Origin of the sequence: Haemophilus haemolyticus, assembly GCF_003493685.1 — a bacterium.
Classification (GTDB): Bacteria; Pseudomonadota; Gammaproteobacteria; order Enterobacterales; family Pasteurellaceae; genus Haemophilus; species Haemophilus haemolyticus_O.
The window spans coordinates 1-46,116 of record NZ_QQJW01000014.1 but is presented as its reverse complement, the minus strand read 5'-3'; the positions used below and the strand labels follow the sequence as shown (position 1 = coordinate 46,116).

Annotated in this window: 38 protein-coding genes, 1 rRNA gene and 2 pseudogenes; 24 read left to right on the top strand and 17 right to left on the bottom strand. The window is 37.6% G+C overall.

Features of this window, described 5'->3' with window-relative positions:
• Positions 1 to 20 precede the first annotated feature (20 nt).
• The 3 genes from rrf to DV434_RS09475 all read left to right on the top strand — a co-directional run bounded on the left by rrf (position 21) and on the right by DV434_RS09475 (position 2,843).
• A 5S ribosomal RNA gene (gene rrf / locus DV434_RS09485) occupies positions 21 to 135 on the top strand.
• A gap of 211 nt (positions 136 to 346) precedes the next feature.
• Entirely contained in the window at positions 347 to 934 is a 588-nt protein-coding gene (locus DV434_RS09480; RefSeq protein ID WP_118785854.1) for a uracil-DNA glycosylase family protein, read from the top strand.
• A gap of 112 nt (positions 935 to 1,046) precedes the next feature.
• Complete coding sequence (locus DV434_RS09475; protein ID WP_118785853.1) at positions 1,047 to 2,843, top strand: ATP-binding protein; 1,797 nt, start codon at positions 1,047 to 1,049, stop codon at positions 2,841 to 2,843.
• Positions 2,844 to 2,923: 80 nt separating this feature from the next.
• On the opposite strand, the gene DV434_RS09470 is transcribed toward DV434_RS09475, so the two are convergent.
• The 5 genes and pseudogenes from DV434_RS09470 to prlC all read right to left on the bottom strand — a co-directional run bounded on the left by DV434_RS09470 (position 2,924) and on the right by prlC (position 12,179).
• The gene (locus tag DV434_RS09470) at positions 2,924 to 6,007 is read right to left on the bottom strand and encodes a type I restriction endonuclease subunit R (RefSeq protein ID WP_118811593.1); all 3,084 of its coding nucleotides are present in this window, start codon (positions 6,005 to 6,007) and stop codon (positions 2,924 to 2,926) included.
• Positions 6,008 to 6,017: 10 nt separating this feature from the next.
• Positions 6,018 to 7,016, bottom strand: a complete 999-nt coding sequence (locus DV434_RS09465) for a virulence RhuM family protein (protein ID WP_118785851.1) — start codon at positions 7,014 to 7,016, stop codon at positions 6,018 to 6,020.
• Between the two features lie 84 nt (positions 7,017 to 7,100).
• Positions 7,101 to 8,304: pseudogene (locus DV434_RS11025) on the bottom strand (restriction endonuclease subunit S); the annotation flags it as partial.
• A 48-nt stretch (positions 8,305 to 8,352) separates the two neighbouring features.
• Positions 8,353 to 9,897 carry a type I restriction-modification system subunit M gene (locus DV434_RS09450; protein WP_118785849.1) on the bottom strand — a complete coding sequence of 515 codons (1,545 nt, stop codon included), beginning with the start codon at positions 9,895 to 9,897 and terminating at the stop codon, positions 8,353 to 8,355.
• Positions 9,898 to 10,139: 242 nt separating this feature from the next.
• Positions 10,140 to 12,179: an oligopeptidase A gene (gene prlC / locus DV434_RS09445; RefSeq protein WP_118785856.1), complete on the bottom strand. Its 2,040-nt coding sequence runs from the start codon at positions 12,177 to 12,179 to the stop codon at positions 10,140 to 10,142.
• A gap of 122 nt (positions 12,180 to 12,301) precedes the next feature.
• On the opposite strand from prlC, the gene DV434_RS09440 reads away from it, so the two are divergent.
• Together DV434_RS09440 and DV434_RS09435 are read left to right on the top strand one after the other, a co-directional pair.
• Positions 12,302 to 12,664 (top strand): YbaN family protein, encoded by a 363-nt coding sequence (locus DV434_RS09440; protein WP_118785848.1) that lies wholly within the window; start codon positions 12,302 to 12,304, stop codon positions 12,662 to 12,664.
• Positions 12,657 to 14,198: a peptide ABC transporter substrate-binding protein gene (locus tag DV434_RS09435; RefSeq protein WP_118785847.1), complete on the top strand. Its 1,542-nt coding sequence runs from the start codon at positions 12,657 to 12,659 to the stop codon at positions 14,196 to 14,198. Before DV434_RS09440 ends, DV434_RS09435 begins: the two co-directional genes overlap by 8 nt.
• Before the next feature lie 320 nt (positions 14,199 to 14,518).
• Here the strand turns inward: DV434_RS09435 and ribA are convergent, their stop codons facing one another.
• The gene (ribA, locus tag DV434_RS09430) at positions 14,519 to 15,169 is read right to left on the bottom strand and encodes a GTP cyclohydrolase II (RefSeq protein WP_118785846.1); all 651 of its coding nucleotides are present in this window, start codon (positions 15,167 to 15,169) and stop codon (positions 14,519 to 14,521) included.
• Positions 15,170 to 15,238: 69 nt separating this feature from the next.
• On the opposite strand from ribA, the gene DV434_RS09425 reads away from it, so the two are divergent.
• The 7 genes from DV434_RS09425 to gdhA all read left to right on the top strand — a co-directional run bounded on the left by DV434_RS09425 (position 15,239) and on the right by gdhA (position 22,034).
• Entirely contained in the window at positions 15,239 to 15,964 is a 726-nt protein-coding gene (locus DV434_RS09425) for a phosphatase PAP2 family protein (RefSeq protein ID WP_118785845.1), read from the top strand.
• A gap of 63 nt (positions 15,965 to 16,027) precedes the next feature.
• Complete coding sequence (gene nagK, locus DV434_RS09420) at positions 16,028 to 16,942, top strand: N-acetylglucosamine kinase (RefSeq protein ID WP_118785844.1); 915 nt, start codon at positions 16,028 to 16,030, stop codon at positions 16,940 to 16,942.
• A gap of 183 nt (positions 16,943 to 17,125) precedes the next feature.
• Positions 17,126 to 18,565 carry an alanine/glycine:cation symporter family protein gene (locus DV434_RS09415; protein ID WP_192881508.1) on the top strand — a complete coding sequence of 480 codons (1,440 nt, stop codon included), beginning with the start codon at positions 17,126 to 17,128 and terminating at the stop codon, positions 18,563 to 18,565.
• Between the two features lie 172 nt (positions 18,566 to 18,737).
• Positions 18,738 to 18,965: a twin-arginine translocase TatA/TatE family subunit gene (tatA, locus tag DV434_RS09410; protein WP_005629124.1), complete on the top strand. Its 228-nt coding sequence runs from the start codon at positions 18,738 to 18,740 to the stop codon at positions 18,963 to 18,965.
• A gap of 3 nt (positions 18,966 to 18,968) precedes the next feature.
• Complete coding sequence (gene tatB / locus DV434_RS09405; protein WP_118785842.1) at positions 18,969 to 19,529, top strand: Sec-independent protein translocase protein TatB; 561 nt, start codon at positions 18,969 to 18,971, stop codon at positions 19,527 to 19,529.
• Positions 19,530 to 19,538: 9 nt separating this feature from the next.
• A complete protein-coding gene (gene tatC / locus DV434_RS09400) occupies positions 19,539 to 20,309 on the top strand; it encodes a twin-arginine translocase subunit TatC (protein WP_053466165.1) in 771 nt (256 codons plus the stop codon).
• Between the two features lie 375 nt (positions 20,310 to 20,684).
• A complete protein-coding gene (gene gdhA, locus DV434_RS09395) occupies positions 20,685 to 22,034 on the top strand; it encodes an NADP-specific glutamate dehydrogenase (RefSeq protein ID WP_118785841.1) in 1,350 nt (449 codons plus the stop codon).
• Positions 22,035 to 22,140: 106 nt separating this feature from the next.
• On the opposite strand, the gene fur is transcribed toward gdhA, so the two are convergent.
• The 3 genes from fur to DV434_RS09380 all read right to left on the bottom strand — a co-directional run bounded on the left by fur (position 22,141) and on the right by DV434_RS09380 (position 24,019).
• The gene (gene fur, locus DV434_RS09390) at positions 22,141 to 22,584 is read right to left on the bottom strand and encodes a ferric iron uptake transcriptional regulator (RefSeq protein WP_046938890.1); all 444 of its coding nucleotides are present in this window, start codon (positions 22,582 to 22,584) and stop codon (positions 22,141 to 22,143) included.
• A 29-nt stretch (positions 22,585 to 22,613) separates the two neighbouring features.
• A complete protein-coding gene (fldA, locus tag DV434_RS09385) occupies positions 22,614 to 23,138 on the bottom strand; it encodes a flavodoxin FldA (RefSeq protein ID WP_118785840.1) in 525 nt (174 codons plus the stop codon).
• Between the two features lie 98 nt (positions 23,139 to 23,236).
• Complete coding sequence (locus DV434_RS09380) at positions 23,237 to 24,019, bottom strand: alpha/beta fold hydrolase (RefSeq protein ID WP_118785839.1); 783 nt, start codon at positions 24,017 to 24,019, stop codon at positions 23,237 to 23,239.
• A gap of 69 nt (positions 24,020 to 24,088) precedes the next feature.
• Between DV434_RS09380 and seqA the strand changes: the two genes are divergently transcribed.
• From seqA to selD, 8 genes are all read left to right on the top strand, one after another.
• Positions 24,089 to 24,700 (top strand): replication initiation negative regulator SeqA, encoded by a 612-nt coding sequence (gene seqA / locus DV434_RS09375; RefSeq protein WP_005635399.1) that lies wholly within the window; start codon positions 24,089 to 24,091, stop codon positions 24,698 to 24,700.
• 2 nt (positions 24,701 to 24,702) lie between these two features.
• Positions 24,703 to 26,064, top strand: coding sequence for an o-succinylbenzoate--CoA ligase (menE, locus tag DV434_RS09370; RefSeq protein WP_118785855.1), 1,362 nt, complete (start codon positions 24,703 to 24,705; stop codon positions 26,062 to 26,064).
• Positions 26,065 to 26,080: 16 nt separating this feature from the next.
• On the top strand, positions 26,081 to 29,407 hold the full coding sequence (gene mscK, locus DV434_RS09365; protein WP_118785838.1) for a mechanosensitive channel MscK: 3,327 nt from the start codon (positions 26,081 to 26,083) through the stop codon (positions 29,405 to 29,407).
• Positions 29,408 to 29,417: 10 nt separating this feature from the next.
• Entirely contained in the window at positions 29,418 to 30,491 is a 1,074-nt protein-coding gene (aroC, locus tag DV434_RS09360) for a chorismate synthase (protein ID WP_118785837.1), read from the top strand.
• 152 nt (positions 30,492 to 30,643) lie between these two features.
• Entirely contained in the window at positions 30,644 to 31,504 is an 861-nt protein-coding gene (gene mepA / locus DV434_RS09355) for a penicillin-insensitive murein endopeptidase (protein WP_118785836.1), read from the top strand.
• 17 nt (positions 31,505 to 31,521) lie between these two features.
• Positions 31,522 to 32,289: a TSUP family transporter gene (locus tag DV434_RS09350; protein WP_118785835.1), complete on the top strand. Its 768-nt coding sequence runs from the start codon at positions 31,522 to 31,524 to the stop codon at positions 32,287 to 32,289.
• A 46-nt stretch (positions 32,290 to 32,335) separates the two neighbouring features.
• Positions 32,336 to 33,292, top strand: a complete 957-nt coding sequence (gene lpxM, locus DV434_RS09345; protein WP_118785834.1) for a lauroyl-Kdo(2)-lipid IV(A) myristoyltransferase — start codon at positions 32,336 to 32,338, stop codon at positions 33,290 to 33,292.
• A 57-nt stretch (positions 33,293 to 33,349) separates the two neighbouring features.
• A complete protein-coding gene (gene selD / locus DV434_RS09340) occupies positions 33,350 to 34,393 on the top strand; it encodes a selenide, water dikinase SelD (protein ID WP_118785833.1) in 1,044 nt (347 codons plus the stop codon).
• Between the two features lie 105 nt (positions 34,394 to 34,498).
• On the opposite strand, the gene DV434_RS09335 is transcribed toward selD, so the two are convergent.
• The 6 genes from DV434_RS09335 to serS form a co-directional block, all read right to left on the bottom strand.
• Positions 34,499 to 35,686, bottom strand: a complete 1,188-nt coding sequence (locus DV434_RS09335) for a fimbrial protein (RefSeq protein ID WP_118785832.1) — start codon at positions 35,684 to 35,686, stop codon at positions 34,499 to 34,501.
• A gap of 24 nt (positions 35,687 to 35,710) precedes the next feature.
• Positions 35,711 to 36,265: a fimbrial protein gene (locus DV434_RS09330; protein WP_118785831.1), complete on the bottom strand. Its 555-nt coding sequence runs from the start codon at positions 36,263 to 36,265 to the stop codon at positions 35,711 to 35,713.
• An 11-nt stretch (positions 36,266 to 36,276) separates the two neighbouring features.
• Positions 36,277 to 38,805, bottom strand: a complete 2,529-nt coding sequence (locus tag DV434_RS09325) for a fimbria/pilus outer membrane usher protein (protein ID WP_118785830.1) — start codon at positions 38,803 to 38,805, stop codon at positions 36,277 to 36,279.
• Between the two features lie 13 nt (positions 38,806 to 38,818).
• Positions 38,819 to 39,517, bottom strand: a complete 699-nt coding sequence (locus DV434_RS09320; protein WP_114908835.1) for a fimbria/pilus periplasmic chaperone — start codon at positions 39,515 to 39,517, stop codon at positions 38,819 to 38,821.
• Between the two features lie 117 nt (positions 39,518 to 39,634).
• Positions 39,635 to 40,279, bottom strand: a complete 645-nt coding sequence (locus tag DV434_RS09315) for a fimbrial protein (protein ID WP_192881507.1) — start codon at positions 40,277 to 40,279, stop codon at positions 39,635 to 39,637.
• Between the two features lie 274 nt (positions 40,280 to 40,553).
• Positions 40,554 to 41,843 (bottom strand): serine--tRNA ligase, encoded by a 1,290-nt coding sequence (gene serS / locus DV434_RS09310; RefSeq protein WP_118785828.1) that lies wholly within the window; start codon positions 41,841 to 41,843, stop codon positions 40,554 to 40,556.
• 171 nt (positions 41,844 to 42,014) lie between these two features.
• On the opposite strand from serS, the gene DV434_RS09305 reads away from it, so the two are divergent.
• Positions 42,015 to 42,779 (top strand): hypothetical protein, encoded by a 765-nt coding sequence (locus tag DV434_RS09305; RefSeq protein WP_118785827.1) that lies wholly within the window; start codon positions 42,015 to 42,017, stop codon positions 42,777 to 42,779.
• 114 nt (positions 42,780 to 42,893) lie between these two features.
• The gene (locus DV434_RS09300; protein WP_005628252.1) at positions 42,894 to 43,112 is read left to right on the top strand and encodes an HP1242/YdcH family protein; all 219 of its coding nucleotides are present in this window, start codon (positions 42,894 to 42,896) and stop codon (positions 43,110 to 43,112) included.
• Between the two features lie 46 nt (positions 43,113 to 43,158).
• On the opposite strand, the gene DV434_RS09295 is transcribed toward DV434_RS09300, so the two are convergent.
• Complete coding sequence (locus tag DV434_RS09295; protein ID WP_005628250.1) at positions 43,159 to 43,638, bottom strand: threonine/serine exporter family protein; 480 nt, start codon at positions 43,636 to 43,638, stop codon at positions 43,159 to 43,161.
• A 1-nt stretch (position 43,639) separates the two neighbouring features.
• The gene (locus tag DV434_RS09290) at positions 43,640 to 44,410 is read right to left on the bottom strand and encodes a threonine/serine exporter family protein (RefSeq protein WP_118785826.1); all 771 of its coding nucleotides are present in this window, start codon (positions 44,408 to 44,410) and stop codon (positions 43,640 to 43,642) included.
• Positions 44,411 to 44,628: 218 nt separating this feature from the next.
• Here DV434_RS09290 and DV434_RS09285 point away from each other — a divergent pair, with 218 nt between their 5' ends.
• Together DV434_RS09285 and DV434_RS09280 are read left to right on the top strand one after the other, a co-directional pair.
• Entirely contained in the window at positions 44,629 to 46,002 is a 1,374-nt protein-coding gene (locus DV434_RS09285) for a TonB-dependent receptor plug domain-containing protein (protein ID WP_338142011.1), read from the top strand.
• Between the two features lie 38 nt (positions 46,003 to 46,040).
• Positions 46,041 to 46,116, top strand: a pseudogene (locus tag DV434_RS09280) (IS1595 family transposase); the annotation flags it as partial.

Here is a 46,116-nt window from a genome sequence, read left to right as displayed (position 1 = left end):
ACAAGTTATCAAAGAATTATCCTGGCGGCGATAGTGCGGTGGAACCACCTGAACCATACCGAACTCAGAAGTGAAACGCTGTAATGCCGATGGTAGTGTGGGGCATCCCCATGTGAGAGTAGGGCACTGCCAGGTTACCAAATACTTATCTAAGTTAAATTAAATAAAAACAGAAGAACCCCAGTTGAACAAGTGGGGTTTTTGTTTTTTATAATCTATTCATGATTTAATCAAATAAGAATTTGATTTTAATTTTCAATAAATATGTCTGTTTATATCATTTACCGTTTTGATTTTTCATATTTTTCAAATAGACTTTATACATTCATTTCTAATGACCTCCATTATGCTTAAAACTTTAGACGAAATAACTTCAAGTATTATCGCCGATCCTCAAAATAAAGATTTTACATGTCGTGGAATTTTCCCTTTATTTTCGGTGCCTAAAACAGCTCGAATTAATATTGTAGGTCAAGCTCCAGGGTTAAAAGCTGAGCAAACTCGTTTATATTGGAATGATAAAAGCGGTGATCGTCTGCGAGAATGGTTGGGAGTAGATTACGATTATTTTTATAATTCTGGGATATTTGCAGTTCTTCCTATGGATTTCTATTATCCTGGAAAAGGTAAATCTGGTGACTTACCGCCTCGTCAAGGTTTCGCCGAAAAATGGCATCCAATGATTTTAGAGCATTTACCTAATATTCAGCTCACTATTCTTATTGGGCAATATGCACAGAAATATTATTTATCTGAAAATAAAGATAATGTAACTAACACTGTTAAAAATTATCGTCAATTCTTACCGCACTTTATGCCTCTCGTGCATCCTTCCCCACGTAATCAGCTTTGGATAACAAAGAATCCTTGGTTTGAAGAACAAGTTATTCCTGAATTACAAATTTTAGTCAAACAGATAATTAATAAAGACTAAGTTTTTCATTTCTTACGCACACATAGTAATAACAATCTCTTTTACTTTATGGATATAATAAAGCCTGTATGCACAGTTTTTTTATAACGATAATAATGTTTTAGGAGATTTGATGAAAAATTTCAAATATTTTGCTCAGAGTTATGTGGATTGGGTTATTCGTCTTGGGCGACTTCGTTTTTCTCTTTTAGGCGTGATGATTCTCGCGGTTTTAGCACTTTGTACTCAGATTTTATTTAGTCTATTTATTGTTCATCAGATTGCTTGGGTAGATATTTTTCGTTCGGTAACTTTTGGCTTACTCACTGCGCCTTTTGTTATTTATTTTTTCACTTTATTGGTCGAAAAACTTGAACATTCTCGCCTTGATCTTTCTAGTTCGGTTAATCGGTTGGAAAATGAGGTTGCCGAGCGAATTGCCGCTCAGAAAAAATTATCCCAAGCATTGGAAAAGTTAGAAAAAAATAGCCGTGATAAAAGTACCTTACTTGCTACAATAAGCCATGAATTGCGCACGCCATTGAATGGAATTGTCGGGCTTAGCCAGATTTTACTTGATGATGAATTAGATGATCGTCAGCGTAATTATTTGAAAACTATCAACATAAGTGCGGTCAGTTTAGGCTATATTTTTAGCGATATTATTGATTTGGAAAAAATTGATGCCAGCCGAATTGAATTAAATCGTCAGCCAACAGATTTCCCCGCCTTATTAAACGACATTTATAATTTTTCTAGTTTCCTCGCCAAACAAAAAAATCTTATTTTTTCTTTAGAGCTTGAACAAAATCTACCTAATTGGCTGAATCTTGATCGTGTTCGCTTGAGCCAAATTTTGTGGAACTTAATTAGTAATGCGGTGAAGTTTACGGATCAGGGAAATATTATTCTGAAAATAATGCGAAATCAGGACTGTTACAATTTTATTGTGAAAGATACAGGAATGGGGATTTCGCCTGAAGAACAAAAACATATTTTTGAAATGTATTATCAAGTGAAAGAAAGTCGTCAGCAAAGTGCGGGTAGCGGAATTGGGCTGGCTATTTCTAAAAATCTTGCTCAGCTAATGGAAGGGGATTTAACGGTTGAAAGTGAGCGAGGAAAAGGCGCTACTTTCCATCTTACTCTCCAGGCTCAAGAAATTTCTGAAAAAGAATCTGTTAAGAAAAATATTCCGTCCCTGAATATTCTTTTAGTGGAAGATGTTGACCTCAATATTATGGTTGCGAAAACTATTTTAGAAAAACTTGGGCATCATGTTGATGTTACGACAAATGGCAAGCAGGCGATCACTTTATTTGAGAAAAATGTTTACGACATTTTATTGCTAGATATTAAATTACCAGATATGAGTGGTTTTGAAATCGCACAATATTTGCGAGAGAACTATGAGAACGGTATTTATGATTTTTTACCGCCAATGATTGCTTTTACCGCCAATGTTATGCAAAGCGAGCAAGAATATTTAGAAATGGGTATGGATGGTGTATTACGTAAACCTATTTCAATTAAGGATTTACACCATTGTCTGCAGCAATTTTTTGCGGATGAAAGCGAATCGATTATAGACATGAATGATGATAATGAGCTTTCAGAACAGTTTGATTTAGCGCTGATTGAAACGCTTGGAAAATCCCAAATTTTAGAAAATTTATCTTTATTCAAACAAACTATGCCAAATTATCTTGCTCAATTATCAAAAGATAAGATGAAAGAAACAGAAGATACCGCCCATAAAATTAAAGGCGCAGCGGCATCGGTGGGGTTAAATCATTTACGTCAATTAGCGGATACTTTAGAAAGTGCGGCTAAAAATTCTGATATTTTTAATTGCGGTGAATTGATTGATGAAATTAGAAATCGTTGGTTGGAATATGTAGAAGATTTAGCTCAATTTTGTAAAAACTAATCAATTTTTATTTGAACAGATAACAATAATCCAGCAGTTTTAGGATCAAACTGCTGGATTTAATGATTGATGTATTAAATTTAAATTTTCCCACCAACCCCTTTAAATTTCTCTACAAATGCAGCAATTTTTTGGAAAATCGTCTGCTTTTTAGTGAGATATTGTGGATTAAGTGGACTCATTTTTGGCAATACTTCATTAAGTGCCGTGCCGTTTTCACTGGCATACTCGCGTTTTAATGAAGTGCTGATATAGCGTTTTGCTGCATCGACATTCAAATTTTCTTCTTGAATTAAGGTTTCTGCTTCTTTTTGCTGTTCTGCTTGAGCAAATAGGAAGAATGAGTCAATTAAAGTCGCTTTATCGGAAATATCATCTAAATTTGTTTGGTTGATAAAATCGACAATCAAGCTCTCTTTCGCACGGTTACCCAAACTTGAACGAACTGTACGGCGGATTTCATCAATTAGCACCTCTTTGTCTTGGTTTTTCTTATGATGTTCGAAAATTAACGCAAGAATGTAATCCAAATTGATTTCTTGAGATTTTAATAAATCCACTTCAAATACGACATCATCCCAATTTATCGGCGAATTATCTTTATCATTCCCCTCTTTTCTTTGGCGTAACCAATCGCGAATATCATTATAAGTTGAACGATAATCTTGCTCTGTTCTTACTGGTAAAGTAGGAACTTTCAGCATTTCTGCAATTTGTTCATCATTCACATAATGTACTTGCTTGAATTTCTCCATTGCAATCGGCTCATTTAAATCGACCGCTTGTAAGGCTTGCAATGCTGCAAACTCATTGTAATTTTGCAAAATATTTTCAATACGCAAATATTCGCCAAATAATTTTACAAACTCTTTTTTATCTTGCTCTGTTTCAATTTCTGTTGGATTAGGAAAGCGATTTTGCAGTTCTTGAACAACCTCTAAATAACCACGTTGATTGTCATCACCGTTAAAATAGCTGTCGTAGCTTTTTTCTAGTATGACATTCTTCGTATTTTTATCGCCAAATAGCGTGATTGCATCAATGGTATTTTGTTCCAAATCGCGGAAAGTGACGATATTCCCAAAGGTTTTAGTTGTGTCATAAATGCGGTTGGTTCGAGAAAAAGCCTGCATTAATCCGTGATAACGCAAGTTTTTGTCCACGAAAAGAGTATTCAACGTAGGGACATCAAAGCCTGTTAAGAACATTCCGACCACAATCAGTAAATCCACTTCCTGATTTTTCACGCGTTTGGCAAGATCGCGATAGTAATTTTGGAATGATTGACTATCTACGCCATAATTCGTGCCAAAGTAGTGATTGTAATCATCAATGGCTTTTGTTAAAAATTCTTTTGCCGTACTGTTTAGAGCAGTTGGTTCAAAGGTCTCATCTGGAATATCGCCAATCGCATCTTGCTCTTCATTGGCTGCAAACGAAAAGATTGTTGCAATTTTTAACGGATGTTCCTGCTCTGCCTGTAAATTTTGTAAGGTTTCGTAATAACGTTTTGCTGCTTCCACACTGCTTACCGCAAACATTGCATTAAAGCCTTTACCTATGGCATTCAAGCGGTGGGTTTTTTGTTTAAAATTGTTAAGCAAATATTGCGAGATTTCTTTAATACGCTTAGGGTGTAAAAAGGCTTGTTTCTGCTCAAGTGCGGTTAATTTTTCAGGATCTTTTTCTGTTTCTAAGGCTTTAAATTGTGGGCGGACATCGTTGTAATCGACCTTGAATTTCAGTACTTTGTCATCACGAATAGCATCGGTAATCACATAAGAATGCAATTCCGTACCGAACACACTTGCTGTCGTTTCCGCACCTAATGCGTTTTCAGGGAAAATCGGTGTGCCTGTAAAACCAAATTGATAGTATTTTTTAAACTTTCTCGTTAGATTTTTTTGTGCTTCACCAAATTGAGAACGGTGACATTCATCAAAGATAAAAACCACTTGTTTATCGTAAATCGGCAATTTATCTTCCGATTTCATCAGGTTGTTGAGTTTTTGAATGGTGGTAACAATGATCTTATTGTCGTCTTTTTCGATATTGCGTTTTAGCCCAGCCGTACTTTCCGAACCATTCACGCTATCTGGTGAAAAGCGTTGGTATTCTTTTATGGTTTGATAGTCCAAATCTTTTCTATCTACTACGAAGAATACTTTTTCAATAAAGTCTAATTCTGTCGCAAGGCGAGATGCTTTAAAACTGGTAAGCGTTTTGCCTGAACCTGTGGTATGCCAAATATAACCGCCACTTTCTTTGTTGCTCCAATTTTTGGCGTGATATGAACTTTTGATTTTCCATAGAATACGCTCAGTAGCGGCAATTTGATACGGACGCATAATCAATAGAGTATCAGAAACATCAAACACGCAGTAATTTACCAACACATTGAGCAGAGTATGTTTTTGTAAGAAAGTCGCGGTAAAATCCTTTAAATCTTTAATCAGGGTATTTTTTGCGGTTGCCCAATTCATTGTGAAATCAAAGCTATTTTTATTACGTTTCGTTGTGTTGGCAAAATAGCGGGTGTCAGTTCCGTTGGAGATTATAAAAATTTGCAGATATTTGAAAAGTGAATTTTCTTTATTGAAACTTTCTTTGCTGTAGCGATGAATTTGATTAAAGGCTTCACGAATGGCTACGCCGCGTTTTTTCAGTTCAATATGTACAAGGGGTAAACCATTCACCAAAATTGTCACATCATAACGATTATCATAGCTGCCAGTTTGCTCAAATTGATTGATGACTTGCAGAGAATTATTGGCAAGATTTTTCTTATCAAGCAAATAGATGTTCTGAATGCGTCCGTTATCGAATACAAAATCATAAATATAATCATCGTGAATTTTGCGGGTTTTCTCAATCAGACTATCGCTCGGTTTATCCAAATATTCCTCTAAAAAACGTTGCCATTCTGCATCAGAGAAAACCACATTATTCAACCGTTGTAATTGAACACGTAAGTTTTTAATCAGTTCATCGTGATTATTAAGCCCTTGTAAATACTCATAGCCTTGAGCTTGTAAATCACGAATAAACTCACGCTCAAGGCTCCCTTCTGTTTGATAACCAGTATTAGGTTCTTCCACAAATTTATTATATTGATCTAAAACGATAAAATTATTGGATTCAGCGATAGTTTTGTATTGGGTCATAAGTAGTTCCTTAATGCTTTTGCTTTTTCAGATCTTTTTGCCATTTTTCTAAAATTTCTAAATCTTCATTATCAGCTTGTATGCGTTTTTGCTGTTTTCTGACCTGATCAAATAAGGCATATTGTTCTTTGGTAAAGGTTTCCATTTGTTTTACGGTTCGGGTTCCATTACCGATAAGCAACGGAAAACCGTTAAATTCAATTAAATTATCGACATTATTACGCCAGAAATTTAATGTCAGATCTTGACGGTTTTTAACGCGTAATTCGGCACTTTCTAAAAAGATCATAACTAAACGATTCAAGGAATCTAATTCATCATGAGTTAAATAGTTTTTAGCGATAATAATATCGCCTTTACGTACAACAGCACCTTTCCAAGAGGTAAGACCCATATTAGGCAATTTGGCATTTGCACGCGTACAAATGAGTTCTGCGGCGGTTTGTTGTGTAATGGCATAAATCAACTTATTTTGTGTTTCTGCAAAAAACATTTGAGTGACTTTATCTGTTTTATCGTAGTCACTGGATAATTTAAATAATTCTCGTACTTTTTGATAAAACCGCAATTCACTGGCTCTAATTTCACGAATTTGTTCCAGTAATTCATCAAAATGATCAAATCGACCTTGAGGATTTTTCAACCGCTCTTTATCTAATAGAAAACCTTTATCTAAATAAGTACGTAATTGCGTATTCGCCCAACGACGAAACTGTACACCACGAGGGCTACGCACACGAAAGCCGATGGCGAGAATCATATCAAGGGAATAATGTTTTACTTGATATTGCTTGCCATCTTGGGCAGTTATTAAGTAATCCTTAATAACTGAAAATTCATCTAACTCTTTGTCTTGTAATATATTTTTTATGTGGGTGGTTACATTTTGTACAGAGGTGTCAAAAAGTTCCGCAAGCTGATTTTGGGTCAGCCAAGCCTCATTTTCAACAACCAATAAAGCAACGTGAGATTTACCATCGTCTGTGTTGTAGATGATTAAGTCGTTCATTATTTTTTCTCAAATTTGTAGGGTGAGCTTTAACCCACCGTTTGTTATGGTTAATTGGTGGGCTGAAGCCCACCCTACGGGTTACGAGAAATTTAATAGCAATTCTCGGTAATATTCATACCGCTTTTGGCTTTGTTCAATTGTCAACGGCAAGCCTTCGGTGATGGAATTAGTTAAGGTTTCAAATTTGTCTAAGATTGAAACGATGCGGTGTTGTTCTTCAAGTGGGGGAACATCAAACTCATATTGCAAAATTGCAGTTTTATCCCCTCGAGGCATTTTTGCACCTTTTGAATATTTAACGTTATATTCAAAGAAATGTTCATTTGCCAATATATGATAAAGATAACGTGGAATAATGTTTTCATCTGTCAATCGTATAACTAACACATCACCATTTGTTCCACCTGTTTTATCTGCTAACCAGATTTTTCTTAAATAGGGACGAATGTTTCCAATTAAAATATCATTAGGAAGATATTCAATAAATGAGCCTTCAGTTGGTACATAATTGGAACTTGTTTTACCCAGTTTATTTTGAAGTAAATTTTCTACCCCTATATAATTTTCTTTATCCAATTTATCAGTCGAGATGCGTGATTTTGCATAAATAGCCACATCAATAAGTTTCTTCTTCCCCCCCCCCGTAATTTAATTGTTCTAAGCTATCAAAAGATAATAATTTTTCCCGATAGTATTCATATTGCTTCTGGCGTAGTATAAGCTCGCTGGTAAGCTCGCTGGTAAGTGCTGTCAATGCGTCCAAAATTCGGACGATTTCGGTTTGGATAGAGAGTGGGGGGATGGGGATTGGAAATCTCCTAAATCCATTCATATCAACGGATGCAAAACTAGACATAGTAGTATTTTTTTGACACCAGTCATCAAGCGTAAAACAGTAATGGTATAGAAAATAAATATTAAATTTATCGATATATTCTGGTTTTAAAGATAAAACCGTAAATCTTTGATTTGCTAAAAATGGTATGGTTATTAAAGCGTGTTCACCAATAGTTGCAGAGGTTGCAATAATAATTGAATTTGCGGGGAAAAGTTTTCCGCCTTTAACCGCACTTTCTGAAACCTTTTGTAATGCTGTATTTAAAATGCGTCCATTTTCTCGAATATCTTCCATTCTAAACCAAGGAATTGAGCCGTTTTCCCAATATTCTTTCACTCCTTTTGATGGGGTATAGCCATTTTTTAAATGGAATATTTCGTCGAGAGTTTTCCACTCAACCTCAGCCCCATCCAATAATTTTTCTAAAAAAGTGCGGTTGCTTTTCATTGTATTTTTGTTGCTCCTCGTAGGGTGGGCTGAAGCCCTCCCTACATTTTATCCCTCAATTTCCGCCACAATCTTGTCAATCTCCGCACGCAAGCGGTCAATATTGGCAACTGTTTTACGAATTTGAGCATTGAGTTCATCAATATTAATTACTTCGCGGGTGTCTTTTTGTTCCACATACGAACTTACTGCAAGGTTGTAGTCATTTTGGGCGATTTCTTCAAAGGATACGGATTTTGCCAAATGCGGCACATCCTCTTTATCGGCAAAGAGTTTTAGGATTTGCTCAATATGTTCCTCTTCTAAAATGTTGTTATTGGTGGCGGATTTAAATAAACCGCTGGCATCGATAAATTGGGTTTGGGTATTGGGTTTGTGCTTGGACAAAACCAAAATATTCACGGCAATACTGGTGCCGTAAAATAGATTAGGTGCAAGGGCAATCACTGTTTCCACAAAATTATTATCCACCAAATATTGACGAATTTTTTGCTCCGCACCGCCACGATAAAAAATGCCGGGGAAGGAGACAATCGCCGCCCTGCCTTTGCCTGAAAGATAGCTTAATGCGTGTAAAATAAAGGCAAAATCTGCTTTTGATTTTGGAGCAAGCACACCTGCGGGGGCAAATCGTTCATCGTTAATCAATGTGGGATCGTCGGAGCCAACCCATTTCACGGAGTAAGGCGGGTTGGAAACAATGGCATCGAAAGGTTTATCATCGCCAAATTGTGGTTCCATTAAGGTGTTGCCTAAAGCAATATCAAACTTGTCGTAGTTGATGTTATGCAAAAACATATTCATACGGGCAAGGTTGTATGTGGTGTGGTTTATTTCCTGCCCGAAAAAGCCTTCTTCAATAATATGTTCATCAAATTGTTTTTTGGCTTGAAGCAAAAGTGAGCCAGAACCTGCTGCAGGGTCATAAATTTTATTGACCGAGGTTTGCCCGTGCATTGCAATTTGAGCAATGAGTTTGGAAACACTTTGTGGGGTGAAAAATTCGCCACCAGATTTGCCTGCATTGGCGGCATAGTTAGAAATAAGATATTCGTATGCATCGCCAAATAAATCAATGTGGTTATCTTCAAATTTGCCAAAATCAAGTTCAGCCACGCCTTTCAAAACAGCCGTTAAGCGGTCGTTTTTATCTTTTACGGTGTTGCCTAAGCGATTGCTGGTAGTATCAAAATCGGCAAATAAGCCTTTGATATCTTGTTCAGACGGAAAGCCCATCGCTGAGTTTTCAATATCAGTAAAAATCTGTTTTAAATCAGTATTCAAATTAGGATTGCTGCCAGCATTAGCCGCGACATTCTTAAATAATTGGCTTGGGTAAATAAAGTAGCCTTTGGTTTTAATGGCATCTGTTTTAATGTCTGGTGTAATGATTTCATCAGGTAATTGGGCATAATTTACGCTTTCATCGCCCGCTTCAATGTAATTGGCAAAATTTTCGCTAATAAAACGGTAAAAAAGTGTGCCAAGCACATATTGTTTGAAATCCCAGCCATCGACCGAGCCACGCACATCATTAGCAATTTGCCAAATACGACGTTGAAGTTCGGCACGTTGTTGAATTGCAGCAGCCATAAAATCCTCAGAATATTTTGTGTAATGAGTTGGATAGATATGTGAAAAATTATACAGGAAATTAGTCTATTCTGCGTGAATTTCTATGAGTTTATCTTGCGGCTATTTGTAAAAATAATGTCTCGTTTTCAGGTTTTGTCTTGATAAAGTGCGGTTGAAATTTGCAATGTTTTTATGAATGGCTTTTTTAGAGGAAAATATTTGAGAAAGGGCATGTCGTGCATGCCCTATAGTTTGACGTATTAGTTCATAATTCCTTTATGTCTTAACAACGCATCTAATTGCGGTTCACGGCCACGGAAGCGTTTGAAGAGTTCCATTGGTTCTTCTGAGCCACCACGCGTGAGAATTTCATCTAAGAATGATTTGCCGGTGATTGGGTTGAAAATACCTTCTTCTTCAAAGCGTGAATAAGCGTCCGCCGATAATACTTCAGCCCATAAATAGCTGTAATAACCTGCGGCATAGCCTCCAGCAAAAATATGGCTGAAGCTGTGTGGCGCTCTTGCCCAATCTACGCCTTTTATGACGGCAACTTGTGATTTCACCGCTTTAAGTGTTTCTAATATTTGATTGGTTTTTTCCGCATCAAAGGTGTGATGTAAGCGGAAATCAAAAATCCCAAATTCAAGCTGACGTAAGATAAACATTGCGGCTTGGAAATTTTTCGCTTTTAACAATTGCGTGAGTTTTTCTTTTGGCAACGGCTCGCCTGTTTCGTAATGCCCTGAAATAAACGCCAATGCCTCCTCTTCCCAGCACCAGTTTTCCATAAATTGACTTGGTAATTCCACCGCATCCCAAGGCACGCCATTAATACCCGCTACATCGGAGACATCAATTTGTGTAAGCATATGATGAATGCCGTGCCCAAATTCGTGGAATAGCGTGGTGACTTCATCGTGCGTAAATAAGGCTGGTTTATTCCCTATCGGTGCGTTGAAGTTGCAAGTTAAATAAGCCACAGGCGTTTGAATGCTGCCATCCAGTTTACGCTTGCGCCCAATACAATCATCCATCCACGCACCACCACGTTTGTGTTCACGTGCATATAAATCAAGATAGAAACTGCCACGGAGTTGATCGTTTTCATCAATTAAATCAAAAAAATGCACATCTTTATGCCAAGTATCCACGCCTTTGCGTTCCACTGCACGAATATTGAAAATGCGTTTAATCAATTCAAATAAACCTGAAATCACGCGATTTTCAGGAAAGTAAGGGCGAAGTTCTTCATCATTAATAGCGTATAAATGTTGTTTTTGTTTTTCGCTGTAAAAACCAATATCCCAAGGCGCAAGTTCAGTGACACCAAATTCTTTTTCGCAGTAATCTCTCAATTCTTGCAGTTCTTTTTCGCCTTGTGGTTTAGCACGTTCGGCAAGATGATCTAAGAAATCAAGCACTTGTTGTGGGTTTTCTGCCATTTTGGTGGCAAGTGAAAGTTCGGTGTAAGTATTAAAACCGAGTAATTTCGCCAATTCCACGCGTAATGTAAGAATTTCTTCCATAACTTTACTGTTATCCCATTTGCCAGCATTAGGGCCTTGTTCAGAGGCGCGTGTTGCATAAGCTCGGTACATTTCTTCACGCAATGCACGATTTTCACAGTAAGTCATGACTGGCAAATAACTTGGGATTTCTAACGTAAAACGATAGCCCTTTAATCCTTTACTTTTGGCAGATTGTTGTGCAGCTTGTAGTGCGGATTCAGGTAAGCCAGCAAGTTCTGCTTCGTTTTCAATGACTTTTTCCCAACCCATGGTGGCATCTAATACGTTATTGCTAAATTGTGAATTTAATTCCGATAAGCGCGCCACAATTTCGCCATAACGTTGTTGTTTATCTTCTGAAAGCCCGATACCTGAAAGTTCAAAATCACGCAGTGAATTTTCAATGGCTTTCTTCTGTGCAATAGAATAGTCCGCAAATTCAGCACTATTTTTTAACTCTAAATAGGCATTATAAAGCCCTTTATGCTGACCAACCCAAGTGCTGTATTCAGAAAGTAACGGCAAGCACGCTTGATAGGCTTCACGTAATTCAGTACTATTTTTTACTGAATTGAGATGAGAAACGGGGGACCACGCACGATTTAAGCGATCATTAGTTTCCGTTAAAGGCAAAATGAAATTTTCCCAAGTAAAGTGCGGTTGTTTTAACACTTGTTCTATCGTATCTCGACAATCTTGAATTAATTTTTCAACAGCTGGTTGAATATGTTCTGGCTTGATTTGTGAAAATGGCGGTAAGCCTTGAATGTTAAGTAATGGATTTGACATAGACATAAATGTTCCTTTTTTGAAAACTACTTTTTATGTGACGGCAAATTCTATAATATCAAGGTTGAAAAATCTAAAAAATCAGTAATAATGGTTCGCATTTTCTTTTTATTAGGAACATTATGAAAATTATTTACATTATTTTAGGTTTTCTTTCACTTGCACTTGGCATCATTGGAATTTTCCTTCCTATTTTACCGACCACGCCTTTTTTATTACTTACTTTATTTTTCTTTGCAAAAGGTTCAAAACGCTTAGAACAATGGTTTTTAGGCACAAGTATTTATCAAAAACATCTCAAGTCTTTTAATGAAAATCGAGCATTAAAGAAAAATACCAAAATTTGTATTTTGACTTTTGTTACCACAATGCTACTAATTGGTTTTTATTTTACGCCAAGCGTAATAGGGCGTGGCGTTATTGCTGCATTGATTTGTATTAAGTTTTGGTTCTTCTTATTTTGGGTTAAAACTGAAAATGAATAATTTGTTCGCGTTGTGCCAGCGAAGTGCGGTTATTTTTTCCATTATTTTTACGATGGTGGCTTGTGATAAATTGGATAGTCCCAAGCCTATTTCGCCACAAGTTGAGGCACCAAAAAATACTCAATTGGAATCTAATCGAGTTGAATTAAAACGTGGTGTTTATGGCGATTTGACTTTGCAACCTTGGCAAGCACAAAACGAAGAACAAACTCAATTGTTACGAGATCTTTTTGAAGGATTAACAGCTTATGATGCGCAAGGTAATCTTGTTCCAGCTGTAGCAGAAAGTTGGCAAACCGAAGACAATAAAACTTGGATTTTCATTTTGCGTGAACATGCTAAATGGTCGAATGGTAAGCCTATCACTGCATCAGATTTTGTGCAATCTTGGCAAGCACTTTCTCAATCTGAAAGCCCACTTAAAAATTATTTGGCTTTTATGAATCTGAAAAATGCTAAGGCAGTATTGGAAAAAACGCTAGCTGTGGAATCACTAGGATTATTTGCCGAAAATGGCCGCACTTTACGCATTGAATTAGATAAAGCATCGCCATATTTACCTTCTATGCTGGCGCACGTCAGCCTTTTACCTCGCTATACGAAATCGACTGAAACCCTTATCAGCAATGGTGCCTATCAATTACAAAGTCAAGATAATAATCAGCAAGTTTTAACACCCAATCCTTATTATTGGGCAAAAGAAAAAGTAATATTTCAGCAAGTGAAGTATCAAAAAATTGCAGTCGATGCAGATTTGTCTGATTTTGATATTGTATTAAATCCCAAAAAATCAGTTCAAAATATCCAAGATTATCCGCGACTTTGTACTTACTTCTATGAGTTTAATCTTGCCGATCCTATGTTGCAAAAAAGTGCGCTAAGAAAAGCGATTGTTTCGATGGTTTCTACGAAAAATTTGGTTGCAGATATTGCTCATCTTCATCCTAGCAATACTTTTTTACCTAAATCTATGCTAGGTGAGCAAGAATCTGTTTGGGAGCCAGTTGTTGTAGAACAGCTTCTTTCCCAAAACCAAATTAGTGAAACTCATCCGTTGAAATTACGCATTCGTTATGATGATTCGTCTCTGAATCAAACTATTGCAATGCGATTAAATCGTCAATTATCGCAATCAGATTTATTACGAGTTGAAAATCAAGGGATGAGTTGGCAAGAATTGCAAACCGCCCGCACAAAAGGCGATTTTCAATTAATTCGTTCTGGCTGGTGTGCTGATTTTAATGATCCTGCAGCATTTCTAAATTTGTTCTATTCAAAAAGCCCAGATAACAAAAATGGCTATAAAAATGCAGAATTTGATCGTTTATTTGAAAGTGCAATGACGACAACATCCGAAAAAGTGCGGTTAGAAAATTACGCGAAATTAAAAGGGATAGTTCAACAAGAATATTTAGTGTTACCCATTTTTCAATATAGTATACCCGTTTATCTCGCACCAAGTATAATGGGTGCGCAAGTAAATTCTGTCGGTGTCATTTACAGTAAAGATTTGTGGAGAAAGGTTAAAAATTAGTAATCACGCTTGCAATCAAGGAAAGAATTCTTTAAGATTGGAGGCATTGGGGACAACTCCTACATCGTCCCCGTAGCGATTATCTTAGATAACTGTACCAGAACAGCTAACTAAACAACAGATAATCAAGAAAATGAAAAAGAGCGTTTTTTTCATTTTACTTACTCCTGATAAGCCCCGATCTTTGGAATACGAGACGGGGTTTCTCGTTTTTAGCAATATGCTAAAAAATCTTTTGATTATTCCATGACATAAAGTTTAAATAAAAAAGCCACACTGTTCAATACAACAGCATGGCTTTTTTTACATGTATTATTTTATTAAATAATCTCTTCCTGGCAATGCGGGCAAGTCATTAAATGTTGTTCATCATTGTTATGCACAATGTAATGCCCCATTTTTTTCGCTTTAGTATCAAGATATTTTGTGTTGTAGCGGTTTTCGCCGACATTAAGTGGTACTCGTTCAACCACGTTGATACCTGCTTTTTTCATGGTTTCTACTTTTTCTGGGTTGTTGGTCATCAAGCGAACTTTTTTGACACCAAGTAGCTCGAACATATCGGCGCAGACTTCAAAGTTGCGTTCATCTGCTTTGAAACCTAAAGCTAGATTGGCTTCAATGGTATCCATTCCTTTATCTTGCAAAGAATAAGCACGGATTTTATTAATCAAACCAATGCCACGGCCTTCTTCACGATGATAAATTAAGACACCGCGACCTTCTTCTTTAATTTGTTTCAACGCTGTCGCCAGTTGGAACCCACAATCGCATTTTAAGCTGTGAAGCGCATCGCCTGTTAAACATTCAGAATGGATGCGTGCTAACACAGGTTCATCAGCATTAGATATATCGCCCATCACTAAGGCTACATGTTCTTTTTTTGTATCTGGAAATTCAAATCCCACCATTTTGAAAATACCGTATTCAGTGGGTAAATTGGCTTGCGCAACTAGCTGAATTTTTGCCATAAAGTGATCCTTATTCGTAGTCATTTCTGTTAGAATGCGCGCATTATTTTTTATTATCAAGGGGCGAGCATGTTCAAAAGGCTGTCATTATATACGTTATTACTTTGTCTTGTACCATTTTTTATTTGGGGTATTTCCTATCAGTGGTATGGTAATAGCCAATTAACTCAAGCTGATTATTGGCTTTATTTGCTCACTGAAACGGGTAGCGTACCTTATGCTTTGATCACCTGTGTGTTATTTACGCTTTTGTTTACCTTTTTATTCAAAAATCCAAAACAATGGCTATTAGGCGTAATTGTGATGGGGATTTCAGTTATTGCAACTCAAGCCGCAAAAACGGGGGCAAAAGCATTATTTGAAGAACCTCGTCCGTTCACCGTTTATCTAGCTGAGAAAACTCATTCAACGCCTGAAAACTTTTATAAAAATGACCGCACTCAGCGTGCAGAAATCGCTAAGGATTTTTATTCGATGGATGCCATCACGCCAGCTTGGTTAGTTCATCATTATGAAAATGAAACGGGCTATTCGTTTCCCTCTGGGCATACGATTTTTGCAGCAACTTGGCTTATGCTTGCTGTTGGCTTTACCCAATTATTGGGTAACCGTTCTTTTAAAGCAAAATTGCTGGTGGCCGGTATTGCGGTGTGGGGCTTATTGATGTTGATTAGCCGTGTGCGATTAGGCATGCATTACCCAATTGATTTATTAGTGGCGACATTGCTGGCATGGTTGATTAATAGCATTATTTTTGCCTTTTTAAAGAAAAAGGCGATCTTCGTCATAAAATAATGATTTAAGTGCGGTTAAAATTTTGGCTAATTTTAACCGCACTTCTTTATAAAGGAGCAGATTATGTATTATGGTTTAGATATTGGTGGCACGAAAATAGAGCTTGCCGTATTCAATGAAAAATTAGAAAAATTATATTCTGAACGGGTACCTACACCTAAAAACGACTATGAAGAATGGCTTAACACGATTGTGGATTTAGTGAATCGTGCTGATGAAAAGTTTGGTGAGGTGGGCACAGTAGGTTTGGGCGTGCCTGGTTTTGTGAATCAACAAACTGGATTAGCTGAAATTACCAATATTCGTGTGGCAGATAATAAACCGATTTTACGCGATTTGTCTGTGCGTTTAGACCGTGAAGTGCGGGCAGAAAATGATGCAAATTGTTTTGCATTATCTGAAGCGTGGGATACGGAAAATCAGCAATATCCGACTGTACTTGGTTTAATTCTTGGAACTGGTTTTGGTGGCGGCTTTGTCTTAAATGGTAAAGTTCATTCAGGTCAAGTGGGAATGGCGGGAGAGCTTGGTCATTTACAACTAAATTATCATGCCTTGAAATTATTGGGATGGGATAACGCCCCTATTTATCAATGTGGTTGTGGCAACAAGGCTTGTTTGGATAATTATTTGTCTGGTCGCGGTTTTGAAATGCTTTATCGAGATTTGAAAGGCGAAACATTATCTGCTCGTGAAATTATTGATTTGTTCTATCAAGGCAATGAAAGTGCGGTAGATTTTGTGAATCTTTTTGTTGAGTTGGCGGCGATTTCTATTGGCAATATCATTACGGCATTTGATCCGCATATGATTGTACTCGGCGGTGGATTATCTAATTTTGATTACCTTTATGAGGCTTTACCAAAAGCATTACCGCCTCACTTGATGCGGACAGCAAAAGTTCCACCAATTAAAAAAGCGAAACACGGCGATTCTGGTGGTGTGCGTGGTGCGGCAGCGTTGTTTTTGACCAAATAATTCAACAAACTAGTGGGGCGTGTTCAAATAATACGCCCTTTGTTTTGGAAAATATTTAGAATATTCTAAATTTATTAGATTTTTTCTTGTTTGTGTTTCTTTTCTTTAGAGAAATCATTAAAAAATCTCGCCTTTTCATTGAAAACTCATACAATCAAATTATTTATCGCTTGAGGAATGATTATGGAATTTGAATTTTCAAAAATGTTAGAAGAAGTGCTAACTTGGATAGTCGCACACTTTGATGGACCTTTATGGGATGCAACAATTATTATTTTGCTTGGGACGGGTCTATTTTTTACCATTACAACAGGATTTGTGCAGTTCCGTTTATTCCCAGCAAGCCTTCGTGAAATGTGGTTTGGTCGTGCAGTGGAAGGAAGTTCGTTAACACCTTTTCAAGCGTTTACGACAGGTCTTGCGAGTCGCGTTGGTGTTGGTAACATTGGTGGGGTTGCAACGGCTATCGCCTTGGGAGGCGAAGGCGCAGTGTTTTGGATGTGGGTAACGGCATTTATTGGTATGTCGAGTGCTTTCGCTGAATCCACTCTTGCTCAATTATTTAAAATTCAGGATAAAGATGGCTCATTCCGTGGTGGCCCTGCTTATTATATTGTGCAAGGTTTAAAATCACGTTGTATGGCAGTGGCTTTTGCGCTTGCATTAATTTTTACATTTGGCTTTGCCTTTAATTCTGTACAGGCGAACTCCATTGTTGAAGCAACGGGCAATGCGTGGAATTGGAAAGGGGAATATGTCGGTATTTCATTAGTAATTTTGACCGCACTTATTATTTTCGGTGGCGTTAAGCGTATTGCGATTATTTCGAGTAGTCTTGTGCCAATGATGGCTCTTTTCTATTTGATTATGGCGGTGATTATTCTTGGCATGCATATTGATATGATTCCTTCCGTGATTCATCGTATTATTCAAAGTGCATTTAGTTTTGATGCTGCCGCTGGCGGAATGTTTGGTGCGCTTGTATCAAAAGCAATGATGATGGGGATTAAACGTGGTTTATTCTCAAACGAAGCGGGGATGGGTTCTGCGCCTAATTCGGCTGCAGCAGCACACGTAAAGCATCCAGTTAGCCAAGGTTTAGTGCAAATGCTCGGTGTTTTTGTTGATACTATGATTGTTTGTTCTTGTACTGCCGTGATTATTTTGCTTTCAAATAATTATGGTAGCGAAACGCTCAAAAGTATCTCACTTACGCAAAATGCCTTGCAATATCATGTAGGTGAATTTGGCGTACATTTCCTTGCATTTATTTTATTGTTATTCGCTTATTCTTCTATTATTGGTAACTATGCTTATGCGGAAAGTAATATCCGTTTTATTAAAAATAAACCTTGGTTTGTCTTGTTGTTCCGTTTAATGGTGCTATTCTTCGTGTATTTTGGTTCAGTTCGTTCAGGCAATGTGGTGTGGAATTTCGCAGATACGGTAATGGCCGTCATGGCAATCATTAACTTGATCGCAATTTTGATGTTGTCGCCAATCGTATGGAAATTGATGAAGGATTATCAACGCCAGCTTAAAGAAGGAAAAACACCAGAGTTTAAAATTGACGAACACCCTGAATTACGTAAGAAAATATTAGATTCCCGCATTTGGAAATAAAGATAAAATGGCTAGAAAGAAATTTTTAGCCATTTTTAGTTTATTCATATATTGCGTTTTATCATTAATATCGTGATAAATTGAAAATAATCCCCGATAGCTATTGTTCTAAGTGGGTAAAAAGGGTATATTCCGACCCAAATTTTTTCTTTTTTACAGAACGGAGTTTATTATGTTTGGTTTATCCCCTGCTCAAATGATTATCTTATTAGTAGTCATTTTATTGGTTTTCGGTACGAAAAAATTAAGAAATGCAGGTTCAGATCTTGGCGCAGCAGTGAAAGGCTTTAAGAAAGCAATGCAAGATGACGAAAAAGCAAAAGATGCAGAATTTAAGTCTATTGACAATAATGCAACATCTGCAAAAACTGAAACTACAAAAGAGAAAGAACAGGCTTAATCCGTGTTTGATATTGGTTTTTCAGAACTTGTTTTGTTAATGGTGGTTGGCCTAGTTGTGCTAGGACCGAAGCGTTTACCTGTCGCTATTCGCACAGTGATGGGCTGGGTGAAAACGATTCGTGGTTTAGCTGCCAATGTGCAAAATGAGTTGAAACAAGAACTAAAATTGCAAGAATTACAGGATAGTATCAAAAAAGCTGAATCTTTAAACTTGCAAACCCTTTCACCAGAATTGAGTAAAACGGTGGAAGAATTAAAAGCTCAAGCAGATAAAATGAAAGCCGAGCTAGAAGATAAAGCAGCTCAAGCTGGTACAACAGTGGAAGAGCAAATTAAAGAAATTAAAAGTGAGGCTGAAAATGCAGAAAAACCTCAAAATGTGGCATTAACAGAGGATTCTACAGAAACTTTACCTGAAGTAGAAAAAACACCTGCAGATTTAACCGCACTTGAAGCCCACGAGCAAGCAGAATTGACCGAGCGTTTATCTGATTATTATCCGCCGGATGAGATTGAAATTGCTCCAGCACCAAAATCTCAATCTTCAAAAACTGAATCATAGCGAGTTTTTATGAGTAATGTGGATGAATCTCAACCTCTAATTACACACCTTGTTGAGCTAAGAAACCGTTTATTACGCTGTGTGATTTGTGTGGTATTGGTTTTTGTCGCATTGGTGTATTTTTCCAATGATATTTATCATTTCGTTGCTGCACCTTTAACAACGGTTATGCCAAAAGGTGCGACGATGATCGCAACCAATATTCAAACGCCTTTCTTTACGCCAATTAAATTGACAGCGATTGTCGCTGTTTTTATTTCTGTCCCTTATTTGCTTTATCAAATTTGGGCTTTTGTTGCGCCAGCATTGTACCAACATGAAAAACGGATGATTTATCCGTTGCTATTTTCAAGTACGATTTTATTTTATTGTGGCGTGTCTTTTGCTTATTACGTTGTTTTCCCGTTTGTCTTTAGTTTCTTCACACAAACTGCACCAGAAGGCGTTGCTATTGCAACAGATATCAGCAGCTATTTAGATTTCGCTTTGGCATTGTTTTTAGCTTTTGGTGTGTGTTTTGAAGTGCCGATAGCTATCATTCTACTTTGCTGGACTGGCGTAACAACAGTAAAAGCACTTTCAGGAAAACGTCCTTATATTATCGTGGGGGCATTTTTTATCGGCATGCTTTTAACGCCTCCTGACGTTTTTTCACAAACTTTACTCGCGGTGCCGATGTGCTTGCTCTTTGAGCTTGGCCTATTAGTAGCTCGTTTTTATCAACCCAAAGATGATGAAAGTGCGGTTGAAAACAACGATGAATCAGAAAAAACAGAATAATGAATCGATTAATATATTAAATGGGGGCTTAGCCCCTTTTTTATTGCATTGATGACATCGTCGCGTTGCTTTTTCATAAAACAATATCTTTTCTTTATTCACGACTAAATGTGATTTATAGCTTAGTAAAAGTGTCGTATTTTCACCTAAAACATCATCATTTTATTAGGTTATTATCTTTGTTTTTATTTTCTATTTAATAAATTGGGTGATTTTTTAGATAATTTCTTTCAATTTTGTTTTTCTTTAAATTTCCTTCATAAAAATTGTTGCAACGTTAAATCGCTCATTGCATATTATCAGTGTGCCCGATGAGGCGAACATAATTAAAAAACACAATACACACAACATCAACAACAAAGAAGGAAATTCATTATGTCAACAGTTGCTTCCTTAGATACATTCTTAGCAAAAGTCGCTCAACGTGATGGTCATCAACCTGAGTTTTTACAAGCGGTGAGAGAAGTGTTTACTTCTATTTGGCCTTTTTTAGAAGCTAATCCTAAATATCGTTCAGAGGGATTATTGGAACGTTTAGTCGAGCCTGAACGTGCATTTCAATTCCGTGTGGCGTGGACTGACGATAAAGGGCAAGTACAGGTAAATCGTGCATTTCGTGTACAATTTAACAGTGCAATTGGTCCATTTAAAGGTGGTATGCGTTTCCATCCATCAGTAAATTTATCAATCTTAAAATTCTTGGGTTTTGAGCAAATTTTTAAAAATGCTTTAACCACATTGCCTATGGGCGGTGCAAAAGGTGGTTCGGACTTTGATCCAAAAGGAAAATCAGATGCAGAAGTCATGCGTTTTTGCCAAGCATTGATAGCTGAACTTTATCGTCATGTAGGGGCAGATACTGATGTGCCAGCAGGTGATATTGGTGTTGGTGGGCGCGAAGTTGGTTATTTAGCTGGCTATATGAAAAAATTATCGAACCAAGCTGCATGCGTATTTACTGGTCGTGGATTATCTTTTGGTGGTAGCTTAATTCGTCCAGAAGCAACGGGATATGGATTAGTTTATTTTGCTCAAGCTATGTTGGCTGAAAAAGGCGATAGCTTTGCGGGTAAGGTCGTATCAGTTTCAGGTTCTGGTAATGTAGCGCAATATGCTATTGAAAAAGCATTATCTCTTGGCGCAAAAGTGGTGACTTGCTCTGACTCATCAGGTTATGTTTATGATGCCGAGGGATTTACTACTGAAAAATTAGCCGCACTTTTAGAAATTAAAAATGTGAAACGTGGTCGAGTGAAAGATTATGCAGAACAATTTGGTTTGCAATATTTTGAAGGTAAACGCCCTTGGGAAGTTAAAGTTGATATTGCGCTTCCTTGTGCAACTCAAAATGAATTAGAACTTTCAGATGCTCAACTTTTAATTAAAAATGGCGTGAGATTGGTCGCTGAAGGTGCCAATATGCCAACTACCATTGAAGCAACAGAAGCGTTACAGGCTGCTGGTGTATTATTTGGACCTGGTAAAGCGGCTAATGCTGGTGGTGTGGCAACTTCTGGTTTAGAAATGGCGCAAAGTTCACAACGTTTGTATTGGACTGCAGAAGAAGTGGATGCACAATTGCATCGTATTATGTTAGATATTCATGCAAACTGTAAAAAATACGGCACGATTGAGGGGCAAGAAAATATTAACTATGTGGTAGGCGCAAACGTAGCAGGTTTTGTCAAAGTTGCTGATGCCATGTTGGCACAAGGTGTTTATTAATCCTTAAAATTTTAAATAGAAAATAACCGCACTTTAAAAAAGAGCGGTTATTTTTTCGGATAAAATTTGAATATAAGATAGGCGACATTGAGTCGCCTTAGAGATGTTATTTATTTGAATTGTTTTCATCGCAATGATTAATATCACTACATTTCCCGTAAAGATATAAACTATGCGCTTTTAATTTAATGCCATATTTTTCGCTAATTTCACGTTGGCGTTGTTCAATAATATTATCACTAAATTCAAATACTTTTCCGCAATCTTCGCAGATAATATGATCATGGTGTTCAGTTGGTGCTAGCTCAAATACAGATTTATTACCTTCAAAATTGTGACGAATTAAAATATTAGCTTCATCGAATTGGTTTAATACTCTGTAAACGGTCGCTAAGCCAATTTCACTCCCTTGATCAAGTAGAATTTTGTACACATCTTCTGCTGAGAAATGTTCATTTTTGTGTTCTTGCATTAAGCTAAGAATGGTTAAACGAGGTTCAGTGATTTTTAATCCAGCTTTTTTAAGTAATTTAATGTTTTCTTCAGACATAAAGTTCCCTTCCTTTTATGTGAAAAATTCTAAGCGATCTCGGCTAAACACATTTCATCGTAAATTTGTTTACACCATTTTTCCACACGTTCTGCAGTGAGTTCAGGTTGGCGATCTTCATCAATACACAACCCAATGAAAGTTCCGTCTTCTAATAATGCTTTTGATGCTTCAAAAGTATAGCCTTCAGTTGGCCAGTTACCCACAATGATTGCGCCGTGCGGTTCTACGATGTCGCGCACGGTGCCGATAGCATCGCAGAAATAATCAGCATAGTCTTCTTGATCGCCACAGCCGAAAATACCTACGAGTTTATCTGTAAAATCGATTTCTTCTAGCGTTGGGAAAAAATCATCCCAGTCTGCTTGTGCTTCGCCGTAATACCAAGTCGGAATACCGAAAAGTAAGAAATCATATGCTTCAATATCTTCTTTGCTACTTTTTGCAATATCACGAATATCGATTAAGTCATTACCTAATTGTTTTTGGATCATTTTTGCGATGTTTTCGGTATTGCCTGTGTCACTGCCATAAAATAGACCAACAACTGCCATTTTTCTTTCCTTTTAAAATTTAACGTATTGATTATAAATAGGGGATATTCCCTAAATTGTGTGGGAGTATACTACAAAAGTATTCTCATTTAAATTAATTAATTCTTATTTACAAATCGCTCTATCGCACGTATAACAAATTCAGGTTTTTCAGCATGGACCCAATGCCCACTACCACTAATAGTAAAAGACGTCGCATGAGGAAATTGTTCTAAAATTTTTTCGCTATTCTCTATTTTTATATAAGAAGAATTTCCACCTTTGATAAACAGCGTCGGCGTGAGTACATGCACCTTTTCCCAATCCATAATGTTAGCGTAATTGTTGAAAAGTGCGGTGAGGTTAAACCGAAAATAATCAGGTGAATTGGGTTCAAAAGATTTCAGCATAAATTGCACGACATCCTGATCGTCAATTTCCTTTTCTAAGAGCGGTTTCGCTTCTTGACGAGTTTTAGGGGCTGCATTTTTTACAGCGAATAAGCCATTAAACACATCTTTATGCCCAAATCCTTCGTAAGGTAGGGGAGACATATCAATTACAATTAATTTTTCGACTAATTCTGGGCAAAGCGCTGTGATTTTCATGGCGGTTTTCCCCCCCATAGAATGACCAATTAATATCACTTTGGGTAAATTTAAGTGGCGAATGACAGAAATAACATCTTCAGCCATAAGTTGATAAGTCATTTTTTCCGAATGAAAACTATGGCCGTGATTGCGCAGATCTACGCGTAAAATATTGTAATTTTCGCTAAAAGCTCTGGCGATGATTCCAAGGTTATTCATATCCCCGAACAAACCATGAATAAAAACCAAAGTTGGAGAATTAATCGTTTGTTTTACTTGATGAAATTGATAATTGAGCAATGAATTTGCCATAATTTTTGCGTGAGAATTTGTAAAGAAGTCGTTATAATTAAAAAAATTCTAGCAAACAGAGAGAAAAAAATGAAGATCATTGAAGTTGATGAAGAATTATACCAATACATTGCGAGCCAAACCCGCTCTATTGGGGAAAGTGCTTCGGATATTTTACGCCGTTTGCTTAATTTACCGGCACATGCGAGTGTTTTCGCCGATGACTTAACATTTGCTCCGGCTGAAAATAACGAAAAAACAGAATCAAAAGTGGAAGTACAGACGGAACCTGCTAAATCAGAAAGTGTAAAACCGACGAAAAAACAGCCGATAACTGCAATTAATCAGATCGTAGAAAAAGTTCAAACGTTGTTGAACTCGACAGAATTTCAAGAAGAAGGCAAAGCTGTTACGCGTTTCTTAGCCATTCTGCGCGTGCTTTATCGCACTAATCCTGAGAGTTTTGCGCAAGCCACAGAATCTTTGCAAGGTCGTACGCGAGTTTATTTTGCACGCGATGAAGCAACATTGTTAATGACTGGCAATCATACAAAACCAAAACAAATTCCAGATACGCCTTATTGGGTTATTACTAATACAAACAGTGGCCGTAAAATGCTGATGTTGGAAGGCGCAATGCAATCAATGGATTTGCCTGAAAGTTTAATTGACGAAGTGCGGGCATATTTCACGGTAAATTAATGATGTATCCTTGGCAAGCCTTTGCTATCCACCCTAAGTTTTCTCATAAAATCGCCTTGCGCACTGCACAGGGCGATATTTTTAATTGGGCGCAAGTAGCCGAGAAAGTGAACCAAACTGTTTCCTTCTTACTAAATAAAGGTGTAAATCCAGAAAGTGCGGTTGCTTTTGTTGGAAAAAATACAGAGAACATTTTATTTTTATATCTTGCTACAATCCAACTGGGTGCAAAAATTCTAGGTATTAACCCTGCGTTTCCTCAAGAAAAAATTACAGAATTGTGTAATGTTCATCACATCGATTTTTGTTTTTATGATGAAGATTTGAGGGATTTTCCAAAAGCTGATGTAGTTATACAAAAAGCTGATTTCTTTCGCCCAGCTACAATGACGCTCACGTCTGGCTCGACAGGTTTGCCAAAAGCGGTAGTGCATAATGTTAAAGCGCATTTAGATAATGCGAAGGGTGTATGCGAATTGATGAAGTTCGATAGTGAACATTCTTGGCTACTTTCCTTGCCGTTATATCATGTTTCAGGTCAAGGTATTGTTTGGCGTTGGTTGAGTTGTGGTGCTGAATTGCATTTTCCGAAAACGGATTTTTACGCTTCATTATTGGAGGCGACTCACGTTTCTCTTGTGCCAACGCAATTACAGCGTTTATTAGATTATTTACAGAAAAATCCGAGCATTTCATTTTCTACACGTCATATTTTACTGGGCGGTACGCATATTCCCACAGAACTTACACAAAAAATGGTGAAATATGGTATCGAAACGTATTCTGGCTACGGAATGACGGAAATGGCGTCTACGGTTGTTGCCAAACAATCTGATGAAAAACAAGGCGTAGGGCAACCGTTATTAGGTCGAGAATATCGTTTGGTGGATGATGAAGTTTGTCTAAAAGGCGCTGGTTTGGCGATGGGGTATTGGAAAGATCGACAAATTTTTCCATTAACGAATAGCGACGGCTGGTTTCAGACAAAAGATAAAGGCATTTTGCAAGAGGGCGAACTGGTTATTATCGGACGACTTGATAATATGTTTATTTCGGGCGGTGAAAATATTCAGCCAGAAGAAATAGAGCAAGTGATGCTGAAAAATGCTATGGTGAAACAAGTTTTTGTTTTGCCCAAAGCCGATCATGAATTTGGCTATCGCCCAGTTGCGATTGTTGCTTTGAATGAACCCTTTAATCAAAGTGCGGTCGAAAAACTCACTGAATTTTTACAAGATAAATTGGCTCGCTTTAAACAGCCAATAGCTTATTATGAATTACCAGTAGATTTATCTGCTGGCGCAATAAAAATATCACGTAAAGTGCTTGCCGATTGGTTAGCAAAACAAATAAACAAACAATAAAAAATACAGGTAACTTATGAAAACATCACGTTTTTTCACCGCACTTTTAGCTACAGCTTTAATTGGTTGGGCAACGGTGAATCCAACATTGGCTGCAAATAAAAGCAAAATATTATTACCTACGGAGCAAGAACTCACTACTGATTTAGCCGATGCACAAAAAATGGCTGACGGTGATGTAAAAACTGCGCTTATTAATGAATTGCAAACCTCTTTAGATTTATTGCAACTCATTCAAACTCAACAAAAAAATAATGAAGATTTACATGATGTTTTAGCCCATGCTGATAGTGAAATTAAGAAAAATAATGCAGATTTATTGGCGTTTAAGAAGCAGTTAGAACAATCTAAATCAGTCGATTATCAAGCTCAAAATTTAGCAGATTTACAGGCTACATTAAGCAAACTGAATGTTCAACAGCAGGAAACCCAAACTGCGTTAAGCAAGGCTAATATTCAATTAGCGGGGCAAAGTTCTGTATCTGAGCGTGCACAAACCAGTCTTACTGAGAATTTGAAACGCACACAAGAAATTAATCAACAATTAGCCAATAGCAATCTTACAAAAACTTTACGTCAAAAAAATCAAATAGAATTACAGTTGATTGATTTAAAAAACGCTTACAACCAAGATTTATTGAAAAATAGCGATCAGCTGACATTGCTTTATCAAAGCCGTTATGATTTGTTGAATGCTCGTTTGCAACTGCTACAACAACAAATTGTGGCGATCCAAGAAGTGATTAATCAGAAAAACTTGGCGCAAACTCAAAACCAAGTCGAACAAGCTCAGCAACAGCAACAAAATAGCGCGAAAAATGCTTATATTCAGAAAGAATTGGCGCGTAATGCAGAGTTGAGTCAATATTTGTTGCAACAAACGGAAAAGACGAACATCTTGACGCAAGATGATTTAAGAATGCGTAATGTGTTTGATAGCCTAACTCAAACTCAACATACCATCGAGGAGCAAATTAGCGCATTACAAGGTACGTTGGTGCTTTCTCGTATTATCCAGCAACAAAAACAAAAATTACCGACGAACTTAAATATTCAAGGTTTATCAAAACAAATTGCGGATTTGCGTGTTCAAATTTTCGATATTACTCAAAAACGTAATGAGCTTTATGATTTAGACGCGTATATTGCTAAAGTCGAATCAGATGAAGGTGAAAAATTTACTAACACCGAAAAAATACAATTAACTAATTTATTGACTGAGCGTCGTAAAATGAGTTCTGACTTAATTAAGTCATTGAATAATCAACTTAATTTAGCCATTTCTTTAGAGCTTACTCAGCAACAAATTACTCAAATCAGTGATCAAATTCAATCAAAATTGGAGCAACAAAGTTTCTGGGTTAAGAGTAATAATCCTATCAATTTAGATTGGTTTGCTGAATTGCCGAGGGCATTTATATCGCAAGTCGATGGTATTGTGAAAAAAATTGGTTTACCCACAAATTACAGTAACTTGCCTTACTTACTGATGTACTGCTTGGGCTTGTTTGTCGTGGGTGGTGCTATTTTTAAATTTAAAGATCGCATCAAACAACGTCTGTCAAAAATTAACGGCGAAATTAACCGATTAAAATATGATAATCAGTGGAATACACCACAAGCCTTATTGCTTACTGCATTTTTAACGCTTTCTGGAACTTTATGGTTTTTAGCCATTTGTCAAATGCTTGGCTTCTTCTTTATGAAAAATCCAACTGAGTTTTGGGATTGGTCGTTTAGTATGGCGGGCTATTGGTGGTTCTTCACGTTTTGGCTTTCTTTATTTCGCCCGAATGGAATTTTTGTCCGCCACTTTGAATTTTCTCAACAAAGTGCGGTGCGTTTTCAAAGTGTAATTAAACGTATTGTTGTAGCGGTTGTTTTATTACTGAATACATCAGTATTTAGTAACGTAACTGATTATGGTTTAGCAAATGATGTGATTGGACAAGTAAATACGATTGTTTCATTGCTGTTTTGCATTATTATCATCGCACCACGTTTCAAGAATGTGCTACGTTCTTATGAAGATGAGAAAAAAAACCATAACCACATTATCGTCAAAATTGTTCAATTTGGTTTACAGATTATTCCTGTTGGCTTAGTGCTATTAGTTGCATTGGGATACTATTACACTGCATTGAATTTAATACAGCATCTGATTAATTCTTATATAGCCTGGTGTGTGTGGTGGTTAATTCGCCAAGTAATTTATCGTGGTATTACTGTATCATCTCGTCGCTTGGCTCATCGTCGTTTAGAAGAAAAACTCCGTCAAAAACAAGCAGGCTTTAATGATGGTTCGACATCCGATGATGTTGTTGTTCTGAATGAAAAAGAAGAAGGTTTAGCGTTAAATGAAGTGCGTAGTCAATTATTACGTTTTGCTGATCTCTTTATTTGGACTGCGTTGATTGGAATTTTCTATTACGTTTGGTCAGATCTTGTCACGGTGGCAAGTTATTTGCGTGAAGTGACCTTATGGCAGCAAACAACAACTACTGAAGCAGGTACAGTGACAGAAAGCATTACTTTATTTAATCTTCTTGTTGCCTTAGTTATCGTAGGGATTACTTATGTATTGGTACGTAACATTTCGGGTATTTTAGAAGTATTGATTTTCTCTCGCGTGAATCTTTCACAAGGTACGCCCTATACCATTACGACGTTGCTCACTTATATTTTTATCGCTATTGGCGGCGCGTGGGCATTTGCAACCTTGGGTATGTCTTGGTCAAAATTACAATGGTTATTCGCCGCACTTTCTGTTGGCCTTGGTTTTGGTATGCAAGAGATTTTTGCTAACTTTGTTTCTGGTATTATTTTGTTATTTGAACGCCCAATTCGAGTAGGCGATACCGTTACAATTAATGGCGTGAGCGGGACCGTTGCGAAAATTCGTATTCGTGCAATTACGTTGATTGATTTTGATCGTAAAGAAGTGATTGTGCCAAATAAATCTTTTGTAACAGGGCAGGTAATTAACTGGGCACTTTCTAACACTATGACGCGTTTAGTGATCAATGTTGGTGTCGCTTATGGTTCTAATCTTGAATTAGTGAAGAAATTATTGCTACAAGCCGCAAATGAGCAGACAACAGTATTAAAGGATCCTGAACCAAGAGCCTATTTCTTGAGTTTTGGTGCCAGCACCTTGGATCACGAATTGCGCGTTTATGTTGCTCAACTTGCTGAACGTACAAATACGATTGATTCGCTTAATCGCCGTATTAATGAGCTCTTTGCAGAAAACAATATTGATATTGCATTTAACCAACTTGATGTTTTTATCAAAAATAATGATACTGGCGAAGAAATGCCTTTTATTGACGTAAAAAAATAAGTGAGAAATTATGGCTGGTAACACAATCGGACAACTTTTTCGTGTGACAACTTTTGGAGAGTCACATGGTATTGCATTAGGCTGTATCGTTGATGGGGTACCGCCAAATCTTGAATTATCAGAGAACGATATTCAGCCAGATTTAGATCGTCGTAAACCCGGGACATCTCGATATACCACGCCGCGTCGTGAGGATGATGAAGTTCAAATTTTATCTGGTGTGTTTGAAGGAAAAACGACAGGCACAAGTATTGGAATGATCATTAAAAATGGTGATCAGCGTTCGCAAGATTATGGCGAGATTAAAGATCGTTTTCGCCCAGGACATGCTGATTTTACCTATCAGCAAAAGTATGGCATCCGTGATTACCGTGGCGGTGGGCGTTCGTCAGCGCGTGAAACAGCTATGCGGGTTGCTGCGGGGGCGATAGCGAAAAAATATTTACGTGAACATTTTGGCATTGAGGTGCGCGGTTTTTTAAGTCAAATCGGTCATGTGAAAATTGCGCCGCAGACCATCGGAGACATTGATTGGGAAAAGGTAAACAGTAATCCATTCTTTTGTCCTGATGAAAGTGCGGTAGAAAAATTTGATGAATTGATCCGTGAACTTAAAAAAGAAGGAGATTCTATTGGCGCAAAACTTACCGTTATTGCAGAAAATGTTCCAGTAGGATTAGGCGAGCCAGTATTTGATCGTTTAGATGCAGATCTTGCCCATGCATTAATGGGCATTAATGCAGTAAAAGGCGTCGAAATTGGCGATGGTTTTGCAGTGGTTGAACAACGTGGCTCAGAACATCGTGATGAAATGACCCCCGATGGATTTGAAAGCAATCATGCCGGTGGCATTTTAGGGGGAATTAGTTCTGGTCAACCGATTATCGCCACGATTGCGCTAAAACCAACTTCAAGTATTACAATTCCAGGTCGTTCAATCAATCTTAATGGTGAACCCGTAGAAGTTGTCACAAAAGGCCGACACGATCCTTGTGTGGGGATTCGAGCTGTACCCATCGCAGAAGCCATGATGGCGATTGTCTTATTAGATCACCTGTTGCGTTTTAAGGCACAGTGTAAATAAAACTAACCTAGGGTAGGTATACCCTAGGTTAGTTTGATGTTACCTCTTTGGGGTAAGAGTAAAGTTCCCCAAAGGGGAACTATTTTTCTAACCGTGGGTATACTTACCCACGGCAAAACCTAGGATATACTTATCCACGGCAAAACCTTAGAATGAATAAAATTTTATTAAAAACAACCATAATTTTTACCGCACTTTTCTCTCTTAACGTTGTTGCCTCTCCTCTAGATTGGCAAAAAGTGAAACGTCCAATACCAAGTGACGATGGGAAAGCAAAACCTATTGGTAGTTATACCAATGGGTGTATTATTGGAGCGCAAGCACTACCGCCGAAAGGTGAAGGTTACCAAGTGATTCGTATGAATCGCAATCGTTATTATGGCCACCCAAATATGATTCAGTATCTTGAACGTTTGGGACAACGTGTTAAAGCGGCTGGGTTGCCAATGATGTTAGTAGGCGATATTGCCATGCCAGGTGGCGGACGATTTTTAACTGGTCATGCTAGCCATCAGATGGGATTAGATGCGGATATTTGGTTAAGAATGGGCGAAATGTCGGACGCCGATGCGCTGAATTCTGATGGTAAAGGTTTATTAGTTGTGGATAGAAAGACGCAACGAGTAGATGAACGTGTTTGGAATACCAATCATTCGACGTTAATCAAGTTAGCCGCGCAAGATCCAAATGTGACGCGTATTTTTGTTAATCCTGCGATTAAGGTAAAATTATGCCAAACCGCTGGCAATGATCGTGGTTGGCTACACAAAGTTCGACCTTGGTATGGTCACGACTCTCATTTTCATGTTCGTTTAACTTGCCCAGCAGATGCGCCTTATTGTGAAAATCAAGCCCCTGTTCCTGCTGGTGATGGTTGTGGAGACGAATTATATTCTTGGTTTGAACCGCCAAAACCAAGCACTTCAGTGAGTAAACCTAAAGTTACACCACCAGAGCCGTTTTTGTGCCAACAAATTTTGAACTCACCGAATCGGAGTGAATGGTTAGAATAGCATTAAGGTAAATCAATATGGATATCGGAATTGATCTTTTAGCAATATTGTTTTGTGTTGGTTTTGTCGCATCTTTTATTGATGCAATTGCTGGCGGTGGTGGATTAATCACCATTCCAGCGTTGCTTATGACTGGCATGCCACCGGCAATGGCGTTAGGCACCAACAAATTGCAAGCTATGGGCGGTGCATTATCCGCAAGCCTTTATTTTTTGCGAAAAAGAGCGGTTAATTTACGTGATATTTGGTTTATTTTGATTTGGGTTTTCTTAGGTTCTGCTCTAGGTACATTATTAATTCAATCAATTGACGTGGCGATTTTCAAAAAAATTCTGCCTTTTTTGATTTTAGCCATTGGTTTGTATTTTTTATTTACTCCTAAATTAGGTGATGAAGATCGGAAACAACGATTAAGTTCTCTGTTATTTGGTCTTTTAGTTAGCCCATTTTTAGGTTTTTATGATGGCTTCTTTGGGCCCGGGACTGGCTCAATTATGAGTTTAGCCTGTGTTACTTTGCTAGGATTTAATCTCCCGAAAGCGACAGCACATGCAAAAGTGATGAACTTCACTTCAAACCTTGCTTCTTTTGTGCTTTTCTTATTGGGCGGACAAATTCTTTGGAAAGTGGGTTTCGTGATGATGGCTGGGAGCATTTTAGGCGCAAATTTAGGTGCAAAAATGGTGATGACGAAAGGTAAAACCTTGATTCGACCAATGGTTGTTATCATGTCTTTTATGATGACGACTAAAATGGTTTACGATCAGGGTTGGTTTCATTTTTAATTCGGAAAGCGCGCAAAAGTGCGGTTAAAATTAATTACATTTTATTATGTCGGATAATCAACAAAATTTACGTTTGACGGCGAGAGTGGGCTATGAAGCGCACTTTTCATGGTCGTATTTAAAGCCTCAATATTGGGGAATTTGGCTCGGTATTTTCTTTTTATTGTTGTTAGCATTTGTGCCTTTTCGTCTGCGCGATAAATTGGCGGGAAAATTAGGTATTTGGATTGGGCATAAAGCAAAAAAACAGCGTACGCGCGCACAAACTAACTTGCAATATTGTTTCCCTCATTGGACTGAACAACAACGTGAGCAAGTGATTGATAAAATGTTTGCGGTTGTTGCACAAGTTATGTTTGGTATTGGTGAGATTGCTATCCGTTCAAAGAAACATTTGCAAAAACGTAGCAAATTTATCGGTCTTGAACATATCGAACAGGCAAAAGCTGAAGGCAAGAATATTATTCTTATGGTGCCACATGGCTGGGCGATTGATGCCTCGGGCATTATTTTGCACACTCAAGGCATGCCAATGACTTCTATGTATAATCCACACCGTAATCCATTGGTGGATTGGCTTTGGACGATTACACGCCAACGTTTTGGCGGAAAAATGCATGCTCGCCAAAATGGCATTAAACCTTTTTTAAATCATGTTCGTAAAGGCGAAATGGGTTATTACTTACCAGATGAAGATTTTGGGGCAGAGCAAAGCGTATTTGTTGATTTCTTTGGAACTTATAAAGCAACATTGCCAGGATTAAATAAAATGGCAAAACTTTCTAAAGCGGTTGTTATTCCAATGTTTCCTCGTTATAACGCTGAGGCTGGCAAGTATGAAATGGAAATTCATCCTGCAATGAATTTAAGTGATGATCCTGAACAATCAGCCCGAGCAATGAACGAAGAAATAGAATCTTTTGTTACGCCAGCGCCAGAGCAATATGTTTGGATTTTGCAACTATTGCGTACAAGGAAGGACAGCGAAGATCTTTATGATTAAGAATAGGGTTTAAAAGCCATACTCTCAAAAACGGATATTCAACAAGGTAAATAAAAAATGGAAGAAAAAATTCGGCTGACGCAATACAGCCATGGTGCAGGTTGAGGTTGTAAAATTTCGCCTAAGGTGTTAGGGACAATTTTACATTCAGAACTGGAAAAATTTTATGATCCAAATTTGCTCGTCGGTAATGAAACTGCTGACGATGCAGCGGTGTATGATCTTGGTAATGGAACTGCAATTATCAGTACTACAGACTTTTTCATGCCGATTGTGGATGATCCTTTTGATTTCGGACGAATTGCCGCGACCAATGCCATTAGCGATATTTTTGCTATGGGCGGTAAGCCGATTATGGGCATCGCCATTTTAGGTTTTCCAACTAATGTATTACCTGCAGAAGTTGCACAGAAAATTGTTGATGGTGGTCGCTTTGCTTGCCATCAAGCGGGTATTGCTTTGGCGGGGGGGCATTCCATTGATTCGCCTGAACCTATTTTTGGTTTAGCCGTGACAGGCGTGATTGATACTGAAAAAGTGAAACGTAATGCGTCTGCAAAATCAGGTTGTAAGCTTTATATGACGAAACCGCTTGGTATTGGTATTTTGACGACGGCGGAGAAAAAAGGAAAACTTAAACCAGAACATCAAGGTTTAGCCACTGCCGCTATGTGCCAAATGAATTCCATTGGCAGTCAATTTTCCCAAGTGGAGGGCGCCACCGCAATGACGGATGTCACCGGATTTGGTTTACTTGGTCATCTAATTGAAATCTGTGAAGGTTCAAATCTAAGTGCGGTAGTTTTTGCGGACAAAATTAAAACCTTGGACGGTGTAAAAGATTATATTGCACAAGGTTGCGTCCCGGGTGGAACAGGGCGTAATTTTGAAAGTTATGGGCATAAAGTGGGTGTATTAACGGAAGAACAAAAAGCGATTTTGTGTGATCCTCAAACATCAGGTGGTTTATTAGTGGCAGTTGAGCCTAATAGCGTTCAAACGGTAATTGAAATAGCCAAAGATGCGGGCATTGATTTATATGAAGTGGGGGAATTAAAACCTAAAAAAGCAGAAAAAACGGTTTTGATTGATATTTATTAGGGATTATGTAAGTTTTTAAAATCCAATAAAAAGGCTAACTTTTAAAAGTTAGCCTTTGGTTTCCTTATTTTGGGAATATTTTACATTCTTCTCATTTTAGTGAGTTTATTGATAATATAGTGTAAACGTCGTTGCGGCTTTTACTTCACCGCCTGCAACGGGAACACTCTGATTATTAACATAATATACGTCGAAATTGTTTCTAGAATAACCGCTTCCTGTGGCATCTGCCATTTGGAATTTCTTACCAAATTTAATTGAAGTGTTATTATCGTGTTGTTTTAAGCGTAAGGAAACCCCCTTCGCTTTTCCTGTACCTGTTTGAATGTTTAATAAATCATTATTACCATTGTTAGTCGTGCCATTTTGTCCATTGAAAGTGACAAATACTTTTGGGGGCTTAAGCTGATTTCCTTCTTTATTATTTTTTCCAGTACAATCTACATCTAGGGAAAAATTCCCGCCCCGCGCTTCTAAACTACCAGTACTCCCGCTTGCAGTGGGGTCAATCTCTCTCTTATAAATCTCTCTTAACGGGATAGTTTGATCTGAACCACCATTTATTAAGCAAGATTTAATAGGATTTGAAATAACAAGCCCATTTGTTGAGAGATTAACAAATGTCCCATGATCATCTTTCAATATATAATCTCTGTAAGGATATTTAGTACTTTTTACGGTATTAGATTCCGTTTTTATTTTAAAAATAGTTTCATTTATTGCTGGAATTGTGTAACTCGTACCGCTAGTCGGTTTATTCAATAGTATATAACGCGCTCTGACAATGGCTCCAAATGACCCAGTACTTTGGCTAAATTTAACTTGATTTTGACCAATAACTGTCTCTTGACTATTCACTTTAACAGAAGAAAATTTCTGTGAACCACTTCTCATTATGGCTTCAAAGATCAAGCCTAGGTTAGAGTTGTTTAATTTATATATCGTATAACCATCATAAGTTCTTCCAGTTGATGTGAGGTTACCTTGCATAACTAATTTCATTGTAATGGTAAAGGGAGGTAAGCTATTACTAGTATTGCTAAATCTACTTAAATCAAAACAAGCTGTATTTGATTCTGCTGTGGAAAACCACTCTGAGATAAATTCCTCTTGATCTTGTGAAAAATATTGAGTCTTTAATTCCAAGCTTGCATCGTTATTTCCCACAACATGGTAAACCATTGGATTTTCTACTTTTCCTGATGAGTCTATCTGAGCGCAACTAGCAAATGTTTCCCGCATCCCTAGCATCAGTAAAATAGTTGTGGCTATTTTATAAACGGATTTATTCATTCTTATTTCCTTATTTATTTAATCTTAAGGGTAACTAATTTCAAATTCTGCTCGAGCAGTGACCTCGCCAGCAGTAGCACTCCCTGTTGCATAATATTGAGCATAATAATCAAATTGGGGCTGAATGATTTTTCCCCCAAGCTGAATACCTGTATTTGCAGTTTTTGCAGAATCGGCAGCTGTACCATCAAGTAGCATAATTTGATTACTAGTTGCATTAATTAATTGAATCGAGACATGTTGTGCGCCCGTTGTAGTAAGATTATTTAATAATCCATTTGTGGCATTTGCATTCTTAAACTTAATCTCTGCTCTGCCATTATCTTCAGCATTACATTCTTTAAGTTTGATAGTAAATTTAGTTTTACCTGCAGTTTGCCCTGCAGCAGCTAAACGGTTAGTCGCCACAGTGGGAAGTACCACTAATTGATCGTCGCTACCAATTTCTACTTTACAGGTGCCATCATCTTTTACCAATCCTGTAAAAGAAATCGTTCCAGTAGAAGACGCATGACTGTAAGTAGTACTTGCCAGTAACAGGGTAAACAGCACTAAATAAGAGCTGATTCTTTGTTTCATGATAAATTCCTTTATTTTTTTATGGGTAAACACATTGCATCATATGTTTGGGCTTCTAAGCTATCAAGATTTTCTAACTTAACTTGGTAATCAAAATAGCATTGCTCATTATGATTTGGTCCCCAATTGACTGTAAGTCTTCCTTTTTCTTGTTGTAATTGACCAGCAAATAACATACCGCCTTGCACCACATACCCCACAAAATTGCCTTTATCATCTTGTGCAGTCGCTGCCATTGGCACATTTTCACCGTTGGATTGAGTTAAATTAAACAACACCATCACATTTTTATGAGTGCTAAACTCTACTAAATTAATCGCATTAGCACGTGGAATGATTTGTTGTTCAGTGGCATTAAATTCAATGTTGCCAGAAATATCTTTTGGATCAATGCGAACATAGTTGATTGAATAAGGCATAGTGTAAGGAATAATACCATTGCCAAAATAATCAATACGTTGATTATTGCCTTGAATTAACGCGCCAGATGCATCTTTGGCTCGTACAATAGCAAAGCTATCTCCCACTTGTTGTCCTAATGTCACGCCATATTTATGAGCAACAATAGAACCACTTGCGCCTAATCCTATTTGACGGTTATGGTTCTTTTCTTGCGAAATGTTCATACGATAGCTACCAAAACGCCCCGTATAGCCACCATTTGCGCCAATACCACGATATTGATGATTATTTTTGGATACATTTACACCATAATGCCATTGGTTTTGCTCTCCCATCGTGCCACTAACACCGACTCGATTGTAGCTATATCCTGAATTATTACGAGAATGAGAAGTACTGACGGTATGTTTACCTTCACCAAGAGGTAAACTTAGATTGATATAAATAGCATTATCTCGTTTGCTACTTTCGCTATTGGTCGTTTGTGATAGCGTAATGTTATAGTTCAATTTTTTGTAACTATTCGCATAGGCAATCTGGTATTCATTATTTGTTCCACTTTCGCCCCAATAATTATAAGTCTGCCCGACCAAATACAAATCGCCGTAATCCCCTAAGGTTTGATTGATAGAGAATTGATATTGGCTTTTTGGACGTTGAGTGCGTACATTAACAAATTCATCGTAAATATAATCACGATGGTTAATTGCCAAGGTGTCACGTAAAGTATAGAAATGACGGGATGAATAGCGATAGGCTGCCAACGTAATATTAGTACCCGTGCTATTAAAATTAATACTGTAAGTTCCGTGTAAACTATAACCTTTCTTATTTTCCTTTTCTTCTGGGAAAATGGCATGTGACCAAGTAGAATCCGCAGAAAAAGCACCAATCGGCGTATTTAAACCAAAACCAAATAAAGCAGCACGATAATTTTTACTGTAAATCACGCCACCATTTAAGGTCAAATTATTAAACAAACCATATTGTAGAGTGGCTTGAGTAATTGGATCGACGTACTCGTTATTCCAATGGCGATAGCGACCTGATGCAATTTGATAGCGATATTGCCCAACACGGATCAAAGGCGCGACATTAGAAAATGGCACCGTAAAAGTGCGGACAGAACCATCACTTTCTTGGATCTCTACTAGAAGATCACCGTTATATCCACTTGGGTATAAATCAGAAATAACAAAAGGCCCTGCAGGCACAGAAAGTTGATAAATAATGTTGCCATTTTGCTTAATAGTGACATTGGCATTACTGTTTGCCACACCTCGTACAACAGGCGCAAATCCACGTTGTGAAGGGCTTAGCATACGATCATCAGAAGCAATGCGCACTCCACGCATACCAAAACTTTCCCCAACCTGTGCGCTAGTATAAAAATCACCTAAGGTGACATTTCCTCGCAATAGTTCAAAATCGCGCTGAACATAGGTCTCACTTGGCTGATATTTAGAATAGGTATAACGGAAAGAATTTTCTTTGCTTCGACTATTAACTTGGTTATAAAAACCAGTGTGGCGGAAAGCTAAAGAACCGATATTCAAGCCCGCTCTCACATTGCCATAAAGGCTGTCACTTATAGTGCTTTCTGTTTGATAGCGATAGTAATTTAAATCATAATTTAAAAATGTCGCTGTCGTTCCACTTTGCCAACGTTTTGGCGAAATGTATCCACGAGGTCGTTGAACAGTTAAAGCTTGCGGTATTTCAAAATCTAATTTTAGTTCGCCAGTTTTATAAACAAAGGTGCTCTCTGGTATTGCATCCTTAACAAATACGCAATCTTCATTACTTCCTTGTTTGATAATCGCAGCAGATTTTAGATCTAATACATCTTGTAGTTCTGGCGTTAAACAAAGTTCAGCTCGACCTTCCGAATTATCAACAAAGCGTAACGTTTCGTGACCTTTTAATTGATTATTTACCCAAATATCTGCTCGATATTCTCCTGGTAATACCGCATTTGCCTGATTAAAACGGGCAAAATCTACGCCTAAAACAGAACCACCGCCCCAAAGGGAGGCGTCAAATTCATCGCTATAAGCTTGGTTACCATAAAGCCCTAAAGCACATAAAATAGCAAGAGAAGAGCGGTTAAAATGGGATAATGTTTTTTGAATACGCATAAACACTCCCCCATTATTGCAAAATAGATTCACCAATTGTGTCGCCACCAAAGTCATTAATGAGATTCCAAGTCACCTTGCTGCCAGCACGGGCGCCTGAAACATGGAAAACTTCCTCACTAAAAGGCGCAACCATACGAGCGTCTTTAACTGAAGTTTTATTGATTTGAGCTGAAACATAACTCATATAATAAGGCGTTTGATTGCTAACCTTAATGCCATCTGGCGTCGCAATCCATTTTACCGCTTGATAGGCATCTGTTACTGTTATAGGGAGATTGCTTGGGCGGTAAAAGAATTTTAAACGGGAACGGATAGCCAATTGTAAAAAGTTTGGACTTTCAGCTAAACGCTCCGCACTTGGTTTAGGCGGAATATCAAGTAAATTAAAATAATAGAGGCTTTCTCGATCTTGTGGCAAAGATTGGCTGCCTGTATAAGTAATACGTAAACTCTGACCAGATTTTGCTTCAACACGGCTTACTGGCGGAGTAATGATAAAAGGCGTTTTAATATTTTTAGGATCGGCATTTTGATCGCCCGTATCTAACCAAGCCTGTACTAATGCTGCATTTTTACCGTTATTCTCTAATTTCACGATAATATTTTTTTGATCTTGAGGGTAAATTACTCTGGTGCCGATAATGACGACGTTCGCTTGGGCAGAAAAGGTAAAAAGTGCGGTTAATCCGAATACAATTTTCTTAAACATCATTTTTTCTCAACTTTATTCATAAATAAGGTGATACCACCAAATAATTAAAACCGCATTGCTAAAATTGTCTTAACAATGCGGTGAAATAAAAGCTAATAATATTAGCCAAAAGAATTATTCATAAGTTAATTCAAAATCAACCGCAGATTCGACTGCACCTGTGGTAATGTTTGCTACAGCAGTTGTAGCATAATATTTAGCAATATAATGAAGAATGTGTTCTGTGCCCGAAATTGTATCCGGAGTCCCATAATTATCATCTGCTACATTGGTATATGGATGAGGAGTATTTTTTATGACACGTTTCATTGGAGTTAGTGCTGTAGTACCATCTGCTTTATACAACTGAATATTTACTCCAGTTGCGCCTCCAGCCTTAGTATTTTTTAATGTGTAGTTATTGGCGGTATCTATATTTTTCACAGAAGCAAAACGCGCTTTTACCTTTGTTGCTTTGCCGTTTGTAGCTGTAGGTAGGGTACAACCACTTAATTTAATCTCAAATGGTGTTGGCATTGCAGTATCACCTGCTGTAACAAAACGATTTTTTGGAACATTTTCTAATACAACCAGTTGATCTTGGCTCTCTGTCGCTATAGTACAGGTTTGATCTACTACTGCACCTTGGAAACGAACAATACCGCTGTTTGCACCTGGTGTAGAACCATCAGTTGCTTTTCCTGCTGCAGTACCACCTACAGTAGATGTAGATGCTGCCATAACTTGGCTTGAGAATGCCGCAACTAATGCTGTTGCCAATATTAATTTTTTCATTTATTTTCCTTTTTTAAATGTTCAATAAAAAAATGACGACAAATAATGGATTTCTCCAATATTGATGTTTTTGCCATTTTTAACAGCGCAAAAACTTCCCCATTCTAAAAAAAAAAAAAAAAAATACAAGATGCCGAAGAAAAAAATTTGGCAGCCAAATGGCGTGTTTTAAACCACAATAACGACTTAACGCCCTATATTTTCCATAAAAAAAAGCGTGGAAATTTTAAAATCCACGCTTTTTTATTTTATAGAAGGATTATTTGCCGATAACGTCTAATCCGCCCATATATGGACGTAGCACTTCTGGCACAGTGATTGAACCATCTGCATTTTGATAGTTTTCAAGCACAGCCACTAAAGTACGACCAACCGCTAAGCCAGAACCATTTAAGGTGTGCACTAAGCGGGTTTTCTTATCGCCTTTTGCTTTACAACGTGCTTGCATACGGCGAGCTTGGAAATCCCACATATTTGAGCAAGAAGAAATTTCACGATAAGTATTTTGTGCAGGCACCCACACTTCTAAGTCGTAAGTTTTGCAAGAACCAAAGCCCATATCGCCTGTGCAAAGTAAAACTTTGCGGTATGGTAAATTTAATAATTGCAATACTTTTTCTGCGTGACCAGTTAATTCTTCAAGTGCTTCCATTGATTTATCTGGATCAACGATTTGTACCATTTCCACTTTATCAAACTGGTGCATACGAATTAAACCGCGAGTATCACGCCCGTAAGAGCCCGCTTCTGAACGGAAACATGGCGTATGTGCGGTCATTTTTATTGGTAATTCTGTTTCATCAATAATCACGTCACGCACTAAATTAGTGACAGGCACTTCTGCAGTTGGAATTAATGCGTAAGGTTGTTCGCCTTCTAAGGCTAAAGTATGGAATAAATCTTCCCCAAATTTTGGTAATTGACCTGTGCCATAAAGTGTGGCGTGATTCACTAAATAAGGCACATAGGTTTCTAAATAGCCGTGTTGTTCAGTATGAAGATCTAACATAAATTGCGCTAATGCACGGTGCATTTTTGCGATTTGACCTTTCATTACGGCAAAACGCGCGCCCGCTAATTTAGCCCCTGCGGCAAAATCTAAGCCATTTGCTTCCTCACCTAAAGTGACATGATCTTTAACTTCAAAATCAAATGTACGCGGAGTGCCCCAACGTAAGATTTCTTTATTTTCGGTGTCATCTTTGCCTAATGGCACTTCGTCTGCTGGTAGATTTGGAATAGTTAATGCAATTTGATTGATTTCCGCAAGTACCGCATCTAATTGTGCTTTTGCTTCAGTCAATTGATTGCCCATATTATCCACTTCTGCCAATAATGGCGTGATATCTTCACCGCGTGCTTTCGCTGCACCAATAGCTTTGGAGCGAGTATTACGTTCAGCTTGTAAATTTTCTGTGGTGACTTGTAAGTTCTTGCGTTGTTCTTCTAATGAGGTGAGTTTTTCTGTATCAAGAATAAAGTTACGTTTTACTTTTAATTTTTCTGCGACTTCCGCTAAATTATTACGGAGCAAATTTGGATCGATCATAGAATTTCCTTACTTTTTTCGTTGAAATGAAAATGACTTTATTCTAGCGTGCTTTATTCAAATAAACCAGTTAAAAGCCAAGGGAAAAGCGAGATTCTGAAAATAAAGCAAAAATACACCGCACTTTGTGTTAGAATCCACACCTCATTTAGTCTGAATTTTAGGTAAATTATGAGAAAATTTATTCTTTCTTTTCTGTTTATGCTTATCGGTGGTGGACTTGGTTTTGCGGGGGCGCATTTTCACCCGACAAAATGGCAGGTTAGTGCGCAATTTGAAGCGCCAAAAATGAATGAATTGGGTAATTATTTTTCTCTTTTTTCTACATACAGTTTAGTTAGCGGTGATGCTGATGCCGTTGATATGGTAAAAATTGAGCGTAAGGCGACAGATTCTGCGTATCATGAATTTACAAAAATTCTTAATTCATCCGCTCAATTAATGGCTTTTTTAAATCAATCTGATTTTGTGAAAGCGAGAGCTAAAGTTGAAAATCAAACCGTTCAGCAAATTGCCTCGCACTTTAAATTTTCCCAAGAAAATAATCTTGATCAATTCATCCTATCTTCTTTTGATCGTGAAGAAGTGGATCAACTTTTTGTGGAATACATTCGTTACGTGAATAATCAAGCGCGTCAAACGTTAAATAATGAATTGATTACAAAATGGAAATCGTTATTTGAACAAGTGAAAAATGCGGCGGACGCCAAAATTGACGTTTCTTGGGAAAACAAATTGAAAATGATGCAATCTGTTCAACCGTTAGATAATAATTTGGTGGCGTTCCATTTTGTTCAACAGCCTAATCTTGTAATGGCAGAGAAACCTTATGTTATTTCAACGGGTATTGGTGCTGGCTTTGGAATTATGCTTAGTTTGTTAGCTATGTTGGTTTTAGGTGCAGGAAGAAATAAAAAGGTAAATGAGCAAAAATAATTCGTTCAGAATAAATTTTTGTGATCGCGGTCAAATTTTTAAGATTGAATTTTGTTTCTTTGTAAAGAAAAGCGTAAACTCAAGATCGATTTTAACTAACACAGGAGCGATTTTATGTTTCCAGAATACAGGGAATTAATCACCAAACTTAAAAGTAATGATGCTTATTTCGATCGTCTTTTTGAAAAGCATAACGAATTAGATCATGAAATTAAGAATATGCAGGAAAACATTCAGCTCGCTACTCATATGGAAATTGAGGCTTTGAAAAAAGAAAAATTACGGATTAAAGATGAGCTTTATGAATACCTCAAGAAAAAATCACAAGAATAGTAAGAAAACCGGCTGATGCCGGTTTTTTTGTTGAACTATTTTAGTGTCACACCACAGGTTTTTGTCGATAAAACAATAAGCCCGGTAAGGCTAATCCAAATACAATCGCACCTAAGATAAAACTGGTATTAATAAAGGAGCTAATCATTTGTTCAAATAACGCGTCGGAAAAGCCGAAATGATGGATTTGTACCATTGAAATCATTGCTTTATAGGCATGAACACCGGGGATCATGGGGATAATTGCGGCAACGGTAAAGGCTTTAGGGTGGGCTAAATAACGATGGGAAAGATGCACGCCTAAAAATCCAATTACGCAAGTGGCAAAGAAGGTGGCAAATACAATAGGCATATTAATATGCAGTAATAATGTGCGTGTAACATGCCCAAGTGCGGCTAAAATCGCGCAATATTTTAAGGCTTTTGGCGGCACATTAAATACTAAAGCAAAGCCCACTGCTGGAATCGCGGCAAATAACATATCATCGAGTAATTTCAAGATAAATATTGTGATATCTAATAACATTTTAATGCCCCCAAGTTGTAATATGTAATAGGCTTAACGCGAATACAATACCAAGACATGCGCCAAAAGTGAGAATAGTTGCAATCGTCCAACGACCTAATCCCATATTCACATAACCTTTTAATATATCCGCTAAAGAATTAATCAGCGGAAACCCTGGCACAAGTAATAACACACTAGACGCCAAGGCAATTTGAGGATCGTTACCTAAGTTATATTTTAAGCTCACGCCAGAAATCAGCGAGGCGACAAAAGAGGTGATGGAAAAGACGATAAGGGGATTATAGTGCCGTTTAGAAAATTCTTGTCGCACAAACATGGCGATGGCTGCCGCCACAAAGGTGATGCCACAAATCACCCAGTCTCCACCCGATAAATGGGCGAATGCTGCACAAGATAAGCCAATCATGAATACAACTAACCATCGGTTATATTTAAGCGGTTTTAATTGATCCAGTTTTCTTTGTGCGATTTCTAAGTCATACAAATGATGTTCAACAGCAATCACAATACGCTGAACATCAGTAACCATTTGCATATTAATGCCTTTATCCGTATTTTTTCGTGCGGTGGTAATGCAATGATTATCTGATAAGGTTGTCAGTACCACCGCATTTGCCGTGAGCGCACATTCTACGCTTTCTACGCCAAGTGCGATGCCTAAACGCTGCGCCATTTGCACCACCACGGTACTTTCTGCCCCATGCTGTAACAAGAGCAGTGCCGTTTGTACGCACACGCGAGTCACCGCCCGTTGATATTCGTGCTCCATATCTTTCTTCTCTATCAAAATATACCTAGAAAGAATTATAAAAATCTTTTCTAAAAAATGCGCAAAAAAGAACCGCACTTGTGATTTAAGTCAAAAAATTTTTAGTGAAAAATTTTGTTACATCGATCACAAAATAAACAATTTTTCTTTGCGGATACAAAAAAATAGGACTAACATTTAAATGATAATCGTTATTGTTTGATATGGAGATTCAAAAAATGAAACATAAATTTTCCTTTATGCTCTGTCCACTCACCTTGCTTATTCATCAAACTATCTATGCTTCCCCACAAATAAATCAGCTTGATACGATTTCTGTTTTAGGGACTTCTGAAAGTAAAGCCGAAGCAGGTAAAGATAAAATGTTTTCAGAAAACCAAGTAACCGAATATAAAAGTAAGAAAGAAATTGAAACTTACAAAGGACATTCTGTAGCAGATTTATTAACAGGCACAACGGGCGTATATAGCGGTGATGCACGTAATAGCGGTGCTTTGGATCCTAATATTCGTGGGGTGCAGGGGCAAGGTCGAATTCCCGTTTTAGTTGATGGTACAGAACAAGCGATCACAGTTTGGCGTGGTTTTGCGGGTGTGAGCAACCGTAACTATCTTGATCCATTTTTAATTAGCGGTGTTACTGTTGAAAAAGGCCCAAATTTAGACCGCACTTTAGATAGTGGCGCAGCAGGCACAATCCGTCTTACCACATTAGAACCTGATGACATTATTAAAAAAGGTGAAAAATTTGGTATCGAATTTAAAGCTGAAACAGCTAATAATTCTATTAAGCAACGTGGTTATCCTATTCCTATTGGTCAAGACTTCCGAAAACTCGATCATCCCGAAGATATGGGATTAGGTGCTATTTCAGCTTATTTTAGAACATCCGATCGTTACCCTGCTCGTTCTCATGGTAGAAATAAATTCTTTAATGACAATGCCTATCGCTTAGCCATCGCAACAAAAGATGAGCATTTTGAAGGCTTAGTTGCTTATGCTTATCGTAACAAAGGCAATTATTTTTCTGGTGGAAAGGGTGGTCATAATTATGGTGAGGGAAAAACTTTAGATGAATACGCAAAGGCCCATGATTTTGATCCTAATTATTATCGAAGTGATGATCCTTATATTCCCTGGATAGCGATTGTTTATCATCCGAAAAAAGAAGTTCCTAACACATCTTTTGAATCTGAATCTTATTTAGGCAAAGCGACCATTAAGTTTAACGATCACACCAAATTAAAATTTGGCTTACGCCATAGTGATATGCATTATGGTGAAATTATGCCTTCCCGTTTATGGCAAACCAGCTATCAACAAGGCACAGTTCTACAATGGCCGCTTGCCAATGTAAAACAAACCGCAGTGAATACAGATTTTGAATATAACCCTGAAAATAATAAATGGGTGAATTTGCGCCTTGGAGCCTATGCTGTATTTAATCATGCCAAAACCAATACTTCAGGCGGAAGCCCTTCCGATATTATTTTTGATGATATGGGATTTAATTCTGTAGGAACTGATCTTGTTGCACCTGAAATTAAACAACCAGGGGAAGAAGGTTATGAAAAATATTTGGGGCTGTACTAGATAACGACTAAAAATCCCATTTAGGTTAGAATAAACCAATGAGAAAAAGTCGCTTAAGTCAGCATAAACAAAATAAACTCATTGAACTGTTTGTCGCAGGTGTCACAGCAAGAA

What these genes read in the sequence shown, in the direction of transcription:
- DV434_RS09480 (WP_118785854.1), top strand. Translation starts at nt 347, where the DNA reads ATGCTTAAAACTTTAGACGAAATAACTTCAAGTATTATCGCCGATCCT.
- DV434_RS09475 (WP_118785853.1), top strand. Translation starts at nt 1,047, where the DNA reads ATGAAAAATTTCAAATATTTTGCTCAGAGTTATGTGGATTGGGTTATT.
- DV434_RS09470 (WP_118811593.1), bottom strand. Translation starts at nt 6,007, where the DNA reads ATGACCCAATACAAAACTATCGCTGAATCCAATAATTTTATCGTTTTA.
- DV434_RS09465 (WP_118785851.1), bottom strand. Translation starts at nt 7,016, where the DNA reads ATGAACGACTTAATCATCTACAACACAGACGATGGTAAATCTCACGTT.
- DV434_RS09450 (WP_118785849.1), bottom strand. Translation starts at nt 9,897, where the DNA reads ATGGCTGCTGCAATTCAACAACGTGCCGAACTTCAACGTCGTATTTGG.
- prlC (WP_118785856.1), bottom strand. Translation starts at nt 12,179, where the DNA reads ATGTCAAATCCATTACTTAACATTCAAGGCTTACCGCCATTTTCACAA.
- DV434_RS09440 (WP_118785848.1), top strand. Translation starts at nt 12,302, where the DNA reads ATGAAAATTATTTACATTATTTTAGGTTTTCTTTCACTTGCACTTGGC.
- DV434_RS09435 (WP_118785847.1), top strand. Translation starts at nt 12,657, where the DNA reads ATGAATAATTTGTTCGCGTTGTGCCAGCGAAGTGCGGTTATTTTTTCC.
- ribA (WP_118785846.1), bottom strand. Translation starts at nt 15,169, where the DNA reads ATGGCAAAAATTCAGCTAGTTGCGCAAGCCAATTTACCCACTGAATAC.
- DV434_RS09425 (WP_118785845.1), top strand. Translation starts at nt 15,239, where the DNA reads ATGTTCAAAAGGCTGTCATTATATACGTTATTACTTTGTCTTGTACCA.
- nagK (WP_118785844.1), top strand. Translation starts at nt 16,028, where the DNA reads ATGTATTATGGTTTAGATATTGGTGGCACGAAAATAGAGCTTGCCGTA.
- DV434_RS09415 (WP_192881508.1), top strand. Translation starts at nt 17,126, where the DNA reads ATGGAATTTGAATTTTCAAAAATGTTAGAAGAAGTGCTAACTTGGATA.
- tatA (WP_005629124.1), top strand. Translation starts at nt 18,738, where the DNA reads ATGTTTGGTTTATCCCCTGCTCAAATGATTATCTTATTAGTAGTCATT.
- tatC (WP_053466165.1), top strand. Translation starts at nt 19,539, where the DNA reads ATGAGTAATGTGGATGAATCTCAACCTCTAATTACACACCTTGTTGAG.
- gdhA (WP_118785841.1), top strand. Translation starts at nt 20,685, where the DNA reads ATGTCAACAGTTGCTTCCTTAGATACATTCTTAGCAAAAGTCGCTCAA.
- fur (WP_046938890.1), bottom strand. Translation starts at nt 22,584, where the DNA reads ATGTCTGAAGAAAACATTAAATTACTTAAAAAAGCTGGATTAAAAATC.
- fldA (WP_118785840.1), bottom strand. Translation starts at nt 23,138, where the DNA reads ATGGCAGTTGTTGGTCTATTTTATGGCAGTGACACAGGCAATACCGAA.
- DV434_RS09380 (WP_118785839.1), bottom strand. Translation starts at nt 24,019, where the DNA reads ATGGCAAATTCATTGCTCAATTATCAATTTCATCAAGTAAAACAAACG.
- seqA (WP_005635399.1), top strand. Translation starts at nt 24,089, where the DNA reads ATGAAGATCATTGAAGTTGATGAAGAATTATACCAATACATTGCGAGC.
- menE (WP_118785855.1), top strand. Translation starts at nt 24,703, where the DNA reads ATGTATCCTTGGCAAGCCTTTGCTATCCACCCTAAGTTTTCTCATAAA.
- mscK (WP_118785838.1), top strand. Translation starts at nt 26,081, where the DNA reads ATGAAAACATCACGTTTTTTCACCGCACTTTTAGCTACAGCTTTAATT.
- aroC (WP_118785837.1), top strand. Translation starts at nt 29,418, where the DNA reads ATGGCTGGTAACACAATCGGACAACTTTTTCGTGTGACAACTTTTGGA.
- mepA (WP_118785836.1), top strand. Translation starts at nt 30,644, where the DNA reads ATGAATAAAATTTTATTAAAAACAACCATAATTTTTACCGCACTTTTC.
- DV434_RS09350 (WP_118785835.1), top strand. Translation starts at nt 31,522, where the DNA reads ATGGATATCGGAATTGATCTTTTAGCAATATTGTTTTGTGTTGGTTTT.
- lpxM (WP_118785834.1), top strand. Translation starts at nt 32,336, where the DNA reads ATGTCGGATAATCAACAAAATTTACGTTTGACGGCGAGAGTGGGCTAT.
- DV434_RS09335 (WP_118785832.1), bottom strand. Translation starts at nt 35,686, where the DNA reads ATGAATAAATCCGTTTATAAAATAGCCACAACTATTTTACTGATGCTA.
- DV434_RS09330 (WP_118785831.1), bottom strand. Translation starts at nt 36,265, where the DNA reads ATGAAACAAAGAATCAGCTCTTATTTAGTGCTGTTTACCCTGTTACTG.
- DV434_RS09325 (WP_118785830.1), bottom strand. Translation starts at nt 38,805, where the DNA reads ATGCGTATTCAAAAAACATTATCCCATTTTAACCGCTCTTCTCTTGCT.
- DV434_RS09320 (WP_114908835.1), bottom strand. Translation starts at nt 39,517, where the DNA reads ATGTTTAAGAAAATTGTATTCGGATTAACCGCACTTTTTACCTTTTCT.
- serS (WP_118785828.1), bottom strand. Translation starts at nt 41,843, where the DNA reads ATGATCGATCCAAATTTGCTCCGTAATAATTTAGCGGAAGTCGCAGAA.
- DV434_RS09305 (WP_118785827.1), top strand. Translation starts at nt 42,015, where the DNA reads ATGAGAAAATTTATTCTTTCTTTTCTGTTTATGCTTATCGGTGGTGGA.
- DV434_RS09300 (WP_005628252.1), top strand. Translation starts at nt 42,894, where the DNA reads ATGTTTCCAGAATACAGGGAATTAATCACCAAACTTAAAAGTAATGAT.
- DV434_RS09295 (WP_005628250.1), bottom strand. Translation starts at nt 43,638, where the DNA reads ATGTTATTAGATATCACAATATTTATCTTGAAATTACTCGATGATATG.
- DV434_RS09290 (WP_118785826.1), bottom strand. Translation starts at nt 44,410, where the DNA reads ATGGAGCACGAATATCAACGGGCGGTGACTCGCGTGTGCGTACAAACG.
- DV434_RS09285 (WP_338142011.1), top strand. Translation starts at nt 44,629, where the DNA reads ATGAAACATAAATTTTCCTTTATGCTCTGTCCACTCACCTTGCTTATT.